The organism is Pseudomonas sp. CBC3 (assembly GCF_037967085.1).
Taxonomy (GTDB): Bacteria; Pseudomonadota; Gammaproteobacteria; order Pseudomonadales; family Pseudomonadaceae; genus Stutzerimonas.
The window spans coordinates 284,350-341,085 of record NZ_JBANEO010000002.1; the positions used below are offsets into that span (position 1 = coordinate 284,350).

Consider the following 56,736-nt stretch of genomic DNA (forward strand, 5'->3'; position numbering starts at 1 on the left):
GCCAGGATCAGCGCATCGAAACCGCCGCGATCGGCCAGCTCGATGGCGCGGACGATCTGTGTAGTCGCTTCGCGGCCCTGGACCGGCGTCGGCACCAGCGTCAGTGCCACATGGGGCGCGCGGCGGCGAAACACCGAAATGATGTCGCGGATCACCGCGCCGGTCGGCGAGCTGACGATGCCGATCCGCTGTGGGTGTGCGGGCAGGGCGCGCTTGCTGTCGGCATCGAACAGGCCCTCGGCACCGAGCTTTTCCTTCAGCGCTTCGAAGGCCAGCCGCAGCGCGCCGTCGCCCGCCGGCTCGACATTGTCGAGGATCAACTGATAGTCACCACGACCCTCGAACAGCGACACCCGTCCGCGCACCTTCACGGCCAAGCCGTCGCGCAACGCTTGGCGCACTCGTAAGGCGTTCTGCCGGAACAGCGCGCAACGCACTTGGGCGTTTTTGTCCTTCAGCGTGAAATAGATGTGGCCGGAAGCCGGCTTGGCAAGGTTGGATATCTCGCCTTCGACCCAGACTTGGGCGAACACGTCCTCCAGCAGCAGCCGCGCGCGGCCGTTGAGCTGGCTGACGGTGAGGACCTCGCGGTCGAGATTCAAGCGTTGAAAGGGATCTTTGAGCATGGCGGCGATGATACGGGAAATGACCCCGAAGAGCGCTGGAGGCTGAAGGTGGACGGCGCGCGCTCGACTCCGACCGGGCGCGATTGACCTGAGCGGGCAGCGTATTAAGCTGCGCGGCTTTCCTCCACCTTCGACCCAAGCCCATCATGAGCCACAGCCAAGCGATCATCGTGCCGCGTATTTCCACCTTTCCTGGCCATGAAGCCAGCGCTCGAAAGGTCCTTCGCTGGCTCGTCGAGCGGCGCATCGTCGAGGCGCTGCCGACCACCTGTGGTCGCGGTGCCAGCGGCATGGCCTATGCGATCGCGCCGGGCGCGCGCGCCGTGGTCCTGCATCCGGAACGGCTGCCGTTCGACCAGCCGATCAATGGTTTGAAGGTTGTGACCAAGCGCTGCATCTATACGCCGACTCACGATTTTGCCGAGGAGGCGGGTTGCCCTGAATGTCGCCGCGAGATCGGTGAGGCGTTGTTCGAGAGTCTCGACGAGTGGATGCCCGCGCAGACCGACACCTTTACCTGCCCGGAATGCGGTTATGAAGACGACATCAACGGCTTTCTTTTCATTCCGGCCTGCGGTTTCTCCAATCTCGGGTTCATCTTCAATGGTTGGGGTGAGGCCGGCTTCAGCCAGTCCTTCCTTGACGAGTTCGCCGCACGCCTTGGTTTTGGAGTGGCGCTAGTGGTCGAGCAGTTGTGACCGATCGGTCATTTTGCCAATGCAGCGAAGCGGAGTGCGCGCGGCGGACCTCACAACCGCATTGAGCGTGATGGTGTGGGTGGGTATAATGCCGCGCTTCCTTTTTCCCGCCTGGGAGCCCCCGCCATGCTGCGTATCAGCCAAGAAGCTCTGACGTTCGATGATGTTCTCCTAATCCCGGGATATTCCGAGGTTCTGCCGAAGGATGTCAGCCTCAAGACTCGCCTGACCCGCGAGATCGAGCTGAACATTCCCCTGGTTTCCGCAGCCATGGATACCGTCACCGAAGCCCGCCTGGCCATCGCCATGGCGCAGGAAGGCGGCATCGGCATCATCCACAAGAACATGAGCATCGAGCAGCAGGCTGCCGAAGTGCGCAAGGTCAAGCGTCACGAGACGGCCATCGTCCATGATCCGGCCACCGTCACGCCCGAGACCAAGATCAGCGAGCTGCTGCGCAAGGCGCGCGAGCTGGGCTTCTCCGGTTTTCCGGTGGTCTCCGGCAAGGAGCTGGTCGGCATCGTGACCGGCCGCGACCTGCGCTTCACGCCCAATACCGGCGACACCGTGGCGGCGATCATGACGCCCAAGGCGGACCTGATCACCGTCGAAGAAGGCACACCGCTGGAAGAAATCAAGGTCAAGCTCTACGAGCACCGCATCGAGAAGATGCTGGTGGTCGATGGCAACTTCCATCTGCGCGGCCTGGTGACCTTCCGCGATATCGAGAAGGCCAAGAGCTACCCGCTGGCCTCCAAGGACGAGCAGGGCCGCCTGCGTGTCGGCGCTGCCGTGGGGACTGGTGCGGATACTGCTGATCGTGTCGAGGCGCTGGCGGCTGCTGGCGTCGACGTGGTGGTGGTGGACACCGCCCACGGCCACTCCAAGGGCGTGATCGATCGCGTGCGGTGGGTGAAGCAGAACTTCCCACAGGTGCAGGTGATCGGCGGCAATATCGCCACTGCCGAAGCCGCGCTGGACCTGGTCAAGGCCGGTGCCGATGCGGTCAAGGTCGGCATTGGCCCGGGCTCGATCTGCACCACGCGCATCGTCGCCGGTGTCGGCGTGCCGCAGATTTCCGCCATCGCCAACGTTTCCGCCGCGCTGGAAGGCACCGGTGTGCCGATGATCGCCGACGGCGGCATCCGCTTTTCCGGTGACCTGTCCAAGGCTATCGTTGCTGGCGCCAACGCGGTGATGATGGGCTCGATGTTCGCCGGCACCGAAGAGGCTCCGGGCGAGATCGAACTGTTCCAGGGCCGTTCCTACAAGGCCTATCGCGGTATGGGCTCGCTGGGCGCCATGTCCCAGGCTCAGGGCTCTTCGGACCGCTACTTCCAGGACTCTTCCGCCGGTGCCGAGAAACTGGTACCCGAAGGCATCGAAGGCCGCGTGCCTTACAAAGGCTCACTGTCGGCGATCATCCATCAACTGATGGGCGGCCTGCGCGCCTCCATGGGCTATACCGGCAGCGCCACCGTCGACGAGATGCGTTCGCGGCCGCAGTTCGTGCGTATCACCGGTGCCGGTATGGCCGAGTCCCATGTGCATGACGTGCAGATCACGAAAGAGGCGCCCAACTACCGGGTCGGTTGATCCAGCCTCGATTAATAGGCGCTGGGAGCTGGAAGCTGGAAGCTTGAAGTCGCGACTTCGGGCCTCTGCTTCCAGCTTCTGGCTTTCAGCTTCAAGCTTTTTCCGAAGGAAAGCCCCATGTCTCATCCCGACATTCACGCCCACCGCATCCTGATCCTCGACTTCGGTTCCCAGTACACCCAACTGATCGCCCGCCGCGTGCGCGAGCTCGGGGTCTATTGCGAGCTGCATCCCTGGGACATGAGCGACGAGGACATCCGTGCCTTCGCCCCGCGCGGCATTATCCTCGCCGGCGGCCCCGAGTCGGTGCACGAGGAGGGCAGCCCACGCGCGCGGCAGGCGGTGTTCGATCTGGGCGTGCCGCTGTTCGGCATCTGCTATGGCATGCAGACCATGTCCGAGCAGTTGGGCGGCAAGGTGCAGGGTTCGGATGTGCGTGAATTCGGCTATGCGCGGGTCGACCTGGTCGGCAAGTCGAAGCTGTTCGACGGCATCGAGGACCACATGGACGACGACGGCGTGTTCGGCCTCGACGTCTGGATGAGCCACGGCGACAAGGTCACCGATATCCCGGAAGGCTTCCATATCATCGCTAGCACGCCGAGCTGCCCGATCGCCGCGATCGGTGACGAGGCCCGCCGCTACTACGGCGTGCAGTTCCACCCGGAAGTGACCCATACCAAGCAGGGCGGCCGCATCCTGTCGCGCTTCCTGCTGGAAATTTGCGGTTGCGAGGCGCTGTGGACGCCGTCGAACATCGTCGAAGACCTGGTCGAGCAGGTCCGCGCCCAGGTAGGCAGCGCCAACGTATTGCTGGGCCTGTCTGGCGGCGTCGATTCCTCGGTGGTCGCCGCACTGCTGCACAAGGCCATCGGCGACCAGCTGACCTGCGTCTTCGTCGACAACGGCCTGCTGCGCCTGCACGAAGGCGACCAGGTGATGGCCATGTTCGCCCAGAACATGGGCGTCAAGGTGATCCGCGCCGATGCCGAAGCGCAGTTCCTGGAGAACCTCGCTGGCGAAGCCGACCCGGAGAAGAAGCGCAAGATCATCGGTCGCACCTTCATCGACGTCTTCGATGCCCAGGCCAGCAAGCTCGACAACATCCAGTTCCTCGCTCAGGGCACGATCTACCCGGACGTGATCGAGTCGGCTGGCGCCAAGAGCGGCAAGGCCCACGTGATCAAATCGCACCACAACGTCGGCGGCCTGCCCGAGGAAATGAACCTCAAGCTGGTCGAGCCGCTGCGTGAACTGTTCAAGGATGAGGTGCGCAAGATCGGCCTCGAGCTCGGCCTGCCTTACGACATGGTCTACCGCCATCCCTTCCCGGGCCCGGGCCTGGGCGTGCGGATTCTCGGCGAGGTGAAGAAGGAATACGCCGACCTGCTGCGCCGCGCCGACCATATCTTTATCGAAGAGCTGCGCAACTTCGACTGGTACCACAAGACCAGCCAGGCCTTCGTGGTGTTCCAGCCGGTGAAATCGGTCGGTGTAGTCGGTGACGGCCGCCGCTACGCCTGGGTCGTCGCGCTGCGCGCGGTGGAAACCATCGATTTCATGACCGCCCGCTGGGCACACCTGCCCTACGAGCTGCTGGAGAAGGTCTCCAACCGCATCATCAACGAAATCGAAGGCATCTCCCGCGTAACCTACGACGTATCGAGCAAGCCGCCGGCGACGATTGAGTGGGAATGATCGGCACTTGGCAAATACTAGCTGCCTAGTAGCGTGAAATAACACTAAGCCCGCGTAAGCGGGCTTTTTTATGCTTGGGCTCGGTGCTGATCGCTCTGTGAGCGTTATCCGGACTTGCCAGCGGCTACCCGGGAATGTGGAGTCGCGCGCCGGCCACGTGGAGAACGCTTGCTTGGCAACTGCCTCCAACGTCGCGGCTGAACCCAGCCTTTGATGTTGAAAACTACAACCGGCAATGGCAGGTCAATGTCATGAGGGCCGGTCGCCATCTCCCGTGCGGCGGCGCCCGAACTGACTGATGGTGGTCGAATCATCTTATCTTCATCGGCTCTCGGCTCGGGACCAATGTGGCCTTTTCGGGGGACCGCCGACTATGCCGGGACCAAGGCAGCGCTCGTTGGATACGCAAACGGGGCTGCACGGGATTTCGATCCTCGCAATATCTCGGTGAACGTCGTTCAGCCGAGCATCATGCCCACGGATATGGCTGCGCAAGTCGTCGGTGCCCCGACAATCCGGGACGCCATCCTGGACATGCACCCGATCCGGCGCATTGCCACGCTGGAAGAGGTCGCCTAGACCGTCTGCTTCCTCGCCGGCCCATCTGGGGGCTACATCACCGGTGAGACGATCAATGTCCCCGGTGGTGTGGCGATCTGAACAGCGGAATAAAACGAAAAGCCAATCGGGTAAAAATACTCCTGATCAAGTTTTATGGATTTTTCATCATCAATAGTTTCTGGTGGCGTGCAGAATACATCTCACCGGACAACACCAGCCGGCCACCCAACTGAACAGGAACTACCACCATGGCCATCGATAAAATCCTCTACACCGCCACTGCTACTGCCACAGGTGGCCGCGAAGGCCGCGCCACTTCCTCCGACAGCGTGCTCGACGTGCAACTGTCTACGCCGCGCGAGCTGGGCGGCGCAGGCGGCGCCGGAACCAACCCCGAGCAACTGTTCGCCGCCGGGTATTCGGCCTGCTTCCTCGGCGCGCTCAAGTTCGTCGCCGGCAAGCAGAAAGTCGCACTGCCCGCGAGCACCAACGTTACCGGCAAAGTCGGCATCGGCCAGATCCCCACTGGTTTCGGCATCGAAGCCGAACTGACCATCTCCGCACCCGGCATCGACCGCGAGGTGCTGCAAGCGCTAGTCGACCAGGCCCACATCGTCTGCCCGTACTCCAACGCGACGCGCGGAAACATCGACGTGACGCTGCTCATCGCCGACTGATTACACAACCACTTCCATCCTTTCGATCGAACACTGGAGATATCGTCATGAACACCACCACCCGCACCTTTGCTGCCAGCATGCTCGCAATCACCTTGCAGGCCGGTGTCACCGCCAATGCCGCGCAGCCAGAAACACCGGCGCAGATCGCCGCCAGCGCCACCGTGGACGGCAACTACATCGTCACCGCCGACGGCGTGCGCCTGTACTACAAGGACTGGGGCCCGAAAGACGGCCCGGTCGTCACCTTCAGCCACGGCTGGCCGCTGAGCTCGGACAGCTGGGAATCGCAGATGATCTTCCTCGCCGACCAGGGCTACCGAGTGGTTGCTCACGACCGCCGCGGTCATGGCCGCTCCAGTCAGCCCTGGGACGGCAATGACATGGATCACTACGCCGACGACCTGGCGGCTGTGATCAACGCCCTCGACCTCAACGACATCACCGCAGTCGGCTTTTCCACGGGCGGCGGCGAAGTGGCGCGCTACATCGGCCGCCACGGTACCGGCAAGATCAAGAAGGCCGCGCTGATCAGTGCCGTACCGCCGCTGATGCTGCAAACTGCCGACAACCCGGGTGGCCTGCCGCTGGAAGTCTTCGACGGCATCCGCAAGGGCTCGCTGGAAAACCGCTCGCAGCTCTACCTCGACATCGCATCCGGCCCGTTCTACGGCTTCAATCGACCGGACGCCAAGGTTTCGCAAGGGCTGATCGACAGCTGGTGGGCACAGGGCATGCAGGCTGGCCACAAGAATACCTACGACTCCATCGCCGCGTTCTCGGCCACGGACTTCCGCGAGGATCTGAAGAAATTCGACGTACCGACGTTGGTGATCCATGGTGACGACGACCAGATCGTGCCGCTCGATATCTCCGGAAAGGCGTCCGCCGCGCAGATCGAAGGAGCGAAGCTGATCGTCTATCCTGGCGCTCCCCATGGTCTGACCGATACCCACAAGGATCGCTTCAACCAGGATCTGCTGAACTTTCTCAAAGATTGAATGAACGGCCTTACTGCGCCGACGGTGGATGAATATGGTTGATCGACTTGCAGCACTGATGACGCATTTTCCGGTGAGCGCGCAGGTGTTCAATGCGGGTGCACTGTGCGGCATCAACACGCTGCAAAGCGATGGCGTACATGGACAGTTGCACCTGGTGCGCAGCGGTGCGGTGGAAGTGTGGTACGGCAGGGAACAGCTGCAGGTCGAACGACCGAGCCTGTTGCTGTTCCCGCGGCCGCTGACGCATCGCTTCGTCACCGACCCCGAGCGCGGTGCGGACATGGTTTGCGCCAACCTGTCATTCGATGGCGGCGCAGGCAATCCCATCGCATCAGCACTGCCGGATGTCGTCTGCCTGCCGCTGGCAGCCATTGACGGCGCCGAACCGGTGCTGGGGTTGCTGTTCGAAGAGGCCTTCGAGCAGCGCTGCGGGCGCGTCGCGTTGATCGAGCGTCTGTTCGAGGTGGTGATGATTCAGGTGTTGCGCCAGCTGATGGAAAGCGGCGAAGTGCACGGAGGGCTGCTGTCCGGATTGTCGCATCCGCGCTTGCGCAACGCGCTGGTGGCGATGCACGAAGCGCCGGCGCAGGAGTGGACGCTGGACGAGCTGGCGAACGTCGCCGGCATGTCGCGCAGCGTGTTCGCCACGGCGTTCCGCGAGACGGTCGGCACTACGCCTGGGCAGTATCTGCAAGGTTGGCGCGTGCGACTGGCCCAGAAGGCCTTGCGGCGCGGACGTTCCTTGAAGGTGATCGCGATCGAAGTTGGCTATGGCAGCGAAGCCGCGCTCTCCCGCGCGTTCAAGGCGCAATCGGGGCAATCACCCCGGCAGTGGAAAGCTAGTCATCCGCAGTGACCAAGGCCTGGAGGTACCAGCATCGGACGTGCCTCGCGTGCCTTTATCTGGCCTGCTCCGTCAGCGGGCCGTAATAACAAAGGAAGACTTCAATGCCAATGCATGTAGTGACGCCAACCATCTACTCAACCGCGCTCTCCCGAATGGCAGGGCTGGAGGTAATGCTCAAGATTGAAAGTGTGCAGCCAAGTGGCTCCTTCAAACTACGGGGTGTCGGGCACGCCTGCGCAACCTTGCTGCGCAGCGGCGCTACGCACTTTATTTCCTCTTCCGGCGGTAATGCAGGTTACGCAGTCGCCTATGCGGGGCGACAGCTGGGGGTAGGGGTCACGGTGGTGGTCCCCGAAACCACCACGCTGAAAGCCAAGGAGCTGATCCAAAGCGAGGACGCCAGGGTTATCGTTCACGGCAGCTCCTGGCAGGAGGCAAACGCCCATGCCCAGTTACTCCTTGGTACGGGCGCGGTGTTCATCCATCCGTTCGATCATCCACTTTTGTGGGAAGGGCATGCCTCGATGATCGATGAGCTCACGAAGCAGTGCGCCAAACCCGACGTGATCATTTGCTCTGTCGGGGGCGGCGGACTGCTGGCTGGAGTGGGCGAAGGGTCGCTACGAGCGGGCTGGGATGACGTCGGCATCCTGGCAGTCGAGACCGAGGGTGCAGCCTCGTATGCGGCTGCGCTGAAGCATGGCTACCCGATTGAGATTCCGGCCATTCACAGTCGTGTAACTTCCCTGGGCGCGAGAATGGTGTGTAAGCGCTCCGTTGAGCTGGCCAGTGAACTATCCATCAAAAGCCTGGTTTTATCGGATAGCGAAGCGTTTCAAGGCAGCGCAGACCTGCTGGCCGCACATCGCCTGCTGACGGAGCCCGCCTGTGGCGTGTCGATCGCCAGCTTGTCCAGAGTGAAGGACTGCTTTCCGCAGGCGCGCCGCGTCGTGGTGATTGTGTGTGGAGGTATCGGTACAAGCGCAGAGCAGTTGCGTGATGAGTTGCAGGGAAATCGCGAGGCCAGTGCTGGCTGAGCCCACCCCAGGCCGGAGTTCTTCGTTTTGTAGCTGGCCCATTCACGGGTTGAGTGAGTGTCTGCTCGCGCTGCGCTGCGCGAAGTGAGCTTCGGGTACGCGGCCTATCGCCTGCCAGCGAACCTCAGCGGCGCTTCGATTCCGCAGCTCTGGTGATGCGCAACGCATCGACAACCAGGGAAAAAGCCGGCGATGGTTGCCTACGGCTTGGGTAGTAGAGGTAGTAGCCGTCGAACGGTTCGCACCAGTCTTCCAATACCCGTATGAGCCGGCCCTCTTCGAGGTGTGGGATGAACTCCTCCTCGGGCAGAAAGGCAATGCCCAGCCCCGCCAAGGCGGCATCCACCATAATGGGTGAAGTGTTGAAAACCAGTTGGCCGTCCACGCGTACATTCAGTTGTTGGCCGCGCCGCTCGAATTCCCAAACATACAGGCCGCCCGAAGACTGCCTTCGCATATTGATGCAATTGTGATTCATCAGGTCGCGTGGGTTCTCGGGCTTGGGATGACTGGCAAGATAAGCCGGTGAAGCCACGGCAGCCATGCGCAGCTTGGGTCCGATGGGGACGGCAATCATGTCCTTGTCGATGGCCTCACCCAGGCGCACGCCGGCATCGAAACGATCCGCCGCGATGTCACGGAAGCCATAGCTCACATCGAACTCCACCTTGATATCCGGATAGTCGAGCAGCAGGGGCGTGAGCTTGGGTAGCAGCGTGGTGCGCAGGACGTGATCGCCACAGGTGATGCGCACCGTGCCGGCGGGCTTGTCGCGCAGTTCCGTCAGGTCATCCAATTCCGCCTCGATCTCATCGAAACGATGTCCGATGGCCTGCAGCAGGCGCTCGCCCGCCACCGTCGGTGAGACGCTGCGTGTAGTGCGGGTGAGCAGCCGTATCTCCAGTCGGGTTTCAAGACCGCTGATGGCCTGGCTCAGCGCTGACTGGGTGACGCCGAGCACCGCGGCGGCACGGGTGAAACTGCCTTCACGGGCCACGGTCACGAATGACAGCAGATCATTGAGGTTTCGTTTCATCATGGCGGCAGTACTCGCGGGGCATTGATTAGTGGCGCTTATATGCTCATTAAGCATCCATTAGATAGTAAGGGGGACTCATTTAGGTAAGAATTTGACACCTGAACCCCTCCAAACCTTCTGCACCTGACGCGTTCCCATACGCAGCAGGACAGCAAGAGAACTTCATGCCTTCCAATACATCCGACGCTCCTGCTGGCAACACACAGCATCAGGGCGACTCAGAAAACCATCCGGCTTCTTGGGGTGGCGTATTCGCCATGACCTTGTGCGTGTTCGCGCTGATCGCCTCGGAGTTCATGCCCGTCAGCCTGCTGACACCCATCGCCAGCGAGCTACGTATCACCGAGGGTATGGCCGGGCAGGGCATCGCGATTTCCGGTGCCTTCGCCGTGGTGACCAGCCTGTTCATTTCCGTGCTGGCCGGCAGCATGAACCGCAAGGCGTTGCTGCTGGTGCTGACTGGGGTGATGGGGCTATCCGGTGCGATCATCGGGCTGGCACCGAACTATTTCACCTATATGGTGGGCCGTGCGTTGATCGGCATCGTCGTCGGCGGGTTCTGGTCGATGTCGGCAGCCACCGCCATGCGGTTGGTGCCAGCCAGTGAGGTACCTCGTGCACTGGCTATATTCAACAGCGGTAACGCGCTGGCGATGGTCCTAGCCGCGCCGCTGGGTGCCTACCTGGGGTCGATCATCGGCTGGCGTGGCGCTTTTTTCTGCCTGGTGCCGGTGGCGCTGATTGCCCTGGTCTGGCAATGGTTCAGCCTGCCCTCCATGTCGGTCGAGGCGCGCCCAGCCGGTTCGACCCATGCTTTCAGCGCGCTTGCTCTGCTGCGCAGGCGGGTCGTGGTCATCGGCATGTTAGCGGTCGGCTGCTTCTTTATGGGGCAGTTCACCCTGTTCACCTATGTGAGACCGTTTCTGGAAACAGTGACGCAAGTGGACGTGGGTACGCTGTCGTTGATTCTGCTGGTGATGGGCATCGCGGGCTTTATCGGTACCACTCTCATCAGCGCGGTACTCAGGCGCGGTTTTTACCCGACGTTAATCGGCATACCGCTGTTGATGGCCGCCATTGCTATAGCCTTGGTCGTCTTTGGCAACTGGACAGCTGCCGCCGTGGCGCTGCTGGGGTTCTGGGGGCTGATCGCCACGGCAGCGCCGGTGGGTTGGTGGGCCTGGGTCCCCATGAGCTTTCCCAAGGACGCCGAAGCCGGCGGTGGCCTGATGGTTGCGGTGATTCAACTGTCCATCGCGCTGGGTTCGACCGTGGGCGGCCTGCTGTTCGACATGAGCGGCTACCAGAGTACCTTCGTGGCGAGCGCCGTGCTGCTGTTGATCGCAGCGTTCCTGACGTTGCTGATTTCGCGTTCGTGAGCGGTGAGTAGGATGCGGCGATCACTCATAAACAAAGATGCAGGCCTGGGTTCAGTTTTGCACGTGAGGCTTGGCCATGAGAGTGCGTCAGCTGGGAGCATTGCGTGCATAACGATGAGTCTGCGTTCGGCGGAGTAGGGAATGTGCTTATGCAACAGCTACCCACCGTGATCGTATTGGCCGCCGGGCGAGGCGAGCGTTTTGTGCAATCCGGCGGGACGACGCACAAGCTCGATGCGCCGCTGGGGGGCGTGCCGGTGTTGCAGCGGGTGCTGCGTACCGTTGCGTTGTCGGGTCTGCCCTGGCATCTGGTGCGACCTGAAGAGGGCGAAGCCTCAGAGGTTGCGGGGATGGGCGACTCCATCGCGCGCGGGGTTCGGGCGACAGCCGATGCCGCTGGCTGGCTTATCCTGCCTGGCGACCTGCCGTTGCTTGATGTGAACAGCCTGCTGCAGGTGGCTCGGGAACTGGCGACGCATGCTGTGGTATTGCCGCTGTATCAGCAACAACAGGGGCATCCGGTCGGGTTCGGCCAAGAATGCTTTGCTGCGTTGAGCACGCTCTGTGGCGATAGGGGCGCCGCTGCCGTGGTACGTGCGCATCGGCAGGCCGGAACGGCGCAGATACTGCACCTGGATGATCCGGGCATCGTCACCGATATCGACACACTGGACGATCTGGCGTGGGCCGAGAAACTGATCGCCACGGGCAATCATTGATGGGAAATCTGTATGGAAAGTGTTGATGTCCAGGTGCTGCGCACCGCGCGCGACTGGTGCGCCGCCGGGCAGCGGCTGATGCTTGTGACGGTGGTCCGAACCTGGGGTTCGTCGCCGCGCCCGGTGGGCTCGATGATGGCGATGCGAGAGGATGGTCGCTGCGTAGGCTCGGTTTCCGGCGGCTGTATCGAGGACGATCTGATTCACCGCTATACCCGCGCTTTCGGTGAGGGTGAAATTCCACGGAGCACACCCAGGCTGGAGCGCTACGGCGTCACGGCGGACGAGGCGCATCGCTTCGGATTGCCCTGTGGCGGTACGCTGGAATTGTTGCTGGAAAGTGATCCCGATCTGGCCAGGCTCGATGCGCTGGTACGGCAGCTGGAGGCTGGAACCCTCGTCCAACGCAAGGTCGATTGTGCGACCGGCGCGGTGACGTTGACACCGGTGACGGCGCCCGAGGCGCTGCATTTCGATGGCACTAGCCTGATCTGCACTCTGGGGCCGCAATACCGCATGCTGCTGATCGGTGCCGGCGCGCTGGCCGAATACCTGGCCACGATGGCGTTGTTCAATGATTTCGCGGTGACGGTTTGCGATCCGCGTGAGGAATACCTGGGCAGTTGGTCCGTGCCAGGAGTACAGCTCGACAGGCAAATGCCCGACGATGCGGTGCGGGCGCTGCAGCCGGATACGCGTACCTGCATCGTGGCACTGAGTCACGACCCCAAACTCGACGACCTGGCCCTGCTGGCGGCGCTGCACAGCCCGGCCTTCTATGTCGGGGCCATTGGCTCGCGGCGCAATACCGACAGCCGCAGGCAGCGCTTCATCGAGCACTTCGGCGAGACCGAGCAATCCCTGGCGCATCTGCATGCACCCGTCGGCATCTACATCGGCAGCAAGACGCCCGCCGAGATCGCGGTGAGCGTGATGGCCGAGGTACTGGCGGTCAAGAATGGCGTCGAGCTGCCTCGGACCCTCTCCGTGGCCAATGCAAAATTGCGGATTGATGCCCAGTTAGAGACATAAAGGTGCATGGCGGCAGCCGGCCTTGATTCGACTTTCATTTTGTAGGGACAAACCATGAGCTTCACTCTCACCATCAACGGAAAGCAGCATAGTGCCGACGTCGACAGCGATACGCCCTTGTTGTGGGTGCTGCGTGACGTGCTGGGCCTGACAGGGACCAAATATGGCTGCGGCGCGGCGCTGTGCGGGGCTTGCACCGTGCATGTGGACGGCGCGGCCATTCGCTCCTGCGTCACGCCGGTCGAAGACGCTGTTGGCAAAACCATCACGACGATCGAGGGCGTGACCGCATCGCAGGAGGGACAAGCGCTCCAGCAAGCCTGGCTGGACGTGGACGTGGTGCAGTGTGGCTATTGCCAGCCTGGGCAGATCATGTCGGCAGCGGCGTTACTGGCGCAGACCCCTTCGCCAACTGATGAGCAGATTCGCAACGGCATGGCCGGCAATATCTGTCGCTGTGGAACCTACGAGCGGATCCATACGGCGGTCAAGCAGGCGTCACGCCTCGTTCAAGTCAATGCAAAGGAGGCGTGAGATGCGCAAGGACAATTCTCTTCCCGGTCCGGCGGGCCTGTCGCGGCGTACTTTTCTCAAGGCGGCGGGCGTGGGCGGCGCGTTGCTGCTGAGCGTCGAAGTGCCGTTGGCGATTGCTAAGGCTCTGGAGACAACCAGCCCGGCCAACACCACCTTCAACGCCTTTGTGCGCATCGACACCGATAACACCGTGACCTTGGTGATGCCCCGTGTCGAGATGGGCCAGGGCACCTACACATCACTGTCCATGCTGATTGCCGAAGAACTGGAAGTCGACCCAGCCAATGTGCACCTGGAGCATGCGGCGGCTGACGATCTGCTCTACGCCCCCGCTCCAGGCGGGCAGCAGATCACCGGCGGCTCCGATTCGGTGCGCACGGCCTGGTTGCCGATGCGTGAGGCCGGCGCCGCCGCCCGCATGATGCTGGTGGCCGCTGCGGCAAACGCCTGGGGCGTGCCGGTGGAGGCCTGCATTGCCCGAGACGGCAGCGTCGTGCATGAACTCACCGGCAGGCAATTGCGTTACGGCGCGCTGGCCGCAGAAGCAGCCAAGTTGCCCGTGCCTGAGCATATAGCGCTTAAAGACCCAAAGCAGTTCCGCCTGATTGGCAGCGACCTGAAGCGGTTGGACGGCCCGGCAAAGGTCGATGGCAGTGCGCAATTTGGGATAGACGTCAAACTGCCGGGCCTGCGCGTGGTCGCGGTGGCTGCCAGCCCATTCTTCGGCGGGCGGGTGAAAAGTCTGGAACAGGACAGGGCGCTGGCCGTGCGCGGCGTGCGCCAAGTAGTACAGCTCGATGATGTGGTGGCCGTCGTGGCCGATCACATGGGTGCTGCCCAAAAAGGCCTGGCTGCGGCCCAGGTGCAGTGGGAAGAGGGGCCAGCCGGTGGTTATTCGACCCAGACCATGCTGGACGAGCTGGCGGCTGCATCGCGGCAGGAAGGGGTGACGGCTCGTCAGGAGGGCGATGTGGCGCAGGTACGTGCTGCCGCCGAGGCCAAGGGGCACCGCTCCTTCGAGGCGGTCTACCAGCAGCCATTGCTGGCTCATGCCACGATGGAGCCGATGAACTGCACCGTGCGTTTAGGCCCTCAAAGTTGTGAAATCTGGCTGGGCACCCAGGTGCCGACGCGCGCGCAGGCGGCGGCTGCGCAAGTGGCGGGCCTGCCCGTGGAGAAGGTGCAAGTACATAACCAGTATCTGGGTGGTGGTTTCGGGCGGCGGCTTGAGGTCGACTATGTGATCCAGGCGGTGCGTATCGCCCGTGAAGTCGACGGCCCGATCAAAGTTATCTGGAGCCGCGAGGAAGATATGCAGCACAGCGCCTATAGGCCCTACCACTACAACCGTCTGAGCGCCACGCTCGACGAGCAGGGACGTCCACTGGCCTGGCATCACCGCGTTACCGGCTCATCGATCATGGCCCGCTTCGCGCCTCAAGCCTTTACCGATGGCATTGATGTCGACGCCATCCGTGATGCGGCAGGCCCTTATGAATTTCCCAACATGCTGGTTCAGTTCGTACGCCAAGAGCCACCCGAGGGGCTGCTGACCAGTTGGTGGCGCGGCGTGGGGCATATGCAGAACGCCATTCCGGTGGAGTGCTTTATCGACGAGCTGGCGCACGCGGCGGGTGAGGATGCGATTGCCTACCGCAAGCCGTTGCTCCAGGCCCATCCCCGTGCGTTGCGGGTGCTGGAGGCGGTGGCTGAAAAGGCCGGCTGGGACAGCCCTCTGCCGGATGGGCGTGGACGCGGCATAGCGCTGACCTTCGCGTTCCAGACTTATGCCGCGCAGGTCGTGGAAGTCAGTCTCGATTCCGAAGGCAAGGTGCGCACCGAGCGCGTGGTCACAGTAGTCGATTGCGGTCGAGTGGTATCGCCAGCGACCGTGGAAGCACAGGTGCAGGGTGGAACCCTGTTCGGCCTGTCTGCAGCGCTGTTCGGTAATATCACGATCAAGGGCGGGCGCATTGAGCAATCCAACTTCCATGATTACCGCGTGCTGCGCATGAACGAAACGCCGGTGATGGAGACGCATATCCTGCCCAGTACCGAAGCGCCTACCGGTATCGGCGAGATTTCCACGGTGCTCATCACCCCGGCGTTGCTCAATGCCGTTCACGACGCTACAGGCCAGCGCATCCGCGAGCTGCCACTCTCCTCAAGCAGTATCGGATTGGCATAAAGGCTGTTTCGCATTGAGATCACAGCATGAGCTTCGAGAAGCCGGTACGGCAGGGGTGACGGACGACCAGGGTATTACTGAACGCTAATGCTCCCTTTCATCCCCGCCTCGAGGTGGCCGGCAATCAGGCAGGCGAAGTCCAGCGTCGCGGGCTGGCTGAAATGCCACAGCAGGTCGCCCTGCTGACCGGCTTCTAGCGCGACGGCGTTGGGTTCGTCGTGGGGCATGTCCGGCATGGTGCGCATCTGTTCGGCATGCGCCTGCAGTTCGGCGAGCGTGCCGATGACCATCTCATGCGGCAGCTGACCATTGTTTTTTACCCGAAAGCGCACAGTCTCACCGGCCTTGACCGCCAGGTGAGCGGGCTCGAAACGCATCCGGTCATCCATGCTGACATCCACCGTACGGCTGATGCGTGCCGGATCGCCGGCATGCCCGGTCGATGTGTGTTCGGGCCTGTCAGGCGTCGAGTGATCGTGGCCATGAGCATGGCTGCCATTGGCCTGGGATAGGGCAGGCAGGCTGCCGAGCGTGAGAGAAAACAGCAGTCCACTCAAAGATCGGTAACGCATGAAAACGCCTCGTAGGGATGTTGGTAGATCAAGCGCGACAGCATAGCGCCCTGAGGCTCGCAATAAATCCCCAAGCGCTGGACGGGACATCATGTCGCGCCGCAAGCGACGGCCGTATGGAAACTCGGCTCGCGGATTCTGCCGGCAAGTGAGAAAATCTCTCATCTTTTTTGCAGACGTGGCAACTCATGTCCTTCACCCGCAGACAAATCCTTGCCGGCTTGGCCGGTCTCGGCGTGGTCGGCCTCGGTGCCGGTGGTGCCCGCTATTGGCTGGGGCGACCTGCCGAGGTCACCACGCACGATTACGAACTGATCGCTGCGCCGCTGGATGTCGAACTGGTACCTGGCCGCACCACGCCCGCCTGGGCTTACGGCGGGCAGGCGCCGGGCTTTGAGTTGCGCGCACGACAGGGTGATTGGTTGCGAGTGCGCTTCATCAACCAACTGCCGGAGCCGACTACCATCCATTGGCACGGCATCCGTCTGCCTTTGAACATGGATGGGGTGCCCTATGTGTCGCAATTGCCCGTTCTGCCGGGCGAGTCGTTCGATTACCTGTTTCAGGTGCATGATGCAGGCAGCTTTTGGTACCACCCGCACACCACCAGCGCCGAGCAGCTGGGACGCGGGCTGGTTGGGCCGCTGATCGTCGAGGAGCGCGAACCGAGTGGTTTTCGCCATGAGCGCACCTTGAGCCTGAAGAGCTGGCATGTGGACAAGCAGGGCGCCTTCACTGATTTCAGCGTACCGCGCGAGGCCGCCCGCGGCGGCACACCGGGCGTACTCTCGAGCGTCAATGGCGAGCATGCGCCGACGCTTGAACTACCCGCCGGGCAGGTGGTGCGCTTGCGCATTCTCAACCTCGATAACACCCTGACCTATCGACTGAATCTCTCTGGTGGCGAGGCACGTATCTATGCGCTCGATGGCAATCCGATCAAGCCGCGTCCGTTCGGCAAGGATTATTGGCTGGGGCCGGGCATGCGCGTCGACCTGGCTTTGAAGGTGCCGCCTGCGGGCGCGCAACTGTCCCTGCGCAACGGGCCTCTGAGGCTGGCAACACTTGCCTCGGTCAGCACAGGTGAGGCCGAAGAGGAATGGCCCGCTCCGCTTCCGCCCAATCCGATTGCCGAGCCGGATCTACAGCTGGCAGAAACCCTGCGCTTCAACTTCGAATGGGCCGGGACGCTATCCAGCGATGCAGGGCCGGGCGATGCGTTCACGTTCTGGCAGGTCAACGGTCAGGCTTGGGACATCAACGACAAAACGTGCGCAGATCGGCCCATCGCGACGCTGAAAAGGAACGGCCATTACATCCTCGAACTGCGCAACCTCAGCCAGTACCAGCATCCGATCCATCTGCACGGCATGACCTTCAAGGTCATCTCATCCAATCGTAAGAAGATCGAACCCTGGTTCACCGACACCTACCTTTTGGGCAAAAACGAAACCGCCCGCGTCGCGCTGGTAGCCGATAATCCGGGCGTCTGGATGTTCCACTGCCATGTGATCGACCATATGGAGACGGGGCTGATGGCGGCAATCGAGGTGGTATAGGCGCAGGATATAGGCGACAGCCAGGTGCTAAACGTTTGACTGTCATCTGACGCTGGCCGCACGCTGATCAGCCTGAAGCCTGAAGCCTGAAGCCTGAAGCCTGAAGCCTGAAGCCTGAAGCCTGAAGCCTGAAGCCTGAACTATGAAAAAACCACAAATCATCGACCGCTCGCGTGACGAGCAATTCATGCGCGAGGCGCTTGCACTGGCAACTCAGGGCGCGGCTTTGGGCGAGGTGCCGGTAGGCGCGGTGCTGGTGCAGGACGGGCAGGTCATCGGGCGGGGTTTCAACTGTCCGATATCCCGGCACGATCCCAGTGCTCATGCCGAGATGGTGGCGATCCGCGACGCGGCGTTACAGGTACAGAACTATCGTCTGCCAGGCAGTACGCTGTACGTGACGCTGGAGCCCTGCAGCATGTGCGCGGGCCTGATCGTGCATTCGCGCATTCAGCGCGTGGTGTATGGCGCCACGGAGCCCAAGGCTGGCGTCGCGATCAGCCGCGGCCAGTTCTTTTCTCAGGATTTTCTCAACCATCGGGTGCTGGTCGAGGGTGGCGTGATGGCAGAGCAATGCAGTGAAGCACTGAGCGAGTTCTTCCGGATGCGCCGGCTCAAGGCGCGTGGCGGTGACGCCGTGACGTCGCTGGACGGCTAAACGGCACGGTCAAATGCCGCTGCTATATCGACGCACGCCCGCTTCCGGCAGCTTTTCATGAGCCGCGACGCTGCCCTGCGCGGGAAACACCACCAGATGATCGGCAGCGATGCCGATACCGACTTCCTGGCCGGTCGGGTAGTCGGCGTGGCTGGGAAAGATGCCTTCGAGCTGGTTGCCGGTGGGTAATTGCAGACGGTACAGGGTGGAGGCGCCGAGAAAGGTCTTGCCGACGATAAGTGCCTTGAGCGCACTCTGCGGCGAATAGACGATGTCATCCGGACGCAAAAGAACATCCACGGAGCTGCCGGCAGGCATGGTGTAGGCGCGATTGCCGCGTATGACGCCGAGTTCGGTCTGGACCGTTTCCGGGTCGACCAGCTGGCCGCGAATAAAGTAGCCCTGACCGATGAAGCTCGCCACGAACGGCGTCAGCGGCTCGTGATAAAGGTTGTACGGTGTGTCCCACTGTTCCAAGCGCCCATCCTTGAATACCCCGACCTGATCGCTGACGGCGAACGCTTCTTCTTGGTCATGCGTGACGAGTATGGCGCTGGTGCCCCGTGCCTTGAGGATTTCCCGTACCTCATGACTCAGGCGGCGCCGAAGGTCGCCGTCGAGGTTGGAAAAGGGTTCGTCGAGCAGCAACAGCTCCGGCTCGGGTGCGAGTGCGCGGGCCAGGGCGACGCGCTGCTGCTGGCCACCGGACAGTTCGTGCGGGTAGCGCTTGCCGAGCGGTGCCAGATGCACCAGATCGAGCATTTCGCGAACGATACGTGTGTGGTGTGGATGCTTGCGGATGCCGAACGCGATGTTCTCGGCAACGGTCAGGTGCGGGAACAGAGCGTAATCCTGGAACACCATGCCGATCCGGCGTTTTTCCGGCGCTAGCGTGAAGCCTTGTCGCGAGATGACGGCGTCGCCCAGTTGGATCTCGCCTTCGTTGACATGTTCGAAACCGGCGATAGCCCGTAGCGTGGTGGTTTTGCCGCAGCCGGATGGCCCTAGCAGGCAGCCGATGTCACCGCGATTGAGGTGCAGGTTGAGGTTCTGCACGACGCTCTGGCCGCCATAGCCGCAGTCCAAATTGCGAAGGTGCAGAAGCGGTTGAGAACTCATGCGTGGTGATAGGCCGGCTCGACAAGAAATTCAAGCAGCGCCTTTTGGGCGTGCAAGCGATTCTCGGCCTGGCTCCAAGCTACCGAGCGAGGATCGTCGAGCAGGTCGTGGCTGATTTCTTCGCCACGATGGGCGGGTAGGCAGTGCATGAACAGTACATCGTCGGCGGCGACGTCGAGCAAGGCACGGTTGACCTGATAGGGGCGGAAGGTGGCGATACGGGCGGCCACTTCGTCTTCCTGTCCCATCGAAGCCCAGACATCGGTACTGATCAGATGAGCGCCTACGGCGGCCTCACGTGGATCGCGGACCAGCTGGACGCGATCACCGGCCCGTGCCAGTAGCTCGGCTTCAGGCTCGTAGCCTTCCGGGCAGGCGATACGCAGTTGGAAATCGAACTGGATGGCCGCTTCCATATAAGAGTTGCACATATTATTGCCGTCGCCGATCCAGGCTACCGTCTTGCCGGCGATGCTGCCGCGCTGTTCGTGGAAGGTCTGCATATCGGCCAGTAACTGGCAGGGATGCAGATCGTCGGACAGTCCGTTGATGACCGGTACCGATGAGTGAGCGGCGAACTCGGTGAGTGTGGCATGGGCGAAGGTGCGAATCATCACAGCATCGAGCATGCTGGACATGACGATGGCCGAATCGCTGACCGGTTCGCCGCGACCCAGCTGCGTATCGCGCGGTGAAAGAAAGATCGCCTGGCCGCCGAGTTGAATCATTCCGGCCTCGAAGGACAATCGGGTCCGTGTCGAGGCCTTTTCGAAGATCATCCCCAAGACGCGGTTTTTCAGCGGCTCGAACAGAATGCCGCGCTGGCGCAGATCCTTCAGCTCGATGCCGCGACGGACCAGGCCGAGTAGCTCCTGGGGCGTGCAGTCCATCAGTGAGAGAAAGTGTCTTGCGCTCATATCAACTACCTTTATTGCCGCAGTCGAGGCCGGAGAGTTTTCGACGGAAAAGAGAAGGCCTACGACAGGGGTCGCACGGGAAGCGACGAAACGGGAAAGGCGCGATCTTATCCAGAAAGCCTTCGCGGGCGCAAATCAGCCTGGGCGCGCCAGAAATACGGGCTACAAGCGAACGGTCGCAAGCGATTGGGGATAAAAGCCGAGCCCGCGACTCGGCTTTTATGGCGCTGTTCTGTACAATGCGCGCCAACCGTGACTAGCCGAGGTGCCCCATGGATATCATCGAAACCATCAAAGAGCAGATCGAAAAGAACCCGGTGCTGCTATACATGAAAGGCTCGCCCAACGCGCCGCAGTGCGGCTTTTCCGCCCGCGCGACACAGGCCGTTATGGGCTGCGGCGAGAAGTTCGCTTACGTCGACATTCTGCAGAATCCAGAAATTCGCGCCAACTTGCCGAAGTACGCCAACTGGCCGACCTTCCCGCAGCTGTGGGTCGATGGCGAGCTGGTTGGTGGTAGCGACATCATTCTGGAAATGTTCGAGAAAGGTGAGCTGCAGCCGCTGATCAAGCAGGCTGTGGAAAAAGCCGGCGCCTGATCGCGACGCGTTGTCAAAACCCGCCAAACGGCGGGTTTTTTTGTGGCTGCAACTCTGTATTTCGAGGCGCTAGAAGCTTCGGTGTCCGCCACCGGACGCGCTCATCGTGGCTTGCACCAAAAACGAAAACGGGAGCCGATAGCTCCCGTTTTTTCAGCAGAAGGATGGTTACTCGTCCATTTGAGACTGCAGGTAATTTTCCATACCGACCTTGTCGATCAGGCTCAGCTGGGTTTCCAGCCAGTCGATGTGCTCTTCCTCTGACTCAAGGATGTCTTCAAGCAATTCGCGGCTACCGTAGTCTCCGACACTTTCGCAGTAAGCGATGGCGACCTTGAGATCCTGCACGCCGCCCTGTTCCAGCTTGAGGTCGCAATCGAGCATTTCACGGGTATTTTCGCCGATCAGCAGCTTGCCCAGGTCCTGCAGGTTGGGCAGGCCTTCTAGAAAGAGGATGCGCTTGATCAGCTTGTCCGCATGCTTCATCTCGTCGATGGATTCTTCGTACTCGTGCTTGCCGAGCTTGCCCAGACCCCAGTCTTCGTACATGCGGGCATGCAAAAAGTACTGGTTAATAGCGACCAGTTCGTTGCCGAGAATTTTGTTCAGGTGCTGGATGACTAGCTTGTCGCCTTTCATGTCGGTGTCCTGCGTCGAATCATGTGCGTATTGCGCGCAGTCTGGCCACGAAGATAGGTCCTGTCAAACCTAAGTCTTTGAATGTTAAAGGGTAAACCGGAATAAGAATAAGTCTGTTCCGCGACTCGATGGCAACGTCTTGATTTGCAGGCAGAAAAAAGCCGGGCATGTGCCCGGCTCGGGAAAACTATTTTGTATCAGGCGGGTGCGAAGCCGACCGGATAGGCAAGGGGAGCGTTGGCGCTCTGGATATCGCTCAAGGTCTCGCGGACGACCTGCTTGGCGACGCAGGCGCATTTCCCGCATTGAGTCGCTACGCCCGTAGCTTCACGCACTTCACGATAACTGCAGCAACCTTCAAAGATGGCGTCACGGATCTGACCGTCGGTTACACCTTGGCAAAGACAGACGTACATAAAAATACCCGTTGAGCCTGTTTGATGTCGACGATGCTAAACAGAATGAGAATGATTGTCAAAGCATCTCGGCCGAGCGGTTTTTCACCCAAACGGTCAGCTTTCGCCTCCCCGATTGCAGGACATTGGCATGGCGAGTCGCTAAAATTGCGAAGTTCTTCGCGCTTTAGAATCCGGGTCGATCGACTGGGTGGGCGCTAGGCCGGTGCCAGCATGCAGCTAAGCGTCCCAACCCTCATCGTCGCCGACATCTATGTGATGCTGCTGGTGGCGCTTTTGATGTTCCTGGCCTGGCGTAGCGGCCGTCGCGAGCCGACGCTCGGTTATCTCTGCCTGACGCTTTTTCTCGGTGTTGTCTCCACGGCGCTGGGCGCGCTGCGCAACATGGGCATCGACTGGATGCCTATCGTCTTGGGTAACTCGCTGCTGGTGTTGGCGCTGGCCTTCAACTGGACGGCAATGCGCGTGTTCGCCGGTCGCCAGCCGCACTGGCAAGGGATCGTTGCTGCTCCACTGATCTGGGCGGGTCTCTGTCTGTTTCCGGCCTTCTTCGATGCGGATGCGCTGCGGTTGCGGATCGCTACGCTGTCGCTGTTCACCATCATTTATATAGGCCTGGCCATGGCGGAACTGTGGCGTAGCCGGCAGGTGATCCAGGTTTCCCTGCACCCGGCCCTGGTGCTGATGGCGGTGCATATCGCGGTCTATACCTTGCGCATCCCATTCGATCATGGCCGTCCCTTCGAGGCGTCCGGGCAGTTCAACTTCTTCGCTCTAGTGATCTTCGAAACCATGCTCTACGCAGTGGGCATCGCCTTCGTGACCTTGGCTATGGTGCGCGAGCGAGCCGAGTTGGAGTACCGCCAGGCGTCGCTCAGCGATCCGTTGACTGGAGTCGGCAATCGGCGGGCCTTCGTCGAGCATGGCGAGCGGCTGTTGCTGCGTTGTCGTGACTCTGGACAGCAGGTGACGTTGCTGCTCTGCGACCTGGATCAGTTCAAGCGCCTCAATGACACCTTTGGCCACAAGGCCGGCGACCATGCGCTGATCAGCTTTTGTCAGGTGATGAAGTCGCGCATGCGCCGGCAGGATGTCTTCGGACGAATAGGCGGTGAAGAATTCGCCTGCCTGCTGGCGGATGCCGATGCCCGGGTCGCCAGCGACGTGGCCGAGCGCATCCGCAGCGAGTTCGCCAACCTGCCATTCAGTCAGTCCGGCATCCTTAGTGTCAGCATTGGCGTGAGTGATACGGCGCGTGCCGGCTACAGCCTGGACCGCCTAATGGGCGAGGCGGATCGGGCCCTTTATGAGGCCAAGGCAGCGGGGCGTAATTGTGTCCGGGTGGCCGTTTAACAGGCCGCTGAAAAACTGCCTGCGTTGGCAGTACTGCGTTAAAAACAGGCTCGGCAAGCCGCTTGCGGCTAACTCGCTTTAGCGCGGCCCGGAGGGCGAACGAAGTGAGTATTGCTCACCTAGACCACTAGACTCCGCGCCTCTCGCCTGTCTGATTCGCTACGCTCACCCTTCGGGCCAGCCACCGGCTGTTACTCCCGTTGGTCGTTGCGCCTTGTCTTGCCTGCCTCGCCTACGTTTTCAACGGCCTGTTAAGCCAGCAGCCTGCCGCCGCGGTTTGCTAGACTGCGCCCCTTTTTCCAGGTGACGCTCCCATGGCCCTGCAAGCGACTCCCTATAAGGTCGAACTCAATCTGACCGATCTCGATCGCGGCGTTTACGAAAATCTGCGCTTCACCGTGGCGCGTCATCCGTCCGAAACCGAGGAACGCCTGGGTATCCGGCTGATCGCCTATGCACTGTGGTACAGCGAGCAGCTGGCCTTTGGCCGAGGGCTTTCCGATGTGGACGAGCCGGCGCTGTGGGAGAAGAGCTTGGATGGCCGCGTGTTGCACTGGATCGAAGTCGGCCAGCCGGATGCCGAACGCCTGACCTGGTGCTCCCGGCGTGCCGAGCGTGTCAGCCTGGTGGCCTACGGCAACCTACGAGTCTGGCAGGGCAAGGTGGTCGATGCGGCGAAGGGGTTGAAGAACCTGTCCATCGCCGCCATCGAGTCGGACAGCCTCGCCGAGCTGGTCAAGGACCTGCCGCGCAGTATCCAGTGGGGCGTGATGATCAGTGACGGCACGCTGTTCATCACCGACGAGCGCGGCCAGTTCGAAGTTTCCCTGCAATGGCTGCTCGGCGATCGTTGAGTTCCCCTGTCCCTTCGATTTGTTGACCGAAAAATGCGTATAGAACACCGTTCATTGCCTGCGACTCTGCCTGACCTGGGCGACCTGCCTCCGCTACTGACGCGCCTGTACGCGGCGCGCGGCGTTCAGTCGGTGGCCGAACTGGATAAGGGTCTGGCGCGGCTGATTCCCTATGGCCAACTGAAGGGCATCGATGCGGCCGTGTCGCTATTGGCCGAGGCGCTTGAGCAGCGTCAGCGTATTCTGTTCGTCGGCGATTTCGATGCGGACGGCGCCACCGCCAGTACCGTCGGTGTGCTGGGTTTGCGTCAGCTCGGCGCCGCCCATGTGGATTATCTCGTCCCCAATCGCTTCGAATATGGCTACGGCCTGACGCCTGAAATCGTTGCCGTGGCGCTCGAACGTCAGCCCGACCTGCTGGTGACGGTGGACAACGGCATCTCCAGCGTGGACGGCGTGGCTGCGGCCAAGGCGGCAGGGCTCAAGGTGCTGGTGACCGACCATCACCTGCCGGGGCACGAGCTACCGACGGCTGATGCCATCGTCAATCCCAACCAGCCGGAATGCGCGTTCCCCAGCAAGTGCATCGCTGGCGTCGGGGTGATCTTCTACGTGCTGTTGGCTCTACGCGCGGCGCTGCGTGAAAAGGGCTGGTTCAACCGCAATGGTTGGGCCGAGCCGAACCTGGCCGAGCTGCTGGATCTGGTGGCGCTGGGCAGCGTCGCCGACGTGGTCCCTTTGGATGCGAACAACCGCATCCTGGTGCATCAAGGTTTGGCGCGGATTCGCGCGGGGCGGGCGCGCCCCGGCTTGCGTGCGATTCTGGAAGTCGCCGGACGTGACCACAAGCGCATCACTTCAACCGATCTTGGTTTCATCCTCGGCCCACGGCTGAACGCGGCGGGGCGCCTGGACGACATGGCGCTGGGCATCGAATGCCTGCTCTGTGAAGACGAAGCACTGGCGCGCGACATGGCCGTACAGCTCGACCAGCTCAACCAGGATCGCAAGGGCATCGAGCAGGGCATGCAGCGCGAGGCGCTGGCGCAGCTCAAGGATCTGCCGCTCGAGGACATGCCGTTCGGCCTTTGCTTGTTCGAGCCGGATTGGCACCAGGGCGTCATCGGCATCCTCGCTTCGCGTCTGAAGGAGCGCTATCACCGCCCGACGATCGCCTTTGCCGATGCCGGGGAGGGGATTCTGAAAGGATCGGCACGCTCGGTGCCGGGCTTTCATATCCGCGATGCGTTGGATGCAGTCGCTGCGCGCCATCCTGGTCTGATCAGCAAGTTCGGCGGCCATGCGATGGCGGCCGGTCTGTCGTTGCCGCAAGCCAACTTCGACACCTTTGCGGCGGCGTTCGATGCCGAGGTTCGGCGCCAGTTGTGCGAGGACGACCTCACCGGTCGATTGCTGACCGATGGTCAGCTCAGCATCGAAGAATTTCATCTGGAGCTGGCCAAGGCGCTACGCAATGCAGGGCCCTGGGGGCAGCATTTTCCCGAGCCGATGTTCCATGGCGTGTTTCAGCTGGTACAGCAGCGCTTGGTGGGCGAGCGGCACCTGAAAATGGTGCTCAAGAGCGAGTGTGGTTCAGTGATCCTCGATGGCATCGCGTTCAATATCGATCGCGATCTCTGGCCCAACCCCAACGTGCGCTGGGCGGATCTGGCTTACAAGCTGGACGTCAACGAATTTCGCGGGCGCGAAAGCGTGCAGTTGTTGGTCGCGCATATCGCGGCGCGTTGAGTATTGCGTTTTGATGCGTGGGGCATCCGCCGCCTGGGTGTCGTGACGACCTTTTCCCCTCACCCTAGCCCTCTCCCTCAGGGGGAGGGGACTGGTCCGAGTTCGCATGGCCTATAGCGTTGGACCGAACGAGGGCAGTAAGGCAGCCGCATAAATTGCCCTCACGCGAAACGATCGCTCCAGCATAGTCAGGCTAGGCACGCAGCCGCTCGAAACAACACCGATCTAGCCCTCGCCCCACCGGGGGAGAGGCTGGGGCGAGGGAGCGTGGCAACCCACTACGCAGAGCCGACGCCAAACACGCATGCGCTTCTAGCCCGCAGCCACATCCAGTCCACCATCAACCCCGCAACACGCCGTCACCGATTCATTCACCAAGCGCAGCCGTGACCAGGCAAGATCGTCGAAACAGTCTGTACTGAGGGATGTCCAACCCGCATCCAACGCAGTCGAGGTTTCCATGACACAGCTTTTCCAACCACTCACTCTGCGCCAGTTGACGTTGCCCAACCGCATTGCTGTTTCGCCCATGTGCCAGTACTCGGCCAAGGCCGGTATGGCTAACGACTGGCATCTGGTGCATCTGGGCAGCCGCGCGGTAGGCGGTGCGGGCCTGGTCATCATCGAGGCGACCGCCGTTACCGCCGACGGGCGTATTTCTCCAGAAGATCTCGGCATCTGGTCTGACGACCATGTCGAGCCGCTGCGCCGAATCACGCGCTTCCTACATGCTCAAGGCTCGGTTGCCGGGATTCAGTTGGCCCATGCCGGGCGCAAGGCGAGCACCTGGCAGCCTTGGCTTGGGCGGCACGGCAGCGTTCCGATCGCTGCTGGCGGCTGGACGCCGGTCGGCCCGTCCACCATTGCCTTCGATCCGGAGCATGCTGTGCCTACTGCGCTGGACGAGGCGGGGATCAAGGAGGTCATTCAGGCCTTCGTGCGCGCCGCCGAACGCGCGCTGGCGGCGGGCTTCAAGGTCGCCGAAGTGCATGCTGCCCACGGCTATCTGCTGCATCAGTTCCTGTCGCCTTTGTCCAACCAGCGCCAGGATGGCTACGGCGGCTCGTTCGACAACCGCATTCGACTGCTACTGGAAGTGACTCAGGCGGTGAGGGGCGTGTGGCCGGAAGAGTTGCCATTGTTCGTCCGGCTGTCGGCGACCGACTGGGTGCAGGACGGCTGGAACGCCGAAGAAACCGTCGAACTGGCCCGTCGCCTCAAAGCCATAGGCGTGGATCTGATCGACGTGTCTTCTGGCGGCACCGCCGTCAATGCCGAGATTCCAGTTGGGCCCGGTTACCAAACGCAGTTCGCCGAACAGGTCCGGCGCGAGGCGGGTATCGCCACCGGTACCGTCGGGATGATCACCGAGGCGGTCCAGGCCGAACACATTCTGCGCACTGGGCAGGCCGATTTGATCCTGCTGGCCCGCGAGCTGTTACGCGATCCGTATTGGCCGCTGCATGCCGCCGAAGATCTGCGTGATAACTCAGTGCCATGGCCTGCGCAATACGTGCGCGCCGCCCATCGAAATACGCCGATTCGGCAGGTTCCCGATTCGCTCGATTGAATCCGGTTCATTCTTTTTTGCAGGAGACACTCATGAAAACCAGCGGTTTGCTCGATCAGTTGCTTAAGTCCGGTCAGGACCTACTGCAGAAACAGCAGGGGTCGGTTTCGCGGCAATCGAATCCCCCGGGCGGCGGTTCGCTCGGCGGCATCCTCTCGGGAGCGGGTGGTTCCCTCGGTGGGATTCTAGGTGGCGGCGGTGGCGGGCGTGGCGCGATGGCGGCCGGAGCGCTCGGGATGTTGCTGGGAAGCAAGAGTGGGCGCCGCATGGGCGGTAAGGCAGTCACCTATGGCGGCTTGGCCGCACTCGGCATGCTGGCCTACAAGGCCTATGGCAACTGGCAGGCGCAGCAGGCCGGCGCGGCGCGAGCGAGCACTATGCAGGCCGAACCGAAGACGGTCGATCGGCTGCCGCCCGAACAGGTGGAAGAGCACAGTCGAGGCATCCTCCGAGCGCTGGTCGCGGCGGCCAAGGCTGACGGTCATGTCGACGATCAGGAGCGCAAGATGATCGAGGCAGAGTTCGCACAGCTGACCGGCGACCCGGAGCTGCAGCACTGGCTCGAGGCGGAGCTGAACAAGCCGCTGGATCCAGTCGAGGTCGCCGCTGCCGCCACCACTCCGGAGATGGCCTCGGAAATGTATCTGGCCAGTGTGCTGATGGTCGACGAAGAGCACTTCATGGAACGCGCCTACCTGGACGAACTGGCCCGTCAGCTCAAGCTCGACGCAGGGTTGAAAGCCGAACTGGAAAGCCAGGTGCGCGGCGTCTCGGCCTAATGTCGGTCAGGGGGCCTGATCATGGCCCCCGCCATTGGCTTTTCAACCGAGCTTGACATTCATCGTGCCAGCGATCCCGCACGGGCTGTCAGCCGCAGTCTGCTGCGCTATAATCGTCGGCTTTTCAAAACGTCCGCTTGAGAGCTGCCTATCTATGGAAATCAACCCGATCCTCAACAGCATCAAGGACCTGTCCGACCGCACCCAGTCAATTCGGGGGTATCTTTGACTACGATCAAAAGCATGATCGTCTCGTCGAAGTAAACCGCGAACTCGAAGACCCCAACGTCTGGAACAACCCTGAGTACGCCCAGAATCTGGGCCGTGAGCGCGCCACCCTGGCACTGATCGTCGAAACCATCGACGACCTCACAAGCAGTCTGGCCGACTCCCGTGACCTGCTCGACATGGCCGTCGAAGAAGACGACCAAGGTGCGGTAGACGACGTCGCCGCCGAGCTGGATCGTCTGCGCGGCATCCTCGAAGGGCTGGAATTCCGCCGCATGTTCAGCGGCGACATGGACCCCAACAACGCCTACCTCGATATCCAGGCCGGTTCCGGCGGCACCGAGGCTCAGGATTGGGCCAACATGTTGCTGCGCATGTACCTGCGCTGGGCGGACAAGCACGGCTTCGACGCGACCATCATGGAGCTGTCCGAGGGTGAAGTCGCCGGCATCAAGGGCGCTACGCTGCACATCAAGGGCGAATATGCCTTCGGTTGGCTACGCACGGAGATCGGCGTGCACCGCCTGGTGCGCAAGAGCCCGTTCGACTCCGGTAATCGCCGTCACACCTCGTTCACGGCTGTGTTCGTTTCGCCGGAAATCGATGACAACATCGAGATCGAGATCAACCCGGCGGACCTGCGCATCGATACCTACCGTTCATCCGGTGCCGGCGGTCAGCACGTCAACACCACCGACTCGGCAGTGCGCATCACCCACGTGCCGACCAACACCGTGGTCAGCTGCCAGAACGAACGTTCCCAGCACGCCAACAAGGACACCGCCATGAAAATGCTGCGGGCCAAGTTGTACGAGCAGGAGATGCAGAAGCGCAACGCCGCCTCCCAGGCGCTGGAAGACACCAAGTCGGACATCGGCTGGGGCCACCAGATCCGCTCCTACGTGCTCGATGCCTCGCGGATCAAGGACCTGCGTACCGGAATAGAACGCAGCGACTGCGACAAGGTGCTAGACGGGGATATTGACGAGTACCTCGAAGCCAGCCTCAAGCAGGGGCTGTAAAGCTATTGCACTGGGCAAGCGTCGGTGGGCTGAAGCGGAACGCTGCCCGGCCACCCTACGTCACTTTTACGTATCAAGTAGGGTGGGCTTTAGCCCACCAAGATAGGGGCAGGGCCCTGCTGGGCTGAGGCGGAACGCCGCTCAGCATACCTACCCAGGATTCATCCATTCGATTCCAGGCATTTTGAAATCATGAGCGAACAACCGCTGAACCAGCACGCCATCCAAGAGGAAGAAAACAGCCTGATCCTTCAGCGCAAGGAAAAACTGGCCGCCGAGCGCGCCAAGGGCAATGTCTTCCCCAACGACTTCCGTCGCGACAGCTATTGCAACGACTTGCAGCTGAAGTACGCGGATAAGACCAAGGAAGAGCTGGCAGAAGCGGCGATTCAGGTAAAAGTCGCCGGGCGTATCATGCTCAACCGCGGCGCTTTCATGGTGTTGCAGGATATGACCGGTCGCATCCAGGTCTACGTCAATCGCAAGACTCTGCCAGCCGAGACGCTAGAAGCCATTAAACACTGGGACCTGGGCGACATCATTGCCGCCGAGGGCACCCTGGCGCGTTCGGGCAAGGGCGATCTCTACGTCGAAATGACCGACGTGCGCCTGCTGACCAAGTCGCTGCGTCCGCTGCCAGACAAGCACCACGGCCTGACCGACACCGAGCAGCGTTATCGCCAGCGCTACGTCGACCTGATCGTCAACGAGGAAACCCGCCACACCTTCCGTGTGCGCTCTCAGGTGATCGGCCACATCCGCAAGTTCCTCAACGAACGCGACTTCCTCGAAGTCGAGACGCCGATGCTGCAGACCATTCCTGGCGGCGCTGCGGCCAAGCCGTTCGAGACTCATCACAACGCGCTGGACCTGCCGATGTTCCTGCGCATCGCGCCGGAGCTCTACCTCAAGCGTTTGGTGGTGGGCGGCTTCGAGCGCGTGTTCGAGATCAACCGTAACTTCCGTAACGAAGGCGTCTCGACCCGGCACAATCCCGAGTTCACCATGCTTGAGTTCTACCAGGCCTACGCCGACTACGAAGACAACATGGACCTCACCGAAGAGCTGTTCCGCGAGCTGGCGCAGCTGATTCTCGGCAGCACCGATGTGCCGTACGGCGACAAGGTGTTCCACTTTGGCGAGTCCTTTGCGCGGTTGTCGGTGTTCGATTCGATCCTCAAATACAACCCGGACATCAGCGCCGCCGACCTGCAGGACGTCGATACCGCACGCGCCATCGCCAAGAAGGCCGGCGCCAAGGTGTTGGGCTTCGAGGGGCTGGGCAAGCTGCAGGTGATGATTTTCGAGGAACTGGTCGAGCACAAGCTGGAGCAGCCACACTTCATCACTCGCTATCCGTTCGAAGTCTCGCCACTGGCCCGCCGCAGCGACGACGATCCGAGCGTCACCGACCGCTTCGAGCTGTTCATCGGTGGCCGCGAAATCGCCAACGCCTATTCCGAGTTGAACGACGCTGAGGACCAGGCCGAGCGCTTCCATGCGCAGGTACGTGACAAGGACGCCGGCGACGACGAAGCCATGCATTTCGACGCCGACTTCGTCCGCGCGCTGGAATACGGCATGCCGCCGACCGCCGGCGAGGGCATCGGCATTGACCGCCTGGTGATGCTGCTGACCAACTCGCCGTCGATCCGCGACGTGATCCTGTTCCCGCACATGCGTCCCGAGGTCTGACCTCGGCTGTTCCCGCTCGGTGAGATTCGCCGAGCGGGTGCTGTTCCGCTGTATGTATCTGGCGGTCGCACCGGAACCGGAAATGCGCCGCACCGAACGCCAACCCTCCGCATCACCGCAGTTGCCGCATGGCGTCTGCATCTATCGCCACCGGCTCGATGGCTTCAGATCGGTCACCGCCTGCCGACAGCTTTATATCGCCGGCGAGGCTGTTCGCGAACCGGACACGGATCGCGAGGGTCCGCTGATGTATAAGTTGAAGGCTACGGATCACTGACGAGGTACGGATGAATACCCGTAACAATCTCGATGAGTACCAGAGCACCGTTCGTGCGCTGTCCGACCGCATCGTCGAGGCACAAACCCCTGTTCGTGTGCTCGATGCGGTGAAGTGGGACGAGAATGTCCGTCACGGCTTTTTCGCCGCAGGGGGGCGCGAGCTGCCCAAGGTCGATCGCGCCTATTACGAAGGCCGACCACTGGCCTTTGATTCCAGCGCCAAGAAGGAAGAGTTCCAGAACATCGAGCGCGACATCACCCGTCAGCTGGGTCAATTCAACCCGGTCGGGCAGATCATGCGTCGGATGTGCAAGGAGTATCGCATGGTGATCCGCATGCTCGAAGCGCGTGGGACTGCGGATTTCGGGTTGATTTCCCAAGAGCTTTACGGTGCCGCCTCGGACGCCTTTCATGCCGGCGACCCGACCCTGTCCGACCTCGGCTTGATGCTTTCGGACTACCTGAACAACATCGCCGACCGGGGCGATCTCAAGGACGAAGCCAAGACGCTGGACGCGCCGCAGGCGGTAGAGATGCTACAGCGGCGGCTGGACTTGGTGTTCGGCGAAGGCGAGGGCGTGATCCGCGTGTTCGAGTCCGACGGCATCCTCGCCGATGCCGCAGCTGGCGCCGACTACATCAAGATCCGCAGCGATGCGATGTTCAACGAGCGCGACGTGCGTGCGCTGGAGGTGCACGAAGGCCTTGTGCATGTGGGCACCACGCTCAACGGGCAGAACCAGCCGATCTGCACCTTCCTTGCGAAGGGCCCGCCGTCTTCTACCGTGACGCAGGAAGGCCTGGCGATTCTGATGGAAGTCATCGCCTTCGCCTCCTACCCGACGCGTCTGCGTAAGCTGACCAACCGCACCCGCGCCATCCACATGGCCGAGGAGGGCGCGGACTTCCTCGACGTGTTCGCCTTCTTCCGCGACCAGGGCTACGCCGAGGACGAGTGCTACAGCAACGCCAGCCGGGTTTTCCGCGGCTCGCTCCCGAATGGTTTGCCCTTTACCAAGGACCTGTCTTATCTGAAGGGTTTCATCATGATCTACAACTACATTCAGCTTGCGGTGCGCAAAGGTCGGTTGGAGCAGATTCCGCTGTTGTTCTGCGGCAAGACCACGCTGGAGGACATGCGCACCCTGCGCCAGTTGGTGGACGAGGGCATGGTGGTACCGCCCAAGTACCTGCCTCAGCAGTTCCAAGACTTGAACGCGCTGTCGGCCTGGATGTGCTTTTCCAACTTCCTCAACCACCTGAGCCTGGACCGGATCGAAGCGGATTACGCCAACATCATCTGAGCGACGCGCATGAAAAAGCCGGAGCATCTGCTCCGGCTTTTTTTGTTCATCGGCCCTGTATCAGAACAGCGTGTTCGGCAGATAAGTCGCGATCTGGGGAAAAGCCATGATCAGGCCCATGCCAATGATGTTGACGATCACGAAAGGAATCACCGACCAGTAGATGTCTTTCATGGTGATGCCGGGCGGGACGATGCCTTTGAGGTAGAACAGGTTGAACCCGAACGGCGGAGTCATGTAGCCGATTTCCATATTGATCACGAACAGCACGCCAAACCAGATCGGATCGAAGCCGAGCGACGCGATGATCGGTAGGAACACCGGCAGGGTGATCAGCATGATCCCCACCGGATCGAGCAGCATGCCCATGACGAAGACGATGGCCATCATGAAGATGACGATCGCCCAGCGCCCGCCCGGCAGATCCATCATCAAGCCTTCGATCAACGACTGCGCGCCCATGCCCTGATAGGCCGAGCTGAAGGCGTGGGCCGCGAACAGAATCCACGCGATCATACCTGTCAGCTTGAAGGTGCGGATGGCCGCTTCCTGAAGCACTGGCCAGTCGAGCTTGCGATACAGCGCCGCGGAGATCAGCGCACCGAGCACGCCCATCGCTGCCGCCTCGGTCGGTGTGGTCACGCCGCCGATGATCGATCCGAGCACCATTACCACGATCCCGATCGGCAGCAGCACGGCGCGTACGGCACGGAATTTTTCCGGCCAGCTGCCGCGTTCTTCCTTTGGCAAGGCGGGTGCGAGGTGGGGTTGCAGGAATGAACGTACCAGCACGTAGGTTACCGTCAGAGCGACTAGCAGCAGCCCCGGCAGCACGCCGGCAGCGAACATCTTGCCGACCGATTGGCCGCTGATCATGGCGTAGAGGATCATCATGATGCTCGGCGGAATCAAAATGCCCCAGCCGCCGCCGGTGTTGATGCAACCCAACACCATGCGCTTGTCGTAGCCGCGCTCGAGCATTGCCGGCAGTGCAATGGTGCCCATCGCCACCACCGCGGCGCCGCTGATGCCAACCATGGCACCGAACACCGCGCAGATGCCCAGCGTGCCGATCGCCAGCCCGCCGCGCATGCCACCGCACCACAGGTGCATCATGCGGTAGAGGTCGCGCGCCACGCCTGTTCGTTCGAGCAGCATGGCCATGAACACGAACAGCGGAATGGCCACCAAGGTGAAGCTTTCCATGGTGCCCCACATCTGCGAGGCGACCATATAGAAGGCGTCTGCACCCCAGGTGAAGTACAGAAACAGCACCGAGACGCCGCCGAGCACGAAGGCCAGCGGCAGACCGAGCACGAGGAAAAAGACCAGGGTGAGAAAGAACAGCAGCGTCGTGACTTCGATGCTCATTGGGCACCCTCCGCGTGCTTGGTGTCGCTGGCCGGTTCGCGGCCCAGGGCGATGAGGATGTCTTGCAACAGCTTGGCGATGCCCTGCAACAACAGCAGCAATGTACCGAGGGGAATCATGGCCTTGATCGGCCATATCGGCGGGTTCCACGCCGAGTAGGAGGTCTCCATGCCCTGGATCGATTCCCACGCCATGGAACTGCCGAAATACAACAGCGCGGCCATGAACAGGAAGAACATGCTGGAGGTGAAAATGTCGATCCAAGCGCGAATGCGTGGGCCGAACGATGAATACAACAGGTCCACGTTGACGTGATCACGGTGCACCATCACGTAGCCGCCCGATAACACCACATAAGCACCGAAGAGCATCTGCCCCAATTCGTTGGTCCAGGAAGTCGGACTCGTGAATAGATAGCGCATGAACACTTCGAGCAGCAGTAGCGCGAAGATGAGGAAAATCAGGTAGGCCACCCGGCGGCCGATGAATTCGTTGAGCCAGGTGATGCCGTTGATGTAGGCATGGATCAGGCGCATGACGAGCCCCACGAGCAAGGATTAAGCAAATCATTTGCCCGGCGCGGAAGGCCGCGTCGGGCGAATGATCAGACGAGGGGTTTACAGATAACCGAGATCACCGAGAAAAGACTTGAGCATTTGCAGGGCTTCTGCCGCCTTGTCGCTGCGCTTGCCTTCTTCTTCCCAAGACTTCTGTGCCACCTCTCTCAGGCGCTTCTGCACATCGTCAGGCAGCGTGTTGACCTGAACGCCCTGTTCGCTGATCGCTTTTCTCAGGGCGATCTGCTCTTGATACAAATACTCGTTGGTGCGGTACCAGAACTGCTCGTCTAGGACCTGCTTAACCACTTCCTGATCGCGCTCGGACAGCTTGTCCAGCGCCTTCTGGCTGACGATGATCACATCAGTGCCAGCGATGTTGAGGGCGGGCCTGACGTGATGTTTAGCCACCTCGTAGAAGCTCATGCTCGCCGCACCTTGCACCGCGCCCCAGTGGGCGCCGTCGACCACGCCGGTATCAAGGGCCGGATACAGCTCGCCGCCTGGCAGGTAAGTTGTCGAAGCGCCGGCATCGTCGAGGAATTTCTGCAACGCGCCGGAGGAGCGAATCTTCAGTTTGGTGAAATCCTCCCAGCTGTTGATCGGCTTCTTTACCACCATCTCTGTCGGGTAGACCTTGTCGGTCGACCAGTAAACGCCATGCTGAGCCGCTTCTTCACGAAGCATGTCCTCGAAGCCCATGTGCTTATGGAAGTAGGCGGTTTCCCAGACATTCTGGAAGGCGAAGGGCAGGCCCGAGGCGATGCCGGCGAGGCTGATTTTGTCTTGCGCGTAGCCCGGCGAAATGGTGCCCATCTGCAGGATGCCGCGGCTGACCGCGTTGAAGGTCTCCTGCGGCTTGAACAGAGCGCCGGACTCGAACAGCTGCAACTGCAGACGGCCTTCGGTGCGTCTTTCAATTTCATTTTTCAGACGCACTAGGCTGTCTTCGAAAGAGCTACTGGCGCTCGGCCAATGTGATTGAACGCGCCACTTCGTCACGTCTTGCGCCGCAGCCATTTGCGGGAGAGCGATGGCGGCGGCTAACGCCACCAAGCTGGCCGGAAGGAGTTTTCTGAGCAGGGGCATGGATGTCATAACGCGTCCTCTTGTTGTAATTGGCTGACGGCCATTTGTATTGCGCTTATGTCTTTATGTTCCGCAGAGCAAAACTTATTTTTACAAAAGTAATCGGAAAACTAGCATAGCGCACGGCATTTTCAACCGCTGGCAGAACGCTATCCGTGCACTTTTTGTTTCTGATGATCACCGACCCTGTCGGCTATCAAGTCTCATGGCACTTCGATATTGACTTTAGACGCCTGTGGTTGTGACTCATCATAATTTTGCTCAATGGAACTAGATTTCGAATTGACGCGTTGTTTCTGGCATGCCAGCTTCAAAAAGAGACAGGCTGTTGAAAATCAGTCGACCGGATTCGCTATGCGATTCAGTGCGGGAGGCTTTGTCGATCGCAGGCACAACAACAAGAAGGAAACGGCGATGTATGAACTGACCGGTAAAGCGCTACAGCTCCATGAACAGCTCACGGCTTTCATGGACGAACATGTCTATCCCAACGAGCATCTATTCCACGAGCAGACGGCTTCCGCCGAAAATCGTTGGGCGCCACCGCCGATCCTTGAAGAACTCAAAGCCAAGGCTCGCGCAGAGGGGCTGTGGAACCTGTTCCTGCCGGAGAGCGAATTCGGTGCCGGGCTGACCAATTTCGAGTACGCCCACCTGTGCGAAATTATGGGTCGCTCGCACGGCGCCGCCGAGATATTCAACTGCTCGGCCCCTGACACCGGGAATATGGAGGTGCTGACGCGCTATGGCACGCCGGAGCAGCAGGAACAGTGGCTGAAGCCGCTGCTCAATGGCGAGATACGTTCCTGCTTCTCCATGACCGAACCTGACGTGGCATCGTCCGATGCCACCAACATCGCCTGCGAGATTCGCCGCGAAGGCGACGAGTACGTGATCAACGGGCACAAGTGGTGGTCGTCCGGCGCGATGGCAACCACCTGCAAGATCGCCATCGTCATGGGCAAGACCGATCCCTCAGCCGAGCGCCATCGCCAGCAGTCGATGATCCTCGTGCCGCTGGACACGCCCGGCGTGGAAATCAGCCGGGCGCTCCATGTATTCGGCTACGACCACGCGCCTCACGGACATGCCGAAATCCATTACAACAACGTCCGCGTCCCGGCCAGCAACATCCTGCTTGGCGAAGGCCGTGGTTTCGAGATTGCCCAAGGTCGTCTCGGCCCGGGTCGCATCCACCACTGCATGCGCACCATCGGAGTGGCCGAGCGCGCGCTACAGGCGATGTGCGAGCGCGTGCATTCCCGCGTGGCGTTCGGCAAGCCGCTCGCTGACTTCGACTCGATCCGCAAGGATATTGCCCGCTCGCGCATCGAGATCGAGCAGACCCGCCTGCTGACGCTCAAGGCGGCGCGCATGATGGACACCGTGGGCAACAAGGTGGCGCGGCAGGAAATCGCCATGATCAAGGCAGCCGCACCGAGCATGGCGCTGCGGGTGCTTGACCGCGCTATTCAAGTGCACGGTGCAAAGGGCGTTTGTCAGGACAGCTTTCTGGCGGCGGCCTGGGCCCACCAGCGCACGCTGCGGCTGGCTGATGGCCCGGACGAGGTGCATCTGGACACCATCGCCAAGCTTGAACTGCAGAGCTATTCCTGCAAGCACTGAGCTTCCGACAAAACCAACAAGAAGGATGCAGTCACATGACCAATCCATTATTCGATCTGTCCGGGAAGGTCGCGCTGATCACCGGTTCCAGCCGCGGCATCGGTCGCTCCATTGCCGAAGAGATGGCCCGGTGCGGCGCCCGCGTCGTTATATCCAGTCGCAAGGCTGACGCCTGCGAGGCCGTGGCTGGTGAGCTCAACGCCGCCGGCTTCGAGGCCATTGCGGTGCCTTGCCATGTGGGCCGCAAGGAAGACCTGCAGCGGTTGGTCGAGACCACCCTGCAGACCTGGGGGCGCATTGACGTGCTGGTCTGCAATGCTGCGACCAACCCGGTCTACGGCCCGACCAGCGAGCTGACCGATGATGCCTGGGACAAGATCATGGACACCAACGTCAAGGGCACCTTCTGGTTATCCAATATGGTGCTGCCGCAAATGGCCGAACGTGCCGAGGGCGCGGTAATCATGCTCTCCAGCATCGCCGGACTGCGAGGCAATACGGTGATCGGCACCTACGGTGTATCCAAGGCGGCCGAAGCGGCGCTGGCGCGCAATCTGGCTGCCGAGTGGGGTCCGAAGGGCATCCGCGTCAACGCCATCGCGCCGGGGCTGGTGCGTACCGATTTCGCCAAGGCATTGCTCGACGATCCGGAGCGGGTCCGCCGTGCCGCCGAGAAAACTCCGCTGCGTCGTATTGGCGAGCCGGTGGATATCGCCGGGCTGGCTGTCTTCCTCGCAGCGCCAGCCAGTGCCTATATCACTGGTCAGGTAATCGTCGCGGATGGCGGCGAAACCGCATGCTGAGGGCCCGGCGATGAGCGAACCCGAACTGATCGAGGTCCTGCCGGCCCATCGTTTCGATGAGGACGCGCTGGCTCGGTATCTGCGCCTGCATTTGCCGGAGATGGGTAAAGAACTGAACATCCGCCAGTTCCAGGGCGGCCAGTCCAACCCCACCTATCTATTGGAAAGCGGCGGGCGCCGCTATGTGCTGCGCAAGAAGCCGCCGGGCAAGGTGCTGCCCTCGGCGCACATGGTCGAACGCGAATACAAGGTGATTCGCGCACTGTCCGAACACACCCGCGTGCCGGTGCCGCATGTACATCTGCTGTGCGAGGACGACAGCATCATCGGTACCGCCTTTTATGTGATGGATCATGTGGCGGGCCGGATTTTCAGCCACCCCGCGTTGGAAGGGATGGCCGTCGAAATGCGACAGCCGATCCACCTCGCAGCTGTCGATACGCTGGCCGAGCTGCATCAGGTCGATGTCGAGGCGGTTGGGCTTGGCGATTTCGGTAAGGCTCAGGGCTATTTTGCCCGCCAAGTGAAGCGTTGGTCCGGCCAGTACCAGGCTTCCCGCACCGGCGACATGCCAGCGATGGAGCAGCTGATGCGATGGCTGTCGGAGCAGGTGCCGCAGCGCGACGAGTCCGCCATTGCCCACGGCGACTACCGCCTCGGTAATCTGATCTTCGAACCTGGGGCACCAAAGGTCGCGGCGATTCTAGACTGGGAGCTGTCCACCGTCGGTCACCCCTTGGCCGATCTCGCTTATTTCTGCTTGCCCTATCACCTGCCAGCCGGTGTGGATGGCTTGCGTGGACTGGTCGGCACCGACCTACAGGCGCAAGGTATTCCGTCTGAGCAGCAAGTACTGGAACGTTATTGCCAACAAAGCGGCCGCGCCGATGTCGCGCAGTGGCATGTCTTCGTGGCGTTTTCGCTGTTCCGTCTCGCGGCGATTCTGCAAGGCGTTTACGCCCGTGCGCTGCAGGGCAATGCCAGCAATGCCGATGCGCTGCAGGTCGGCCAGCGCGCCGGTTTGCTTGCAGAAGCTGGCTGGCGCATCGCCCAGCGCGGCGACAGGGGAGAATCGGCATGAGCGGTCCATTGCTGCGCCGCGTCCTGCTGACTAACGACGACGGCATCGCTGCGCCGGGGCTGGCCTTGCTCGAACGGATCGCCGCGCAACTGGCCAAGGAGGTCTGGGTCGTCGCTCCCGAGCACGACCAGAGCGGCACCGGCCAAGGCATCTCTGTGCATTCGCCGCTGCGGGTGTATCGCCACGGCGAGCGGCGCTTTGCCGTTTCCGGCACGCCGTCCGACTGCGTGATGTTCGCCATGGCCGAGTGGCTGCAGGATTCGCCGCCCGATCTGGTGCTCTCTGGCGTCAACAGCGGGGCGAATATTGGCGACTCGGTGCCTTACTCAGGAACCATCGGTGCGGTGCTTAGCGCCGATCTGCTGGGGTTGCCGGCCATCGGCCTGAGCCAGGCCTTTCTTGATCGCACAGATATCGATTGGTCCTGTGTCAAAACCTACGCTGAAACCACGATCCGCGAGCTCTGGATACGCCGCGCGGAAGGCGGCTGTTGTTGGAACGTCAACTTTCCCGCCTGCTCGGCCGACGCGGTCAGCCATATGCGGATGACCCAACAGTCGCGCGGCTCAATTACCAAGCCGCGCCTGCAGGCCGGCCGGGACGGTCGAGGTCTGCCGTACTGGTGGCTTGGCTTCGAGCATTCCTCGTCGCATATCGTTGCGCCTGAGGCGGACGTCACGGCGCTGCGCGAGAAACGCATCGCCATCACACCCTTGCGCGACACCCAGGGCTGGCTCGACTGGGGCGAAGAACGGGCCATGGCCGAACTGGCCTCTAATATGGATTCAGGAGTTCTGTAATGTTCACTCGTCATCACGCAGTCTGGCCCGAGGATCTGCCCAAACACCTGACGGTGCCGGAAACCAGCCTTTTCGCCAATCTGGAAATCTCCGCTCGGCGCTTCCCCGACAAAACCGCCATCGTCTATTACGACACTCTGATCAGCTATACCCAGCTGTTGCGCGAAGTCGAGGCGCTTGCCGGCTATCTGCAGCACCTGGGTGTCGCCAAGGGTGATCGTGTCCTGCTGTATATGCAGAACTCGCCGCAGTTCACCATCGCCTACTACGCGATTCTTCGTGCGGACGCGGTGGTGGTGCCGGTCAACCCGATGAACCACACCGCCGAGCTTGAACATTACCTGCACGATACCGGCGCGGCGGTCTGCCTTTGCGGACAGGAGCTGACCGGTTTCATTTCATCACTGGTTGGCACTGCACAGCTGCGCCAGGTGATCGTCGCTGCCTATTCGGACTATGTCCGGCAGCCCACCGACCTGGCGCTGCCGGCCGAGGTCCAGGCCGCGGCGATCGCACCGGATTTCGCCGGAGGCATCGGCTGGCGCGATGCCTTGGATGCGGGCCATACGCCCGGCCCACACACAGCCGGCCCGGACGATCTGTGCGTGTTCCCCTACAGCTCCGGCACCACCGGCGCGCCGAAGGGCTGCATGCACACCCATCGCTCGGCCATGGCGACCATCATCCACCGCGTGGTCTGGACCAATAGCACCAGCGAATCGGTGATTCTCGCGACGTTGCCGTATTTCCACGTCACCGGCATGCAGGGCGCCATGAGCGGGCCGATCTACAACGGCGGCACCGCGGTGATCATGACCCGCTGGGATCGCAAGGTGGCGGCGAAGCTGATCGAGCGCCACGCGGTAACCGGCTGGGTCAATATCGCGACCATGGCCATCGACTTTCTCGCCGATCCGGATCTCGAACAGTACGACCTGTCCAGCCTGGTCAGCGTCGGCGGCGGCGGGGCGGCGATGCCCAAGGCGGTGGAGGAGAAGCTGCACCGGCTCACCGGCCTACGCTATATCGAGGGCTATGGTCTGTCCGAAACCATTGCCGCCACCCATATCAACCCGGTGGCGAAACCCAAGGCGCAGTGCCTCGGCATTCCGGTATTCGACGTGGATAGCCGGGTTATTGACCTGACTACGCAACGTGAACTCGGCCCCAACGAGGTAGGTGAGATCGTCAGTCACGGTCCGCAGGTGTTCGTCGGTTACTGGAACCGGCCAGAAGAGACCGAACGTGCCTTCATCGAGCTGGACGGTAAGCGTTTCTTCCGTACCGGGGACATGGGCTACTACGACGAGGACGGCTATTTTTTCATGGTCGATCGCGTCAAGCGCATGATCAACGCGTCGGGTTTCAAGGTCTGGCCGTCAGAGGTCGAAAGCTTGATGTACCGTCATCCGGCGATCCAGGAATGCTGCGTCATCTCGCGCCCCGACCCGAAGCGCGGCGAGACGGTGAAGGCCTGCGTTGTGCTGCGTGACGGTCAGGCCGGGCTGGTCAGCGAACAGGACGTCATCGACTGGTGCAAGGCGGAGATGGCGGCCTACAAGGCGCCGGTATATGTCGAGTTCGTCGCGTCGCTGCCGCGCTCGTCCACCGGCAAGCTGATGTGGCGCGCCTTGCAGGAAGAAGAAAATCGCAAGCACGCCAGTGCGCAGGAGGCCTGACCGCACAGTCCCGGCTGCGAGTCATGCCTATGCGCTTTCGAATCCAATGGAGAAGACTATGCAAGATCCAACTTCGACGAATCGGGACGCGGAATGGCAGGTTCGCAAGGACCTTGCCGCGGCCTATCGGCTGGTGGCGCACTTCGGCTGGGACGATCTCGTTTTCACTCATCTGTCTGCGCGCGTGCCGGGGCCAGAACATCATTTCCTGATCAACCCGTACGGCCTGCTGTTTCAGGAAATCACCGCCTCGTCGCTGGTGAAGGTCGACAGCGACGGACAGATCGTCCAGAGCGGCAGCCTGCACCGGGTCAATCCGGCTGGCTTCACCATTCACAGCGCTATCCATATGGGCCGTGAGGATGCCGGCGCGGTCATGCATCTGCATGCCGCCGACGGCACGGCGGTCTCGGCGCACCGCGATGGCCTACTGCCGCTGAGCCAGACTGCGATGCTTTGCCTGGATCACATCAGCTACCACGACTACGAGGGTGTGGCACTGGACCTGAGCGAGCGCGAACGGCTGATCCGCGATCTTGGCGACAAGCAGATGATGATCCTGCGCAACCATGGCGTGCTTACGGCGGGGAGCACCGTCGCCGAAGCCTTCACTTACCTGTATTTCCTGATGAAGGCTTGCGAGATTCAGGTGCGTGCACAATCCTGCGGGCCGACCTATCAGCCATCCGCCGCTGCCATCGAGACCACTCGCCAGCAATCGGCCGAACTGGGCAAAGCCGCCAAGCTGACCTGGCCGGCGCTGTTGCGCCTGCTTGAAGCCAGCGGTCACGTCTACGCGATATAGCATCTGCGACAGATGGCACCCTTTCCAATAATTTTGAGGCAGAGCGTCCGTGAAAATCCTCTTCGTTGCCGCAGATCCCAAGCCCGAGCGCTGGACCAACCTGATTAAGCAGCATCTTCCAGACGCTGAGATTCAGGTTTGGCATCCGGATAGCCCGAGTTACGGCGCCGACTACGCCATCGTTTGGCATCCGCCGGCGGCGTTGTTCGACAAGGAACCGCAGCTCAAGGCCGTCTTCAATCTCGGCGCCGGCGTGGATGCGCTGGTGCGCGTGCCGAACCTGCCGCGCGACATTCCCGTGGTGCGCCTGGAAGACGCCGGCATGTCGGTGCAGATGGCTGAATACGTTGCGTATCACGTCATTGGCATCAGCCGCGACATGGACGCCTACCGCCAGCAGCAGGCCGCAGGGCAGTGGAAACTGCGCCGACCGATCGAGCGCAGCGAATGGCCGGTCGGCGTGCTCGGGCTCGGCCATATCGGCCAGCGCGTCGCACGCACATTGGCGGGACTGGATTATCCCGTGTGCGGCTGGGCGCGCTCCAGGTACGACATCGAGGGCGTGCGCAGCTTCGCTGGCGAGGCCGAACTGGACAGCTTTCTTGGCGAAACCCGTGTGCTGATCAATACGCTGCCGCTGACCGACAGTACCCGCGACTTAATCGACTACTCGCTGCTCGCGAAGCTGAGGCCTGATGCGGTGGTGATCAACGTCGGTCGCGGCGAGCATCTGGTGGATCAGGATCTTTGCCGCGCCATCGAAGAAGGCCGCGTTGCCCGCGCGGTGCTCGACGTGTTCCGTGAAGAACCGCTACCGACGACACATCCGTTCTGGCACATGCCGCAGGTGACCATCACCCCGCATGTCTCAGCGCGGACCCTGCGCGAAGCGACCATTGCGCAGATCGCCAGCAAAATCGCTGCGCTGGAGCAGGGGCAGGCCATCAGCGGTGTCATCGATATTCAGCGCGGTTACTGAGCGAGCGGCAGACGGACCTGCCAAGACAGCGCTCTGCGCCCGATCGCGGTGCTTTCACCCAAGGCTGGGAATTTTGCGACAATGCCGCCTCTTTGATCAGGCGAACCCGTCCATGTCCGAACGTAACCCCATCCCGCTGATCCTCACCGCGATCGGCAGCGTCATCGGTACCGTCGCGGTGCTGTCTTACTATGGCTACGTGCATATGGCCAAGCCGGAGGACGCCCTGCTGCTGGCCGACTACACCATGCTCAAGACCATTCCCGGCGAAGACTATCGCGTCTCGCTGAAGCCGGCGGCTCAGGTGGCCGAATGCATCGACGGCGTGCTGGTGCTTTTCGACACCGAGCAGAAGGGGCTGACCGGTGTGCTGGTAGACAACCGCAAGCGTGCGATCCGCTGCATGGGGCAGCAGGTGCCGATGAGCGAGGCACCGGCAACCCAGCAGTGATGCTTGGCGATGCGTTCGGTAAAGTCTTGAGCGAACAGTGCCAGCTTCGAAACAGGTGACGAGCCGCTTGAGCCCGGCTACATATATGTATGAGCGGCACACTTGGAAGGCAATCTGGGCGCATTGGCCGCACACGGCTTAGCGCTTGATGGCGGAGTGGGGCGAAGCTTAGACGTATCAGCAGCCTGAAGCCCGCCACGAGGGCGGGCGTACAGTCAGGCAAAAGGGGATCATTCCATGGACGAACGTGGCGCGACGCGCTGGTTGTCATTGGAAATCGTCACCTCTACGCGGCGATTCATCGCCCGGCCTGAGGTCGAGCCATTGCTTGCCACCGGATACTCTTCACCATAACCAAGCGTCTGGATGCGCTGTGGATCGACGCCCGCATGGGTCAGGGCGCGTTGAACGGATTGGGCACGTCGCTCGGAGAGCTGCTGGTTGTAGCTGGCAGCGCCGGTGCTGTCGGTGTAGCCCTCGACCACGACCTTGCGTTCCGGGTTGTCGTTGAGGAATTCGGCGAGCTTCTGCACACCGCGCATGCCGGACTGCTTGAGTTCCGCCTTGTCGAGGTCGAACAGCACATCACCGAAAGTTACCAAGGTGCCGCGTTCGGTCTGCTTGGCTTGTAGATCCTGCTGCAACTTGCGGATTTCTTCCTGCTGGCGCTGGAGCTGCTGCTCGCGCGATTCGAGGCGGGCTTCGGCGCGTTTGGCGGAGGCTTTCTCGATTTCCTGCTCGGCGGTACGCAGAGCGATGGTCTGCTCGGCTAGCTCGATTCGACGCTGGGTCAGATAGGCGAGCTGATCCACCTTTTCTTCGTCCGCATCGTTCAGGTAGGCCTGGTTGGCCTTCTCCAGCATTTTGCCGGCGTCTTCGGTTTCCAGCGCTGCCAGGGTGGCGGAACGGGCGTCCGCCTGTAGCTGCGAATACTGTCCGCGCGCCTGTTCGAGGTTCTGGTTGGGTTGCGAGGAGCAGGCGGCCAAGCCGATGGTCATGGCCAACACGGTAGGGAGCGTCAGTAATTTATTCATAACGAATCATCCTGTCTTGAAGGCGTGGGAATGAGGGTGATCACTGGGTGCCGCGCATGCTTTCTTCGCGCAGCTCCTGGATACCCCGGTTGGCGTCCTCCACAGCCTTCTGCGCCTTGGCGGCCTGGGCCTTGCGCTCGGCGACGCGTGCATCCCACTCGGCTTGCTGGGCCAGTTTGCGCGCTTGGTCGTAGTTTTCCTTCTGCATGGCCAGTTCGGCCTGCTTCCATTTTTCCTGCGCGTTGCGCATTTCAACGGCGGCGTATTCGGTGCCACCTGCGCTCACGGCGCTACGCACCGCGGATTCGGTCACGGCGAACTGTTCGTTCGGTGGATTGCCGGCACAACCAACCAGCAGCAGACCGCCTAATGCAATGGCTGCCAGCTTGGGTAACTGAGATCGCAATAGAGGGCTTTCGATGGTGTTCATTTTCATGGCCAGTCTCCAGTTGAAGATCAGGGAACAGTGCCCGCAGCGGCCCTTAGTCAAGGGTCCGCCAATCACGACGGGCATGTTTTTGTGAGGCCAGCGGCGCTTAATCGTTCCAGCGCATATGCAAACGAAACCTCTGGATAGGGCTTTTCAGCAGCTTTTCAGTGCGGTCGACAAGGGGCGACGCGCAGCTGAGCGTCGCCTCTTCGCAGGCTTGTGAACGGGTTTGCCGCTGAGTAACGGTGCCATCTGAGCAGCGTTAGGAATGCTCCGGTTGTTCGGCGAGCAAGCGCTCGAGATGCTTGCGCGACAGGGCAAGGAAACGCGGTGTCGGGCCAATGTCCTCGTAGATCGGATCACCTTGCTCATCGGTGGCAATGACCTTGGCGCCCTGTTGATAGGGAAGGCTCGTCTCGATGGCTTCGAGCGCGGCGCCGACCAATTCGCCAAGCAGCTCTTCGGTACTGCGCTTGGGGTACATCTCCGCCAAGGCAGCCAGCCGTGCGGCACTCTCGACGTCCAGGGAAATGCTGTACTGCGTGCTGCTCATGCGGCCAGTGGCACTGCTTTCCCACTCACGGACCAGTTCTGAGATTTTCATTGACTCCATCCTTAGCCCGCCGTGGCGAGCGATATCTGCGTGGAGTGCGAGCGGCCGTCGAACTGGCATTTTTCGCTACGCCTTGTCTTCGACGGATACGCTGGGCACTCTGTTTGGAGGGTTCTAACAGGTAGCCGTTCAGCAATCGGTCGCATATCGAAAGGCGCTTTCGGTGATGCGACCCGGGAGACAGGAACATGGCGAAGATCGACGCGCGACTGCGCGAAAACGTTCATCTGCTCGGCGAGCTGCTGGGCAATACCATTCGCGAGCAGCACGGCGATGCCTTCTTCGACAAGATCGAACGCATCCGCAAAGGTGCCAAAGGTGCGCGCCGTGGGTCGACCGACGATGCTCGGTTGCTGCAGGAAACCCTTGACGGGCTGGCTGACGATGAATTGCTGCCAATGACCCGCGCCTTCAACCAGTTCCTCAATCTAGCCAACATCGCCGAGCAGTATCACCAGATCCGCCGACGCCGCCCCGGCGAGCCGGCGCCGTTCGAATCCGGTGTGTTGAGTGGGTTGCTCGAGCGGCTCAAGGGCGAGGGCTTCGCTCAGGAGTTCGTGGCGCGACAAGTGGGCCGGCTGGATATCGAGCTGGTGCTGACTGCCCACCCGACCGAGGTGTCGCGGCGCACCCTGATCCAGAAGTACGACGCCATCGCCGCACAACTGGCGGCGCGTGACCACACCGACCTCGGCCAGGCGGAACTGGCGCAGATCGAGCTGCGTCTGCAGCGATTGATCGCCGAGGCCTGGCATACCGAGGAAATCCGCCGCAGCCGACCGACTCCAGTGGAGGAGGCCAAGTGGGGCTTCGCCGTCATCGAAAACTCGCTCTGGCAGGCGCTGCCCAATGTGCTGCGACAAACCGATCAGGCGCTGTGCCACAGCACCGGCTTGCACCTGCCGTTGGACGCCGCGCCGATCCGTTTCGCCTCCTGGATGGGCGGCGATCGCGACGGCAATCCCAACGTGACGGCGAAGGTGACCCGCGAGGTGCTGGTGCTGGCGCGCTGGGTGGCGGCTGATCTGTTCCTGCGCGATATCGAGGGGTTGATCACCGCGCTGTCGATGCAGACCGCCAGCGAAGAGCTGCTGCGTCACAGCGGCGAGTCGGCCGAGCCCTATCGCGCACTGCTCAAGCGGCTGCGCGGACGATTGCAGGCGACGCGCGAGTGGGCAGGTTGCGCTGATCAGCCGTCGCCTGCGGTACTGCAGGACAATCGCGAGCTGCGCGAGCCGCTGGAACTTTGCTACCACTCGTTGCATGCGTGCGGCATGGGTGTGATCGCTGACGGCGCTTTGCTCGATACGCTACGTCGGGTTGCCGCGTTCGGGTTGTTTCTGGTGCGCCTCGACATCCGTCAGGATTCGGCTCGGCACGTCGCGGCCTTGGCGGAAATCACCGATTACCTGGGCGTAGGTCATTACGACCAGTGGGACGAGCAGCAGCGCCTGGATTTCCTCCAGCGCGAGTTGACCAACCGCCGTCCGTTGCTGCCTCCACATTTTCAGCCTTCGGAGGAGACCGCCGAAGTGCTGGCGACCTGTCGCGTGGTAGCGCAGGCGCCAGGTGCGTCGCTCGGCTCCTATGTCATCTCCATGGCTCGCGGCGCGTCGGATGTGCTGGCGGTTCAGTTGTTGTTGAAAGAGGCCGGCCTGCAACGGCCGATGCGCGTCGTACCGCTGTTCGAGACGCTCGATGACCTGAACAATGCCGGCCCTACCATTGATCAGCTGTTGGGTCTGCCAGGTTATCGCCAGCGCTTGCATGGCCCGCAGGAAGTGATGATCGGCTATTCGGATTCGGCCAAGGATGCCGGAACCACAGCGGCGGCCTGGGCGCAGTACCGCGCGCAGGAACGCCTCGTCGACATCTGCCGCGAGCATCAGGTCGAGTTGCTGCTGTTCCATGGCCGTGGAGGCACGGTTGGCCGTGGCGGCGGGCCGGCTCATGCGGCGATCCTGTCCCAGCCGCCCGGGTCGGTGGCGGGGCGCTTCCGCACTACCGAGCAGGGCGAGATGATCCGTTTCAAGTTCGGGCTACCGGATATCGCCGAGCAAAATCTCAGCCTGTATCTGGCTGCGGTCCTGGAAGCGACCCTGCTGCCACCGCCGATGCCCGAGCCGGATTGGCGCGAAACCATGGATCAGCTGGCTGCTGCAGGCGTCGAGGCCTATCGCGGCGTGGTACGCGATCATGCGCAATTCGTCGACTACTTCCGCCAGGCCACGCCAGAGCAGGAATTGGGTCGGTTACCACTGGGCAGCCGACCGTCGAAGCGTCGAGAAGGCGGAATCGAGAGCTTGCGTGCGATTCCGTGGATATTCGCCTGGACCCAGACGCGCCTGATGTTGCCCGCCTGGTTGGGCTGGGAGCACGCGCTAGAGACCGCGCTGGAGCGTGACGAAGGCGATCGGCTGAGGCTGATGCGCCAGCGTTGGCCGTTTTTCAGCACGCGCATCGATATGCTTGAGATGGTCTTGGCCAAGACAGATGCGGAAATCGCCAGTCGCTACGACGAGCGGTTGGTCGAGGCGCAGTTACAGTCGCTGGGTCGCGATTTGCGTGACAGATTGTCGCAGGCTGTGGCGGCTATACAGCGTGTGACTGGCCAGTCCGAGCTACTTGCGCACAGTCCTACGACCCTCGAAGCCTTCAGTCTGCGCAACACTTATCTCGATCCTCTGCATCTGATGCAGATCGAATTGCTGGCCCGTGCGCGACAGCAACAGACCCCGGCGGAAAGCCCGCTGGAGCAAGCTCTGTTGGTTAGCGTCGCAGGCATTGCAGCGGGATTGCGCAACACCGGATAGGTTCATTCGGACGGTCGGTCTTATGTCGTTTCGTGCCGATGGCGACGGTTTTCCGTCTCCATCGGCCGGAGCGAAGGTCGCCAGGGGCAGGCCATGGGCGCCGCTTGTCTGCGTTCTGTGCGCTGTGTATCGTGTTCAACCTTTTGTCGCATGGCGACAGACCAGAATCTTTGATTCGCCAGCGGCAGGGTTGCGGTCGTTCGACCGCTGGCGGTATCCCTTTGCAAACTTGAGGACTCATCCATGCGCGTAATTCTGCTGGGAGCACCCGGTGCCGGGAAAGGCACACAGGCCCGCTTCATTACCGAGAAGTTCGCTATCCCGCAAATTTCCACCGGTGACATGTTGCGTGCAGCGGTCAAAGCGGGCTCGCCGCTGGGCCTGCAGGTGAAGGACGTGATGGACAGTGGTGGTCTGGTGTCCGATGAGATCATCATCGCGCTCATTCAGGAGCGTCTGCAGCAGTCCGATTGTGCCAACGGCTTCCTCTTCGATGGATTCCCTCGCACCATTCCGCAAGCCGAAGCGCTGCGTGATGCCGGCGTGAAGCTGGACCACGTGCTGGAAATCGCGGTGGATGATGAAGAAATCGTCGGTCGGCTGTCCGGTCGTCGCGTGCATCCGGCTTCGGGTCGCATCTACCACACTGAGCACAATCCGCCGAAGGTGGCTGGCGTCGACGACGTCACCGGTGAAGAACTGGTTCACCGCAAGGACGATCTGGAAGAAACCGTCCGCCACCGCCTGAGCCTCTACCACTCGCAGACCAAGCCGCTGGTGGCTTTCTACCAGAACCTCGAAGCCGCTGAAGGCACGCCCAAGTGCAGCCGCGTCGAAGGTGTCGGCTCGGTGGAAGAGATTACTGCCAAGGTGCTGGCTGCGCTCAGCTGATCTAGCCAGGCAAACCGAACGGCCCGCTTGCGGGCCGTTTTCGTTCGTATCGCATTCACGCCGAGCCGAGTTGTCCATAAGGAATCTGGCATGGCGCAGCTGCTACAATCGCCGCCTTTTTTCGACTGACCGGAACTGCCGATGACCACGCTGTTGGCCCTGGATACCGCCACTGAAGCCTGCTCCGTTGCGCTGCTGCATGACGGCCGCGTGCTGAGCCATTACGAGGTGATCCCGCGGCTGCATGCGCAACGGCTGCTGCCCATGATCCAGACGCTGCTGGCTGAGGCGGGGATTGCCTTGTCGGCCGTCGATGCGCTGGCGTTCGGTCGTGGCCCCGGCGCCTTTACCGGCGTGCGGATCGCGGTTGGCGTGGTTCAGGGGCTGGCGTTCGCGCTGGAGCGTCCGGTACTGCCGATTTCGACACTCGCTACGATCGCTCAGCGTGCGTATCGCGAGCATGGCGCCGAGCAGGTGGCGGTCGCCATCGATGCGCGCATGGATGAAGTTTATTGGGGCTGTTATCGCGCCCATGAAGGCGAGATGCAGCTGGCCGGGATTGAAGCCGTACTGCCTCCGGAACACGTCGGTTTGCCGCGTGATGGCTCCGGTAACTGGTTTGGCGCCGGCACGGGCTGGCGCTATGCCGAGCGCCTTGCCGTACAACCCGCGGCGGTCGATGCCACGCTGCTGCCGCATGCAGAAGATTTGCTGCACCTGGCCAGTTTCGGCTGGCAGCGCGGGGAAGCGGTGGAGGCCGATCAGGCCCAGCCGATCTACTTGCGTGACAACGTCGCGACGCCAAAGGCTGCGCGGTGACGGACGGCGTTGCCAATCCCGAGGCGGCTCGCTAGAGTCGACTCACTTCGTACAGGTGAATGATGCGCCTCAACGGTCTCGCCCCTTCTGCTTATCCCATCGAGTACGTTCCCCAGCGGGAAAACGTGCCGGTGCCTTATCGCGAGAGCGAAAAGGCGGTTGAGCAGGCGCGTCGATCCAGCATTTCCCCGGCTGAGCAGGCCGACAGCACCTACGAACACCTCGCACGCCGCCCGCAAAACGAGCCTACCGACTACATTTCGGCCGTCCCCGGCGATTTCATGCCGTCGCGCTTCGAAGCCATGATGGAGCGTCCGTTGACCAGTCGTGCCACCCAGGCGTTGCAGAGCTATGGCACCACTGCGAGCTTCAGTGCCGATCTCGACGCGCACGAAGTACTTGGCCTGGATCTCTACGCCTAAGGCGTCGCGCATCGCGTGGATCTTCCCTATTTTCTCGGCTGCCCTTCCTGGAACGAGCCTCCCTGGCGTGGATCGCTTTATTGCCCGGGATTGCCTGCGACCGAATTCCTCGCGCGTTATTGCTCGGTGTTCAACACCGTGGAAGGCAACACGACGCTTTATGCCTGGCCGTCGGAGCAAAAGATCGAGCGCTGGGCGGCGCTGATGCCTGAAGGCTTTCGCTTCTGCGCCAAGCTGCCGCGCGAGATCAGTCAAGCGTCGGATCTTCGTGACGTACTGGACCTGGTTTTGTCGTTCCGTTCGCTGCTGGCGCCGTTGGGCCAAAGAGTCAGCCCGTTCTGGTTGCAGTTGCCGGCCACGTTCGGCCCGGCTCGCCTGGGTGAGCTGACGCAGGTGATCGAGATCCTGAATCGACCGCTTGCTGTGGAAGTGCGCCACACCGCCTTCTTCGCCAAGGGCGAGGAGGAACGCGCGCTGAATCGGTTGCTGCACGGGCGGGGCGTGGAGCGTATCTGCATGGACACCCGTGCGCTGTTCAGCTGCCGGTCACGCGATCCAGCATTGCTGCATGCGCAAAGCAAGAAGCCACGGCTGCCGGTGCGGCCCGCGGCGTTCAGCCAGTTCCCGCAGGTACGCTTTGTCGGACATCCGGAGCTGGAGGCGAACGATCCCTTTCTCACGCCTTGGCTGGACAAGGTGGCGGGTTGGATCGAGGCGGGCAAGCAGCCCCATGTCTATCTGCATACTCCGGATAACCGTCTGGCGCCGGATCTGGCCATGCGCTTCCATGATCAGCTCGCGCGGCGCTTGCCAGGTCTGCCGCCGCTGGCAGTGCCTGCGATGCAGAGCGAGTCGCAGCTGTCGCTGCTTGGCGACTGAGGCGGCGCTGCGTGACGAAGCCGCCCTGCAACCTTGAATCGCTCGCGTTGCCAAAGCCAGCATGACGTTTGGCCGCTTCTTCCTATTGCTTCTGCTCGCGCTCGCCGGGTTCGTTTACGCGGTGTGGCGCGGTCACGTCGACGTTCCGTCGAAGTGGAATCCCTGGGCACCGCTGGATATTCGCGAGACGCCGAACCTGTTGACGCCCTACAAGCTGCAGCGCCTACAGAGCGACCGCGCGCTTTGCGAACAGGCGCTGACCACCTCCGATCTGGATTACGTGGCAGTTCCTGACAGCACGCCGCAACCTGGCTGTCCGGTGGAAAACGCCGTGCGCGTCACCGGCTCGGCGGTGCGCTTCAATGGCGCGTTTCTCGCGACCTGCCCGCTGGCCGCGGCCTATGCGCTGTTCGAGCGGCATGGGCTGCAGCCAGCGGCGCAGCAGGTATTTGGCCAGCCGGTGGTGCGTGTCGACCACTTCGGCAGCTTCGCCTGCCGCAATATCGCGCGCAGCAACAGGCGCAGCCAGCATGCCTCCGCCAACGCGCTGGATCTGGCCGGGTTCAGATTGCAGGACGGCACACGCATAACCGTCGCGCGCGACTGGAACGGCGACGACGACAAGGCGCGCTTCCTTCGCCAAGTAAAGGCAGCTGCCTGCGATGCGTTCAAGATCACCCTGAGCCCCGAATACAACGCAGCGCATCACGATCATTTTCATGTCGATATGGGCGGTTTCGGCATGTGCCGCTGAGGCGTGCCGGCATCGCCTCTGGCAGAATGCGGCGTTTCTGTCTTCCGAGCTCCGTATGACTGCCTCATCCCCGTTGGTCCGTGTCGAAGCCCTTGCCCCCGAGTTCGTCGAGCAGGCGCACGCTTGGGCGTCGCGGTTGGACTTGCCGACGCAAGCGGACGAGGCGGAATTCGCCCTGCAGCTAGGCGAGGACGGTTTGCAATTGCAGCTGCTCGGCTCGCAGGCGCCGGGGCCGGTGCGAGTGGATTTCGTCGAAGGCGGCGCCGCGCATCGTCGGCAATTCGGTGGTGGCAGCGGACAGATGATTGCCAAGGCGGTCGGGATTCAGCCCGGCATTCGGCCCAGCGTGCTGGATGCGACCGCCGGGCTCGGGCGTGACGCCTTCGTACTGGCGACGCTGGGTTGCGAAATGGTGCTGTTCGAGCGCCAGCCGTTGATCGCCGCACTGCTGGAGGATGGTCTGGCGCGAGCGCGAGACGATGCCGAGGTGCGTCCGATCGCCACGCGCATGCGCCTGCTTCACGGCAACGCCATCGAGTTGATGAGCCAGTGGCAGGATGAGCCACCTCAGGTCATTTATCTTGACCCGATGTTTCCGCACCGGGAAAAGAGCGCGCTGGTGAAAAAGGAGATGCGCCTGTTCCGTCCCTTCGTCGGTGACGACCCGGACGCCGGCGCGCTGCTGGAACAGGCGTTGGCGCTGGCCAGCCACCGCGTGGTGGTGAAGCGGCCGCGCAAGGCGCCCGCAATAGACGGCCCCAAGCCGGGCTACAGCCTGGAAGGCAAGTCCAGCCGTTACGACATCTACCCGAAGAAGAAGCTGTCCACCAGTCAGTGATTGCTCGACGAGCACGCTGACTGCACGTACTCCAGCGCTCCGCTACGACCCTCTCCCTTGGGCCTGCGCGCGTCGCTGGCAGCGTGCCGCCGTGCCGAAAACGCATCGGTCGAGCTTCCGATGCCGTTGCGTTGGCCTTGCTTAATATCGTCAACGGTGGCATTGCTAGTCCTGACCGTTGCAGCTGAACGGTGGTTTACCAGATCGCGTTGAAGGGAGAGCAATATATGCAAATCCAGGTACATAGCGATAAACACATCGAAGGAAGCGCTCGTCTCGTAGGCTGGGTCAGTGGCGCTGTTGCCGACAAGCTGGATCGATTCGACGACGACGTCACCCGCGTCGTGGTGCACCTGAACGACGAAAACGGCGCCAAGGCCGGCGTGCAGGACAAGCGCTGCCAGATGGAGGCCCGGCCGAAAGGTCAGCAGCCGATTTCCGTCACGCACAAGGCGGCTTCGCTGGAATTGGCCGTCGATGGCGCCGTCGACAAGCTCAACAACGCCCTCAAGCACCAATTCGGCAAACTGCGCAGCAAACGCGCAACGGCGCCGACGCCCATCGAAGGCGAAACCCTCGAAGTACAGGACAGGGATGCGTTGCTGGAGGCGGACTTTCTTGCCGACGAGCAACTGCGTACCTCCTGAAACCAGCCGTGCCATGTGAATTTGGCATAGCCCGATCGCATGGCCGCCATCGAAACAGCAGGCATCGCTCCGCGATGCCTGCTCCTGCCTCAGTTACCGCTCGGTCCACCTGATCCCATTCGACAATAGCGCGACCACCGGGCCTATCGATCTCCTGTGCCTGTGCTATACCCATTGAAGGTATCGCACGAGGACCGCCGACGACCGGCGCGCTAAGCTCGTGGCGGACCTTGACGAGAGGGGGGCAATTGGCGCGTGGCGGCATCGCTTAGGAATTGCCACGGCCATCAGTCAGGAGGTGGCACCATGACCATGATGCAATGCGAATACCGCGATCACATCATTACCGCCGAGGTAATGGAGCACCCCGGCACGCCGACGCCCTGGGCGGGCGGTTGCCGAATCACCAACCCGCAAGGACAGACCAGCCGGCGCATGGCGCTCCCGGTCGGGCACGCCTTCATGGCGGAACTCGATAAAGCGCAGCGGGCGTCCATTGCCCATGGCAAGTGGCTTGTGGATCAATCCCTGAACCAAGGCAGACAGTTGTTCGATAAGGTGGCTTGAATTCGTGACGGGCCTCGCTTTCGGCTAGGCCCGTTCTTTTTTTCCTGCTTGTTCCCGACGTTTCATCTGTTGAACTGTTGCTTGCTCGAATGCCTCTACTGAAAGCATCGCCTGCCCCGATAGGCAGCAAAACGATCAGGCAGAGGAGCCGTTTGATGGAACTTCCCAACAAAGACATGCGCACCTTGTTCGAGCAGCTGGGCCTGCCGTCAGACCCGGCCAGCATCGATGATTTCATCGCCAGTCACGCCCCGCTACCCAACCACATGAAATTGACCGAAGCGCCATTCTGGAGCGACGCGCAGCGTGCATTCCTGACGGAAGAATGGATAGACGACGCTGAGTGGGTACCGATCGTCGATGAGCTCAACGCTCGACTGCACGAAGAGCAGAAGCAGCCCTGAGGGGCTTGCGGACGGCGGCGTAAACAGCCTCACGGTTTTGTTGCAGCACCCCGTTCACCTAAAGAAGCGCCCATCCTAGACTTGTCCAGGAGCCGTTATGACTGATGAACGCAACACACTCACGACCCGTCAGGGCCATCCCGTCAGCGATAACCAGAGCCTGCGCAGCGTCGGCGAGCGTGGCCCGGCGACGCTGGAAAATTATCAATTCATCGAGAAGATCACCCACTTCGACCGCGAGCGAATCCCCGAGCGCGTCGTGCACGCGCGCGGTACCGCGGCGCATGGATGGTTCGAGCCCTATGGCAAGATCGGTGACGAGCCGGCCAGCAAATATACGCGCGCCAAGGTGCTGACCAAGGCGGGCGGGCGTACTCCGGTCTTCCTGCGTTTTTCCACCGTGATTGGTGGAAAGGAGTCACCGGAAACCGCTCGTGACCCGCGCGGCTTCGCCATCAAGTTCTACACCGAGGACGGCAACTGGGACCTGGTGGGCAACAACCTCAAGGTGTTCTTCATCCGCGATGCGATCAAGTTTCCGGACATGATCCATGCCTTCAAGCCCGATCCCGTGTCCAACCGCCAGGAAGCCTGGCGCTTCTACGATTTCGTTCAGCACCATCCCGAAGCGCTGCACATGGTGACCTGGGTCAAAAGTCCCTGGGGCATCCCTGCCGACTACCGGCACATGCAGGGCTCGAGTGTGAATACCTACAAAATGGTCAACGATAAGGGTGAGGCGGTGCTCTGCAAGTTCTCCTTCGAGCCCAAGCTCGGCGTGAAGAACCTCACCTCCCAGCAGGCTGCTGAAATCCAGATGAAAGATGTCGGCCACGCCACCCGCGACCTCTACGACGCCATCGAGCGCGGCGATTATCCCGAGTGGGAAATGGCCGTGCAGATCATGTCCGACGATCCGCACGATGAGCTCGACTTCGACCCGCTGGACGACACCAAGCGCTGGCCCGAGGACCAGTTCCCGCTGCTCCCGGTAGGACGACTGGTGCTTGATCGCAACCCGTCGAACGTCTTCGCCGAAACCGAGCAGGCCGCCTTCGGTACAGGCGTCCTGGTGGACGGCATCGATTTTTCGGATGACAAGATGCTGCAAGGTCGGACCCTGTCCTATTCCGATACCCAGCGCTACCGCGTCGGCGCGAATTATCTGCAGCTGCCGATCAACGCGCCCAAATGCCCGTACGCCACCAACCAGCGCGACGGGCAGATGGCGCATTTCGTCGATGGCGGCGGTAATCCCCACATCAATTACGAACCCAGCTCTGTCGGTGGACTCAAGGAAGCGCCCAAGGCTACACAGGATTATCACCAATGGGTCGAAGGGCATCTGGGGCGCTATCAGACGACCAAGGCTGCCGCGGATTATCACCAGGCCGGCGAGCGTTACCGCAGTTTCGAGGGCTGGGAGCGCGATGACCT

General features: G+C 61.7%; 57 protein-coding genes (2 of these 57 cut by a window edge). 44 read left to right on the forward strand and 13 right to left on the reverse strand.

What is annotated here, in order from left to right; translation table 11 throughout:
• Positions 1-626: the 5' end (the start) of an exodeoxyribonuclease VII large subunit gene (xseA, locus tag V6943_RS08435; protein WP_340553202.1), read on the reverse strand. It extends 751 nt beyond the left edge of the window; the window shows 626 of its 1,377 coding nt (coding positions 1-626); the start codon lies at positions 624-626; its stop codon lies off the left edge, out of view.
• 146 nt (positions 627-772) lie between these two features.
• Here xseA and V6943_RS08440 point away from each other — a divergent pair, with 146 nt between their 5' ends.
• The 8 genes from V6943_RS08440 to V6943_RS08470 all read left to right on the forward strand — a co-directional run bounded on the left by V6943_RS08440 (position 773) and on the right by V6943_RS08470 (position 8,744).
• A complete protein-coding gene (locus V6943_RS08440) occupies positions 773-1,324 on the forward strand; it encodes a sugar ABC transporter ATPase (protein ID WP_340553203.1) in 552 nt (183 codons plus the stop codon).
• Positions 1,325-1,450: 126 nt separating this feature from the next.
• Complete coding sequence (gene guaB / locus V6943_RS08445) at positions 1,451-2,920, forward strand: IMP dehydrogenase (protein WP_131651222.1); 1,470 nt, start codon at positions 1,451-1,453, stop codon at positions 2,918-2,920.
• A gap of 117 nt (positions 2,921-3,037) precedes the next feature.
• Positions 3,038-4,618, forward strand: a complete 1,581-nt coding sequence (guaA, locus tag V6943_RS08450; RefSeq protein ID WP_131651223.1) for a glutamine-hydrolyzing GMP synthase — start codon at positions 3,038-3,040, stop codon at positions 4,616-4,618.
• 312 nt (positions 4,619-4,930) lie between these two features.
• Positions 4,931-5,197, forward strand: a complete 267-nt coding sequence (locus V6943_RS20390) for an SDR family oxidoreductase (RefSeq protein ID WP_371924036.1) — start codon at positions 4,931-4,933, stop codon at positions 5,195-5,197.
• Between the two features lie 230 nt (positions 5,198-5,427).
• Positions 5,428-5,856: an organic hydroperoxide resistance protein gene (locus V6943_RS08455; protein WP_131648045.1), complete on the forward strand. Its 429-nt coding sequence runs from the start codon at positions 5,428-5,430 to the stop codon at positions 5,854-5,856.
• A 47-nt stretch (positions 5,857-5,903) separates the two neighbouring features.
• Complete coding sequence (locus tag V6943_RS08460; protein ID WP_131648046.1) at positions 5,904-6,857, forward strand: alpha/beta fold hydrolase; 954 nt, start codon at positions 5,904-5,906, stop codon at positions 6,855-6,857.
• Between the two features lie 34 nt (positions 6,858-6,891).
• Positions 6,892-7,716 carry an AraC family transcriptional regulator gene (locus tag V6943_RS08465; RefSeq protein WP_340553204.1) on the forward strand — a complete coding sequence of 275 codons (825 nt, stop codon included), beginning with the start codon at positions 6,892-6,894 and terminating at the stop codon, positions 7,714-7,716.
• Between the two features lie 92 nt (positions 7,717-7,808).
• Positions 7,809-8,744: a pyridoxal-phosphate dependent enzyme gene (locus V6943_RS08470; protein ID WP_340553205.1), complete on the forward strand. Its 936-nt coding sequence runs from the start codon at positions 7,809-7,811 to the stop codon at positions 8,742-8,744.
• A 124-nt stretch (positions 8,745-8,868) separates the two neighbouring features.
• Here V6943_RS08470 and V6943_RS08475 read toward each other — a convergent pair whose 3' ends face one another.
• Positions 8,869-9,783, reverse strand: a complete 915-nt coding sequence (locus V6943_RS08475) for a LysR family transcriptional regulator (protein WP_340553206.1) — start codon at positions 9,781-9,783, stop codon at positions 8,869-8,871.
• A 257-nt stretch (positions 9,784-10,040) separates the two neighbouring features.
• On the opposite strand from V6943_RS08475, the gene V6943_RS08480 reads away from it, so the two are divergent.
• The 5 genes from V6943_RS08480 (at position 10,041) to V6943_RS08500 (ending at position 15,635) form a co-directional block, all read left to right on the forward strand.
• Entirely contained in the window at positions 10,041-11,162 is a 1,122-nt protein-coding gene (locus V6943_RS08480) for an MFS transporter (protein ID WP_340553685.1), read from the forward strand.
• A gap of 149 nt (positions 11,163-11,311) precedes the next feature.
• A complete protein-coding gene (locus V6943_RS08485) occupies positions 11,312-11,881 on the forward strand; it encodes a nucleotidyltransferase family protein (RefSeq protein WP_340553207.1) in 570 nt (189 codons plus the stop codon).
• 12 nt (positions 11,882-11,893) lie between these two features.
• Positions 11,894-12,913, forward strand: coding sequence for an XdhC family protein (locus tag V6943_RS08490; RefSeq protein ID WP_340553208.1), 1,020 nt, complete (start codon positions 11,894-11,896; stop codon positions 12,911-12,913).
• A gap of 54 nt (positions 12,914-12,967) precedes the next feature.
• A complete protein-coding gene (locus tag V6943_RS08495) occupies positions 12,968-13,447 on the forward strand; it encodes a (2Fe-2S)-binding protein (RefSeq protein ID WP_340553209.1) in 480 nt (159 codons plus the stop codon).
• Position 13,448: 1 nt separating this feature from the next.
• On the forward strand, positions 13,449-15,635 hold the full coding sequence (locus V6943_RS08500; RefSeq protein WP_340553210.1) for a xanthine dehydrogenase family protein molybdopterin-binding subunit: 2,187 nt from the start codon (positions 13,449-13,451) through the stop codon (positions 15,633-15,635).
• Positions 15,636-15,709: 74 nt separating this feature from the next.
• Here the strand turns inward: V6943_RS08500 and V6943_RS08505 are convergent, their stop codons facing one another.
• Positions 15,710-16,207: a cupredoxin domain-containing protein gene (locus V6943_RS08505; RefSeq protein ID WP_340553211.1), complete on the reverse strand. Its 498-nt coding sequence runs from the start codon at positions 16,205-16,207 to the stop codon at positions 15,710-15,712.
• A gap of 188 nt (positions 16,208-16,395) precedes the next feature.
• Between V6943_RS08505 and V6943_RS08510 the strand changes: the two genes are divergently transcribed.
• Positions 16,396-17,766, forward strand: a complete 1,371-nt coding sequence (locus V6943_RS08510) for a multicopper oxidase family protein (protein ID WP_340553212.1) — start codon at positions 16,396-16,398, stop codon at positions 17,764-17,766.
• Positions 17,767-17,908: 142 nt separating this feature from the next.
• Positions 17,909-18,424, forward strand: a complete 516-nt coding sequence (gene tadA / locus V6943_RS08515) for a tRNA adenosine(34) deaminase TadA (RefSeq protein ID WP_340553213.1) — start codon at positions 17,909-17,911, stop codon at positions 18,422-18,424.
• Positions 18,425-18,433: 9 nt separating this feature from the next.
• Here the strand turns inward: tadA and V6943_RS08520 are convergent, their stop codons facing one another.
• Both V6943_RS08520 and argF read right to left on the reverse strand, forming a co-directional pair.
• Complete coding sequence (locus V6943_RS08520) at positions 18,434-19,543, reverse strand: ABC transporter ATP-binding protein (RefSeq protein WP_340553214.1); 1,110 nt, start codon at positions 19,541-19,543, stop codon at positions 18,434-18,436.
• Positions 19,540-20,460, reverse strand: a complete 921-nt coding sequence (gene argF / locus V6943_RS08525) for an ornithine carbamoyltransferase (protein ID WP_340553215.1) — start codon at positions 20,458-20,460, stop codon at positions 19,540-19,542. Before argF ends, V6943_RS08520 begins: the two co-directional genes overlap by 4 nt.
• 272 nt (positions 20,461-20,732) lie before the next feature.
• Between argF and grxD the strand changes: the two genes are divergently transcribed.
• On the forward strand, positions 20,733-21,059 hold the full coding sequence (gene grxD / locus V6943_RS08530) for a Grx4 family monothiol glutaredoxin (RefSeq protein ID WP_131648064.1): 327 nt from the start codon (positions 20,733-20,735) through the stop codon (positions 21,057-21,059).
• Positions 21,060-21,227: 168 nt separating this feature from the next.
• Here the strand turns inward: grxD and bfr are convergent, their stop codons facing one another.
• Both bfr and V6943_RS08540 read right to left on the reverse strand, forming a co-directional pair.
• Positions 21,228-21,698: a bacterioferritin gene (bfr, locus tag V6943_RS08535; RefSeq protein ID WP_131648065.1), complete on the reverse strand. Its 471-nt coding sequence runs from the start codon at positions 21,696-21,698 to the stop codon at positions 21,228-21,230.
• A gap of 197 nt (positions 21,699-21,895) precedes the next feature.
• Positions 21,896-22,114: a bacterioferritin-associated ferredoxin gene (locus tag V6943_RS08540; protein WP_340553216.1), complete on the reverse strand. Its 219-nt coding sequence runs from the start codon at positions 22,112-22,114 to the stop codon at positions 21,896-21,898.
• A gap of 213 nt (positions 22,115-22,327) precedes the next feature.
• On the opposite strand from V6943_RS08540, the gene V6943_RS08545 reads away from it, so the two are divergent.
• The 9 genes from V6943_RS08545 (at position 22,328) to V6943_RS08585 (ending at position 32,947) form a co-directional block, all read left to right on the forward strand.
• Positions 22,328-23,467 (forward strand): GGDEF domain-containing protein, encoded by a 1,140-nt coding sequence (locus V6943_RS08545; protein WP_340553217.1) that lies wholly within the window; start codon positions 22,328-22,330, stop codon positions 23,465-23,467.
• Positions 23,468-23,781: 314 nt separating this feature from the next.
• Entirely contained in the window at positions 23,782-24,321 is a 540-nt protein-coding gene (locus V6943_RS08550) for a YaeQ family protein (protein ID WP_340553218.1), read from the forward strand.
• 33 nt (positions 24,322-24,354) lie between these two features.
• Positions 24,355-26,070: a single-stranded-DNA-specific exonuclease RecJ gene (gene recJ / locus V6943_RS08555; protein WP_340553219.1), complete on the forward strand. Its 1,716-nt coding sequence runs from the start codon at positions 24,355-24,357 to the stop codon at positions 26,068-26,070.
• 460 nt (positions 26,071-26,530) lie between these two features.
• Entirely contained in the window at positions 26,531-27,640 is a 1,110-nt protein-coding gene (locus tag V6943_RS08560; protein WP_340553220.1) for an NADH:flavin oxidoreductase/NADH oxidase, read from the forward strand.
• A gap of 32 nt (positions 27,641-27,672) precedes the next feature.
• Positions 27,673-28,419, forward strand: coding sequence for a DUF533 domain-containing protein (locus V6943_RS08565; RefSeq protein WP_181101596.1), 747 nt, complete (start codon positions 27,673-27,675; stop codon positions 28,417-28,419).
• A gap of 154 nt (positions 28,420-28,573) precedes the next feature.
• Positions 28,574-29,669 (forward strand): peptide chain release factor 2 gene (gene prfB, locus V6943_RS08570; RefSeq protein WP_181101594.1). Its coding sequence is split into 2 segments (ribosomal slippage): positions 28,574-28,645 and positions 28,647-29,669, totalling 1,095 coding nucleotides; the frame shifts between segments, so codons are not numbered across the junction.
• Between the two features lie 192 nt (positions 29,670-29,861).
• A complete protein-coding gene (lysS, locus tag V6943_RS08575; protein WP_340553221.1) occupies positions 29,862-31,364 on the forward strand; it encodes a lysine--tRNA ligase in 1,503 nt (500 codons plus the stop codon).
• Positions 31,365-31,446: 82 nt separating this feature from the next.
• Entirely contained in the window at positions 31,447-31,641 is a 195-nt protein-coding gene (locus V6943_RS08580; RefSeq protein ID WP_340553222.1) for a hypothetical protein, read from the forward strand.
• 10 nt (positions 31,642-31,651) lie between these two features.
• Positions 31,652-32,947, forward strand: coding sequence for a flavohemoglobin expression-modulating QEGLA motif protein (locus V6943_RS08585; RefSeq protein ID WP_340553223.1), 1,296 nt, complete (start codon positions 31,652-31,654; stop codon positions 32,945-32,947).
• 60 nt (positions 32,948-33,007) lie between these two features.
• On the opposite strand, the gene V6943_RS08590 is transcribed toward V6943_RS08585, so the two are convergent.
• The 3 genes from V6943_RS08590 to dctP all read right to left on the reverse strand — a co-directional run bounded on the left by V6943_RS08590 (position 33,008) and on the right by dctP (position 35,973).
• Positions 33,008-34,318 (reverse strand): TRAP transporter large permease, encoded by a 1,311-nt coding sequence (locus tag V6943_RS08590; protein WP_340553224.1) that lies wholly within the window; start codon positions 34,316-34,318, stop codon positions 33,008-33,010.
• A complete protein-coding gene (locus tag V6943_RS08595; protein ID WP_340553225.1) occupies positions 34,315-34,854 on the reverse strand; it encodes a TRAP transporter small permease subunit in 540 nt (179 codons plus the stop codon). The genes V6943_RS08590 and V6943_RS08595 overlap by 4 nt, the downstream gene beginning before the upstream one ends.
• 81 nt (positions 34,855-34,935) lie before the next feature.
• Positions 34,936-35,973, reverse strand: coding sequence for a TRAP transporter substrate-binding protein DctP (dctP, locus tag V6943_RS08600; protein WP_340553226.1), 1,038 nt, complete (start codon positions 35,971-35,973; stop codon positions 34,936-34,938).
• Positions 35,974-36,378: 405 nt separating this feature from the next.
• On the opposite strand from dctP, the gene V6943_RS08605 reads away from it, so the two are divergent.
• The 8 genes from V6943_RS08605 (at position 36,379) to V6943_RS08640 (ending at position 44,188) form a co-directional block, all read left to right on the forward strand.
• Entirely contained in the window at positions 36,379-37,590 is a 1,212-nt protein-coding gene (locus tag V6943_RS08605) for an acyl-CoA dehydrogenase family protein (protein WP_340553227.1), read from the forward strand.
• Between the two features lie 35 nt (positions 37,591-37,625).
• Positions 37,626-38,393, forward strand: coding sequence for an SDR family NAD(P)-dependent oxidoreductase (locus V6943_RS08610; protein WP_340553228.1), 768 nt, complete (start codon positions 37,626-37,628; stop codon positions 38,391-38,393).
• Positions 38,394-38,403: 10 nt separating this feature from the next.
• Positions 38,404-39,474: a phosphotransferase gene (locus V6943_RS08615; protein ID WP_340553229.1), complete on the forward strand. Its 1,071-nt coding sequence runs from the start codon at positions 38,404-38,406 to the stop codon at positions 39,472-39,474.
• A complete protein-coding gene (gene surE / locus V6943_RS08620; protein WP_340553230.1) occupies positions 39,471-40,274 on the forward strand; it encodes a 5'/3'-nucleotidase SurE in 804 nt (267 codons plus the stop codon). Before V6943_RS08615 ends, surE begins: the two co-directional genes overlap by 4 nt.
• Complete coding sequence (locus V6943_RS08625) at positions 40,274-41,953, forward strand: long-chain fatty acid--CoA ligase (protein ID WP_340553231.1); 1,680 nt, start codon at positions 40,274-40,276, stop codon at positions 41,951-41,953. The genes surE and V6943_RS08625 overlap by 1 nt, the downstream gene beginning before the upstream one ends.
• Before the next feature lie 58 nt (positions 41,954-42,011).
• Positions 42,012-42,758: a class II aldolase/adducin family protein gene (locus V6943_RS08630; RefSeq protein WP_340553232.1), complete on the forward strand. Its 747-nt coding sequence runs from the start codon at positions 42,012-42,014 to the stop codon at positions 42,756-42,758.
• A 49-nt stretch (positions 42,759-42,807) separates the two neighbouring features.
• Positions 42,808-43,737 carry a 2-hydroxyacid dehydrogenase gene (locus tag V6943_RS08635; protein ID WP_340553233.1) on the forward strand — a complete coding sequence of 310 codons (930 nt, stop codon included), beginning with the start codon at positions 42,808-42,810 and terminating at the stop codon, positions 43,735-43,737.
• A gap of 112 nt (positions 43,738-43,849) precedes the next feature.
• Positions 43,850-44,188: a hypothetical protein gene (locus V6943_RS08640; RefSeq protein WP_340553234.1), complete on the forward strand. Its 339-nt coding sequence runs from the start codon at positions 43,850-43,852 to the stop codon at positions 44,186-44,188.
• A 230-nt stretch (positions 44,189-44,418) separates the two neighbouring features.
• Here the strand turns inward: V6943_RS08640 and V6943_RS08645 are convergent, their stop codons facing one another.
• The 3 genes from V6943_RS08645 to V6943_RS08655 form a co-directional block, all read right to left on the reverse strand.
• A complete protein-coding gene (locus V6943_RS08645) occupies positions 44,419-45,222 on the reverse strand; it encodes an OmpA family protein (protein ID WP_340553235.1) in 804 nt (267 codons plus the stop codon).
• A gap of 40 nt (positions 45,223-45,262) precedes the next feature.
• Positions 45,263-45,658 (reverse strand): DUF4398 domain-containing protein, encoded by a 396-nt coding sequence (locus tag V6943_RS08650; RefSeq protein ID WP_340553236.1) that lies wholly within the window; start codon positions 45,656-45,658, stop codon positions 45,263-45,265.
• Between the two features lie 256 nt (positions 45,659-45,914).
• Positions 45,915-46,256: a pilin assembly protein gene (locus V6943_RS08655; protein WP_131648088.1), complete on the reverse strand. Its 342-nt coding sequence runs from the start codon at positions 46,254-46,256 to the stop codon at positions 45,915-45,917.
• Positions 46,257-46,453: 197 nt separating this feature from the next.
• Here V6943_RS08655 and ppc point away from each other — a divergent pair, with 197 nt between their 5' ends.
• From ppc to V6943_RS08710, 11 genes are all read left to right on the forward strand, one after another.
• Positions 46,454-49,078: a phosphoenolpyruvate carboxylase gene (gene ppc, locus V6943_RS08660; RefSeq protein WP_340553237.1), complete on the forward strand. Its 2,625-nt coding sequence runs from the start codon at positions 46,454-46,456 to the stop codon at positions 49,076-49,078.
• 243 nt (positions 49,079-49,321) lie between these two features.
• Positions 49,322-49,969, forward strand: a complete 648-nt coding sequence (adk, locus tag V6943_RS08665) for an adenylate kinase (protein ID WP_131648090.1) — start codon at positions 49,322-49,324, stop codon at positions 49,967-49,969.
• 141 nt (positions 49,970-50,110) lie between these two features.
• The gene (gene tsaB, locus V6943_RS08670; protein ID WP_340553238.1) at positions 50,111-50,788 is read left to right on the forward strand and encodes a tRNA (adenosine(37)-N6)-threonylcarbamoyltransferase complex dimerization subunit type 1 TsaB; all 678 of its coding nucleotides are present in this window, start codon (positions 50,111-50,113) and stop codon (positions 50,786-50,788) included.
• Between the two features lie 59 nt (positions 50,789-50,847).
• Positions 50,848-51,210 carry a hypothetical protein gene (locus tag V6943_RS08675; protein ID WP_181102043.1) on the forward strand — a complete coding sequence of 121 codons (363 nt, stop codon included), beginning with the start codon at positions 50,848-50,850 and terminating at the stop codon, positions 51,208-51,210.
• A gap of 15 nt (positions 51,211-51,225) precedes the next feature.
• Positions 51,226-52,089, forward strand: a complete 864-nt coding sequence (locus V6943_RS08680) for a DUF72 domain-containing protein (protein ID WP_340553239.1) — start codon at positions 51,226-51,228, stop codon at positions 52,087-52,089.
• 61 nt (positions 52,090-52,150) lie between these two features.
• The gene (locus V6943_RS08685) at positions 52,151-52,843 is read left to right on the forward strand and encodes an extensin-like domain-containing protein (RefSeq protein ID WP_197445424.1); all 693 of its coding nucleotides are present in this window, start codon (positions 52,151-52,153) and stop codon (positions 52,841-52,843) included.
• 55 nt (positions 52,844-52,898) lie between these two features.
• A complete protein-coding gene (locus V6943_RS08690; RefSeq protein WP_340553240.1) occupies positions 52,899-53,681 on the forward strand; it encodes a class I SAM-dependent methyltransferase in 783 nt (260 codons plus the stop codon).
• A gap of 227 nt (positions 53,682-53,908) precedes the next feature.
• Complete coding sequence (locus V6943_RS08695; protein ID WP_340553241.1) at positions 53,909-54,328, forward strand: HPF/RaiA family ribosome-associated protein; 420 nt, start codon at positions 53,909-53,911, stop codon at positions 54,326-54,328.
• A gap of 306 nt (positions 54,329-54,634) precedes the next feature.
• The gene (locus V6943_RS08700) at positions 54,635-54,895 is read left to right on the forward strand and encodes a hypothetical protein (RefSeq protein ID WP_131648097.1); all 261 of its coding nucleotides are present in this window, start codon (positions 54,635-54,637) and stop codon (positions 54,893-54,895) included.
• A 155-nt stretch (positions 54,896-55,050) separates the two neighbouring features.
• Positions 55,051-55,299, forward strand: a complete 249-nt coding sequence (locus V6943_RS08705) for a DUF2789 domain-containing protein (protein ID WP_131648098.1) — start codon at positions 55,051-55,053, stop codon at positions 55,297-55,299.
• 97 nt (positions 55,300-55,396) lie between these two features.
• Positions 55,397-56,736, forward strand: partial view of a catalase gene (locus V6943_RS08710; protein ID WP_340553242.1) — the 5' portion only. Its footprint extends 223 nt past the window's final position; only the first 1,340 of its 1,563 coding nucleotides appear in the window; its start codon is at positions 55,397-55,399; its stop codon lies off the right edge, out of view.

Coding starts and splice junctions, on each gene's coding strand:
- V6943_RS08465 (WP_340553204.1), top strand. CDS start 6,892: ATGGTTGATCGACTTGCAGCACTGATGACGCATTTTCCGGTGAGCGCG.
- lysS (WP_340553221.1), top strand. CDS start 29,862: ATGAGCGAACAACCGCTGAACCAGCACGCCATCCAAGAGGAAGAAAAC.
- tsaB (WP_340553238.1), top strand. CDS start 50,111: ATGACCACGCTGTTGGCCCTGGATACCGCCACTGAAGCCTGCTCCGTT.
- ppc (WP_340553237.1), top strand. CDS start 46,454: ATGGCGAAGATCGACGCGCGACTGCGCGAAAACGTTCATCTGCTCGGC.
- V6943_RS08685 (WP_197445424.1), top strand. CDS start 52,151: ATGACGTTTGGCCGCTTCTTCCTATTGCTTCTGCTCGCGCTCGCCGGG.
- V6943_RS08495 (WP_340553209.1), top strand. CDS start 12,968: ATGAGCTTCACTCTCACCATCAACGGAAAGCAGCATAGTGCCGACGTC.
- guaB (WP_131651222.1), top strand. CDS start 1,451: ATGCTGCGTATCAGCCAAGAAGCTCTGACGTTCGATGATGTTCTCCTA.
- V6943_RS08440 (WP_340553203.1), top strand. CDS start 773: ATGAGCCACAGCCAAGCGATCATCGTGCCGCGTATTTCCACCTTTCCT.
- V6943_RS08610 (WP_340553228.1), top strand. CDS start 37,626: ATGACCAATCCATTATTCGATCTGTCCGGGAAGGTCGCGCTGATCACC.
- V6943_RS08520 (WP_340553214.1), bottom strand. CDS start 19,543: ATGAGTTCTCAACCGCTTCTGCACCTTCGCAATTTGGACTGCGGCTAT.
- V6943_RS08580 (WP_340553222.1), top strand. CDS start 31,447: ATGCGCCGCACCGAACGCCAACCCTCCGCATCACCGCAGTTGCCGCAT.
- V6943_RS08460 (WP_131648046.1), top strand. CDS start 5,904: ATGAACACCACCACCCGCACCTTTGCTGCCAGCATGCTCGCAATCACC.
- V6943_RS08585 (WP_340553223.1), top strand. CDS start 31,652: ATGAATACCCGTAACAATCTCGATGAGTACCAGAGCACCGTTCGTGCG.
- V6943_RS08695 (WP_340553241.1), top strand. CDS start 53,909: ATGCAAATCCAGGTACATAGCGATAAACACATCGAAGGAAGCGCTCGT.
- V6943_RS08625 (WP_340553231.1), top strand. CDS start 40,274: ATGTTCACTCGTCATCACGCAGTCTGGCCCGAGGATCTGCCCAAACAC.
- V6943_RS08690 (WP_340553240.1), top strand. CDS start 52,899: ATGACTGCCTCATCCCCGTTGGTCCGTGTCGAAGCCCTTGCCCCCGAG.
- V6943_RS08675 (WP_181102043.1), top strand. CDS start 50,848: ATGATGCGCCTCAACGGTCTCGCCCCTTCTGCTTATCCCATCGAGTAC.
- V6943_RS08510 (WP_340553212.1), top strand. CDS start 16,396: ATGTCCTTCACCCGCAGACAAATCCTTGCCGGCTTGGCCGGTCTCGGC.
- V6943_RS08615 (WP_340553229.1), top strand. CDS start 38,404: ATGAGCGAACCCGAACTGATCGAGGTCCTGCCGGCCCATCGTTTCGAT.
- V6943_RS08645 (WP_340553235.1), bottom strand. CDS start 45,222: ATGAATAAATTACTGACGCTCCCTACCGTGTTGGCCATGACCATCGGC.
- adk (WP_131648090.1), top strand. CDS start 49,322: ATGCGCGTAATTCTGCTGGGAGCACCCGGTGCCGGGAAAGGCACACAG.
- grxD (WP_131648064.1), top strand. CDS start 20,733: ATGGATATCATCGAAACCATCAAAGAGCAGATCGAAAAGAACCCGGTG.
- guaA (WP_131651223.1), top strand. CDS start 3,038: ATGTCTCATCCCGACATTCACGCCCACCGCATCCTGATCCTCGACTTC.
- dctP (WP_340553226.1), bottom strand. CDS start 35,973: ATGACATCCATGCCCCTGCTCAGAAAACTCCTTCCGGCCAGCTTGGTG.
- V6943_RS08485 (WP_340553207.1), top strand. CDS start 11,312: ATGCAACAGCTACCCACCGTGATCGTATTGGCCGCCGGGCGAGGCGAG.
- V6943_RS08545 (WP_340553217.1), top strand. CDS start 22,328: ATGCAGCTAAGCGTCCCAACCCTCATCGTCGCCGACATCTATGTGATG.
- V6943_RS08455 (WP_131648045.1), top strand. CDS start 5,428: ATGGCCATCGATAAAATCCTCTACACCGCCACTGCTACTGCCACAGGT.
- V6943_RS08705 (WP_131648098.1), top strand. CDS start 55,051: ATGGAACTTCCCAACAAAGACATGCGCACCTTGTTCGAGCAGCTGGGC.
- V6943_RS08650 (WP_340553236.1), bottom strand. CDS start 45,658: ATGAAAATGAACACCATCGAAAGCCCTCTATTGCGATCTCAGTTACCC.
- V6943_RS08470 (WP_340553205.1), top strand. CDS start 7,809: ATGCCAATGCATGTAGTGACGCCAACCATCTACTCAACCGCGCTCTCC.
- V6943_RS08550 (WP_340553218.1), top strand. CDS start 23,782: ATGGCCCTGCAAGCGACTCCCTATAAGGTCGAACTCAATCTGACCGAT.
- V6943_RS08630 (WP_340553232.1), top strand. CDS start 42,012: ATGCAAGATCCAACTTCGACGAATCGGGACGCGGAATGGCAGGTTCGC.
- V6943_RS08700 (WP_131648097.1), top strand. CDS start 54,635: ATGACCATGATGCAATGCGAATACCGCGATCACATCATTACCGCCGAG.
- argF (WP_340553215.1), bottom strand. CDS start 20,460: ATGAGCGCAAGACACTTTCTCTCACTGATGGACTGCACGCCCCAGGAG.
- surE (WP_340553230.1), top strand. CDS start 39,471: ATGAGCGGTCCATTGCTGCGCCGCGTCCTGCTGACTAACGACGACGGC.
- V6943_RS08475 (WP_340553206.1), bottom strand. CDS start 9,783: ATGATGAAACGAAACCTCAATGATCTGCTGTCATTCGTGACCGTGGCC.
- V6943_RS08565 (WP_181101596.1), top strand. CDS start 27,673: ATGAAAACCAGCGGTTTGCTCGATCAGTTGCTTAAGTCCGGTCAGGAC.
- bfr (WP_131648065.1), bottom strand. CDS start 21,698: ATGAAAGGCGACAAGCTAGTCATCCAGCACCTGAACAAAATTCTCGGC.
- V6943_RS08560 (WP_340553220.1), top strand. CDS start 26,531: ATGACACAGCTTTTCCAACCACTCACTCTGCGCCAGTTGACGTTGCCC.
- V6943_RS08605 (WP_340553227.1), top strand. CDS start 36,379: ATGTATGAACTGACCGGTAAAGCGCTACAGCTCCATGAACAGCTCACG.
- V6943_RS08490 (WP_340553208.1), top strand. CDS start 11,894: ATGGAAAGTGTTGATGTCCAGGTGCTGCGCACCGCGCGCGACTGGTGC.
- recJ (WP_340553219.1), top strand. CDS start 24,355: ATGCGTATAGAACACCGTTCATTGCCTGCGACTCTGCCTGACCTGGGC.
- tadA (WP_340553213.1), top strand. CDS start 17,909: ATGAAAAAACCACAAATCATCGACCGCTCGCGTGACGAGCAATTCATG.
- V6943_RS08595 (WP_340553225.1), bottom strand. CDS start 34,854: ATGCGCCTGATCCATGCCTACATCAACGGCATCACCTGGCTCAACGAA.
- V6943_RS08480 (WP_340553685.1), top strand. CDS start 10,041: ATGACCTTGTGCGTGTTCGCGCTGATCGCCTCGGAGTTCATGCCCGTC.
- V6943_RS08500 (WP_340553210.1), top strand. CDS start 13,449: ATGCGCAAGGACAATTCTCTTCCCGGTCCGGCGGGCCTGTCGCGGCGT.
- V6943_RS08540 (WP_340553216.1), bottom strand. CDS start 22,114: ATGTACGTCTGTCTTTGCCAAGGTGTAACCGACGGTCAGATCCGTGAC.
- V6943_RS08655 (WP_131648088.1), bottom strand. CDS start 46,256: ATGAAAATCTCAGAACTGGTCCGTGAGTGGGAAAGCAGTGCCACTGGC.
- V6943_RS08640 (WP_340553234.1), top strand. CDS start 43,850: ATGTCCGAACGTAACCCCATCCCGCTGATCCTCACCGCGATCGGCAGC.
- V6943_RS08590 (WP_340553224.1), bottom strand. CDS start 34,318: ATGAGCATCGAAGTCACGACGCTGCTGTTCTTTCTCACCCTGGTCTTT.
- V6943_RS08505 (WP_340553211.1), bottom strand. CDS start 16,207: ATGCGTTACCGATCTTTGAGTGGACTGCTGTTTTCTCTCACGCTCGGC.